This is a genomic window from Rhodoferax sp. RT4P68, from assembly GCF_056521305.1.
This window is the reverse complement of the sequence record NZ_JBWMBB010000007.1, coordinates 230,687-286,837: the sequence shown is the minus strand read 5'-3', so window position 1 is coordinate 286,837 and position 56,151 is coordinate 230,687. Positions and strand designations below refer to the sequence as shown.

Genomic DNA, 56,151 nt, shown 5'->3' with positions numbered 1-56,151 from the left:
ACGGATGACTACGCCTACGGCGCCTCCCGGCCACCAGCAGTCAGCCGCGTCTAAGCCGCGAACGGCGGCTCCAGACTGGCCGCTGACCTTGAACTTTCAGCGCTGAGCGACCGCCGGTCGCGAACCCGCCATTCACGATCGACATGCGTGTCGGTCCGCTGTACTACCAACACCGGTCAGTCAGAACTGACCATCAACCCGACACTCACGAGCGACTGCTGTTAGCAGCGACGAATTGGCGCTCTGCGCCCGGAGCTGTCCTTCGCGGCTCCGCGGCGGGCGACTGCTGATGGCCGAGAGCGACGGCGCTGCGCAACCCTCCGTAGCCGTCGTTGAGCGGGGGAGCGGCTGCCGCCTCAGCATGATTGCAAAGGCGGCCGCTGCGGTTGCTCAGATGTCCGTCTGCTCGAAGATCTCTAGCTGCCGACGGCCTTCAGTCCCGCTTGCGAAACACCACCACATGCTGCCAGGGCAGCGTGCTCACCGTGCGCTCCCAGTCCAGCGCGAACACGGCGGCCTCGCGCCTGATCTGCGCCTCGCTCATCTTGTGCAGCGGTTTGATGGGCACGCGCGCATCCTCGGCCTTGTACTCGACGAAGACGACACGGCCGCCAGGCTTGAGAGCCTTCATCACGCTGGCCATCACCTCGTACGGGAAGACCAGCTCGTGGTAGACGTCGACCATGACCGCGAGGTCCACCGAACCAGCGGGCAACCTGACGTCGTCGACCGCGCCGAGCCGCGCCTCGATCTGCGTCAACCCGCTGCGCTTGGCGTCCGCCTGCAGCAGGCTGATCATTTCGGGCTGCACATCGACGGCCCAGACCTTGCCACCCGGCATCACCGCAGGCGCGATGCGCCGAGCGAGGTAACCGCTGCCGGCCCCGATGTCGGCCACCACCATGCCTGGCTTCAGCGCCAGCGCGGTCAGCAGCAGGTCGGTGCGCTCTTCGCGCTCACGTTCAGCGCGCTCCAGCCATGCGGCGCCCTGCCAGCCCATCAACGCCGAGATCTCGCGCCCCATGTAGCGCTTGCCGATGCCGTCGGTGCTGGCCGGCATGGGGGTGTAGCGCTCAGCAACTGCAGCGGGCTGCGCGAGTGCGGCGCTGGCAGCCAACAGCAAGGCAAGCCAGCCGCACCGCCGATAGACATGGGAGCTCATCGGAGTGCCAGCCAGATTTCGTTGCGACGCATGAACCATGGCGTCATGGGTCCGTTGTAGCGCGCCAGGACCGGCTCGCCCTGCGTGGTCACGCCGGCCGCAGCCAGGGCCGCCTGCAGCTTGCCCAGGTGTTCGTCGTAGTTGGCCTGCGACCAGGTGCCCGAATAGCGGATGGTTGCCCACTGGCTCGCCGGTACAAGGCGCAGTTGCACGCGCGGGTCCAGCGGCTCGGGGGCGGATTCCAGCGTCACGCCCGAGGGCAGCACGAACTGCACGCGCATGCCGCCTGGCACCGCGGCCTGCGTCACCGGTGCGGTCATGTCCAGTTTCACTGGCTCGGCCGTCTGCGTCACCGGCGCGGTCATCGCCAACTTCTTGTCCCCCTTGTTCTTGCCGAAGATGTAACCGGCCAGGATCGGGAACGCCTGGCTACCCGCGTCTTCGGCCGTGGCGTTCAGCACCACCTCGGCGACGACGTAGGGCGCATATTGGCGCAGCTCGACGGTATCGATCGTCTTGATGACCTCGTACCTGGGTTCTTCGATGGCGTGGCTGAACAAGGGCATGGCGGTGAGGATGAGCAGGAGCAGCAGGCGTTGCATGGTCAAGATTCAGGTCGGGGCAGGTGAAGGGGGATGTTGACTCGACTATGACCACGATTTCAAGATCCTAGTCCACAAGCCTGATCGTATTGAACTCTTTTTGTCACGCTTCGAACGTACACTCCAGCGTCATCCAACATGACAAAAATCCTGTCGCGATCGTGCGTCTTCGCCTGGCCGGCTCGGTTCCATCCCGCGATTCCTCTCCCCACCGTTGAAGGAGTTCTCCAGTGCGTCAACCTCTGCCCCGTCGTGTGTTCCTGACGAACAGCGAGGTGCCTGCAGGGTGACCGAATCCGCGAAAGACAACATCGAGAAAGCCTTGCCGCTGACCGTGCTGTACGACGGCGCGTGCCCGCTGTGCCGCCGTGAGATCGGCGTCTACCGCGGCCTGCAGCCCCTGCATGCCGATGCCCCGGTGTGTTTCGCCGATGTCAGCGACGCCGCACTCCCATTGCCAACGGCGCTGCCGGCCGGCACCACGCGCGCGCAACTGATGGCGCGATTTCACGTGCGCGGCCGCGGCGGTGAGTTGCTCAGCGGCGCGCCAGCCTTTCTGGCGCTGTGGGCCGCACTGCCTGGCTGGCGCTGGCTGGCCGTGGCGGGCCGCGTGCCCGGCGCAGCCTGGGTGATGGAGTGCGTCTACCGGCTCTTTCTGCGCTGCCGGCCGTTGTTGCAACGTGGGGCGTCCCGTCTCGACCGGGCTGTGCCGGAACGGCCGAAGCGCCGCGACGCCGGCTCTTCACCACCCCGCTGATCCCGAGCTCTCTACACCCCTGGAAAACACCATGACCACCATCGCCCTCGTCACCGGTGCCAGTGGCGGCATTGGCCGCACCCTGGCGCGCCAACGGCGCTGCTGGTGTGGCCAGCAGTGGGATGGCGAAAAGACGTGCCAACCTTCCTCGGGCAACCCGGTCGATGCACCGGCGCTGGAGCCCAAGGACGCGGACCGATGAAGGCAGCCTCGGCCGGCCCATCTCCCTGGGCGCTTCGACTGGGCTTTGGCGGGCTGATCCCGTTCGTGGGTCTGGCGCTGACGCTTTGGCTGGCACCTTCCACCAACCGGCCGCTGGCAGGCCTGGCGCTGGTAGGGTACGGCGCGACCATCGTCAGCTTTCTGGGCGCCATCCACTGGGGCTTGTCGATGCGGGATGGGCCTGCGCAGCACGTGCCTTCCTTGCTCTGGAGCGTCGCGCCCAGCCTGCTGGCCTGGGTGGCCTTGCTGCTGGGCCCTGCCCCCGGCTTGTTGCTGATCGCGGCTGTGCTGGGGGCCTGCTTCGCGGCGGACCGGGTGCTGTATCCGCGCCATCAGCTGCAGGCATGGCTGCCGATGCGAGGGCGGCTGACGCTGGTGGCCGGCATCAGTTGCCTGGCAGGGGCGGCGGCGCTGTGGCGATGATCTCGACCTCATGAACAGCTTCCGGCTGACACTTGGTTGCTCGCCGGCATCGACCCATTGACGCGTGACCGTCAGCAGACGTTCGCACGGCGCTCAGCGTCGGCGGCGCAGGCGCCGGGCATGCCAAAGCTGGCGATGTAGTTGACCGAAAGGCTGCGCGTCCACCAGGCGCGATGAACGGCCGGCAGGTAGGCCATGCCGCGGCGCTCGCCAGCGGTCAGTCCACAAGCCGTCGCAGCCTGCTCCAGCTCTGCAGGCCGCACGAGCTGTGCCCAATGGTGCGTACCGCGGGGGAGCACCCGAAAGATCATTTCGGCGCCGACGATCGCGGCCAGGTAGCTGCGCAGCGTGCGGTTGATGGTCGAGGCCAGCAGCAGCCCGCCGGGGGCGAGGTGGGCCACCGCGTCGCGCACGAAAGCCGGCACGTTGTCGACGTGTTCGACCACCTCGAGCAGCAGCAACACATCGAAGGACTCCCCTTCGTGCAGAACGGCATCGGGCGCGCCGACCCGGTAGTCAATGGGCAGTCCAGCAGTCTGCGCATGCAGCTGTGCCGCGGCGATGTTGTTGGCCGCGGCATCGATGCCGACAACCGAGGCCCCGCGGGCCGCCAACGGTTCGCACATCAGCCCGGCGCCGCAGCCGACATCGGCGATGCGCAACCCTTGCAGCGCACCGACCGGGCGTCCGAATCTTCGGGCGATCTGCTCGAGCACGTAGCCCAGCCGAAGCTCGTTGACCACGTGCAGCGGTCGCATCGGGCCGGTGCGGTCCCACCAAGTGGCGGCGAGGCGGTTGAAGCGTGCGACCTCGTCGCTGCGGATGGTGCGGGTCGGGGTCAAGGAGGGCTCGTCGAGGGTCATGATTCAAATCCAGTGGCAGATCTTCACCGCCCCGCGTGAACCGGCGCCCACGGCCCGGATCCACAGACGCAGCAAGCCGGACGATCGGGACGGCGATAGGCCCGCGTGGTGGTCGAAGCGCGCGGCAGCATCGTCACGGTGATCGATCTCGTCGGCCCGGAACGCGTGCAGATGCGCCCGCAACGCCTGCAGGCAGGCTTGCGCGCGACCCGGGTCGAGTCGGTCGATCGCCTCGATCTGTTCGGTGTAGTGTTGGTCGACGAAGGTCTCGACGGCCTCGATGGTGGCGTACACCGCCCGCGGCCCGATGCACGCCGGCAGCGCACCGGTCAGCCATCCGGCGGCGCGCCACAGCGGCAACAACCGGCTGCGGTGCCTTGGCGCCAGCAGCTGCTCAATCGCGGCGAGATGCGCCGCTTCCGTGGCGAGGTGCCCCTGCGCAAATTGCCTGACGGCTGCGTCGCGCGTCGCGGCGAGGATGCCGCGATAGATCATCACGGCCCCCGTTTCGCCGGCGTGGTCGGTGCGCAGGTCGCACACCAGGCGCGCTGGCAACGGGCTGGCAGCGGGAGCTGCGGGCCTCGCCGGCGACGCCGAGCCAAGCGATTCAGGCATCACAGGTGAGCCTCCAGGCGCAGCCCCAGCTTGTGACCGGGTGCGCTGGAGCCGCGGCGAGCTCGGCGATGGTTCAAGCTCTTGGCCACGGTTCGCGCCATGTCGGCTCCACTGCGGTGGACCCGATCCACTCGACTCGGAACGACGCTGTCCCCGCAGACGCCCAGCTGCAGCTCGTCGTCCCACAAGCACTCTGTGCGCGGCGGCGTGACGGCGGGCATGTCGACGAACGCATGGCGCCACTGATGCGCTTGCAGAAAGTTGGGCGTCACCGGCCGACCGGCGTGCGCCCGGAAGTTGTCGAGCAGCAGATCGGCGACGGTCTCGGCGTCCTCATCCCCGTGCTGCAAGGACCACCGCTCGTCGGCTTCGATGAACCAGCGCTGAGGCCCACTGGCCAGCCGCCCCGGCTTGCTGTGCATGGCGGCAATGCGCTCGATGGGGCTGCCCTGGAACTCCCGGTAGCCAGGCAACGGGACAGCGCGTTCGGACCCCAGCAGCAGCACCCAGCGGCTGCGGTAGCGCACCGCACGCAGTGCAGCGCTCAGTGCCGAGCACTCGCGCACGAGCGGCATGGCCACAGGCGCCGGCAGCGCGAGCACGAGCGCCTGGAAGTCCGCTTCGATCTCGCCCGTGGAACTGCTCAACCTCCAGCGGGTGCCTTCGCGCCGGGCCCGCACGATCGGTGTTTTCAGTCGAACCTGGAGGCGCCGCGCAAGCACCCCGGCCAGGGCCGCCATCGAAGGCACGCCTACGGCCCCCATCAGTTTGACGGTTGGCGCGACATCCGTTTCGTCTTCGTCGTCCGTCCAGGCGGTATTGGTTCGTTCCTCTTCGGCGGGCGTGGCTGCAATGGTCCACGGGTGGAGCGCGTCCAACTCTCCGCACCCTTGCCCGAGAAGGACGGACAGGCGGGTGACACCGCCGATGCACTGGGCTCCATCATCGAACAGCCCCACCCGGGTGCTGCGCGAACTGCAGCGTCCACCCAGGCGATCGCTGGCTTCGAACACGACGGCATCGCAACCGCGCAGACGCAGTTCCAGAGCGCATGTCAGGCCAGCGATGCCGCCACCAACGATCGCGACGCGCGCTGGCGCCTGGCTCTTCGACATGCCGCTCCAGCTGCTGCTTCTATCACCCTGCATGCCACTGTCCTTTTCCGCATTGGTTGATTGCCTCTGGTGTAACGTCATCTCAAGGAGAAAGTTGCACTTGCACCGCGAACAACCGAAGTGGATTGACCCAATGGACCATCGAGGCTTCGGCTTGCGCACACCGCATGCGCCAGCGGCGCTGGGCGTGAGGGACACCACGCCCGGCCTGCTGACTGAAGATCGGTGCTCGGCCCGCGGCTGGCCGTGTGGCAGCGGGTGTCCGGCCGTTGGCTGCGGTGCGTGGACGGTTGCGGGCGTTGCAACTTTCGCCACGCGCCTGCGTCAGTGTGGGAGGGCCGCCAGCGTGGCCTCACGCTATCGGCTGGTGCCAGGGCGCGCGAGTGTCCGCTTCAAGCGCGCGACAGGGAGGCTCGGGTGACCAAGGTTCTGCTCGCTGCCGCCATTGACGCCGCGCTGGTGGCGCGGGCCCAGCAAGGAGAGACCGTCGCCTTTGAAGTTCTGGTGGTGAAGTACCAGCGCCGGGTTGCAGCAACGATCCGGCGGTTCGTGCGAGACGATCCGATCACCGAGGAATTGACCCAGGAGGTCTTTTTGAGTGCCTTTCTTGCTTTGACATCTTTTCGGCCTGAGGGTGACTTCGCCGCCTGGCTGTTCACGATCGCCCGCAACGCGGCCAGGAGCTATTTGCGCAGCGCGCAGAACCGGCAAGACGATCGGCCCGTGCCCGTGCTCGAAGACGGTTGCGAGGATGCGCGGCTCGGCTCGGCCCCCAGCCCCGAGGAGGAGGCCATGGCGCAGCAGCTGTTTGAACGCATCGACGCCGAGGTCGCCGCTTTGCCCGATGTCCAGCGCCGGGCGCTGCTGATGCGTGAAGTCGAAGGGCTGGAGTACAAGGCCATCGCGGCGTCGCTCGGTCAGCCCGTCAACACCGTCAAGTCCCACATCTTCCGGGCGCGCGACGCGATCGCCGATCGCGTGCGCCCGCTGCTTGCGTCCACGCGCAACAGGCGCTGGTAGGAGCGATGCCATGAACGATGCCTCACGCCTGCTGGAAGGCGAACTGACGGAAGCCGAATTGACGACGCTGCTGGAACGCTTGAAGCACGACGCAGCGCTGCGCGACGAAATCTCGGCGCAACAACTGATCCGCGATGGCTTGGCTGGGCATCGCGCGCTGGACGCCGGCTACACGCTTCGCATCCTCGCTGCAGTGCGCCGCGCCCGGCAGCGCCAGGGTTGAAGCGACGTTTCGATCTCTTCGATCGCACTCCTGAACCGCCCCGGTTTTGAACTGATCCCCAGGCGATAGGTAGTCGAACATCGGCAACAAGCTGTGTGCTGCAGATGAAAGTTGGCTGTCCAGTGACCCAAGTCCGATACCGACCATGCGACAGGGCGCTCGGTAAGCAACCGCTGCACTTCTTGAAGCTGATGTTGCTCGGCCGTGCTCTCCACTCCGGCGGCGCGTACTCGCGATGGCGCTTGATGTGCGGCCCTTGCTTGCGCACCGGGTCACCGAAACCGACTGGCTACCAACCTCCGCTACCGGGTCCGCCTTTGAAGGGCCCAGCCAGGTCGTGGGTGATCCAGCCCCCATAGAAGGGGCCCGCCTGCGGATGGGCCTTCGATCCGCCGACGCGGCAGTCGAGATGGTGGGCATAGAAGGCCACACAGTCGGCGAGCGGCTCGGCACCAGACAGGGGATGGGGGTAGCTCCAGGCGACCTGGTCCAAGCGGCGTGCGTCATCGACCAGATTCCAATAGCGCGCCGGTCCCTTCCACTCACAGAACGAGCCGCCGCCAGCGGGCTCCAGCAGCCCAGGCTGTACGTCGACCAGCGGCAGGTAGAACGTAGGTGGGTGGGCCGTTTCGCGGACTGCCCAGGCGGCGCGTGTGCGCGCTACCTCGAGGTGGCCCCAGAGCACGACGATCTCACGTGCTTCACGTACGAGCTCTGGCGGCCTCGGGAAATCCCAGACCGAAACCTGCCCCGACGCAGGGACATCGGCGAACGGGGGCCGCTCTTTCCCTCGCCAAAGCCACTGCGCGCGGGCGCGATCAAGCCATTTGGAATCGCTGCTCATGGAGCCGCAGAGCATACAAGACGAGGCCGATATGCCGAGAACACAAGGCGGTTCAGAACAACCTGCTTTTCGCTGAGAAGATGATGCCAACGATGTGCGCGCGCAGCCAAAATATCTTCTGCAAGCGCTTGGCCGGATGTCCGCCGTCAAGACCTATCGGCCGCAAGCACCGCATCGAAAGGTCGCCAACAGTCTGTAGCCCCCACAGGCATCACTGCAAACCGGAGCGCCGGTCCACGCGCAGTTGGCGCGCGATCTGCGGGGCGGTGCAGTGTCCGCTGGGCAACAGCGCCAGCACGACGTCGCGGCAGGCGGCAGTCATGCCGCCCACGCCCCGGCGCAGCGCAACGTCCAGTTGGTCGCGTGCGTGGCGGGCCGCCGCAGGGTTAGCGGCCACGCGCACGGCCTGCAGATCCCGTGCCGCACGGGCCAGGCCGCGCACCTGGGTGCCCGCAGCGAACACGGTAGGCGCGCGGACCATGGACTGGCGGATCGCCCCTGGTTGAACAGCACCAGGCAGCCAAAGAACGCGCGGTACGGCCCGGCATCGGCCGACGCGCGGTGCGTGAAGCTGACCTGCTGCGGCCGCCAGGCCGGGCCGATCAGCGCGCGCAGGGTGCGGAACATCACGCCCACGGCCAGCTCCATGGACTGGCGCATCGGCAGCTGCGGGCTGGGCAACAGTTCCTCGTGAATCACCACCGTGTCGCCGGCATCCTCCACGCGCGTGCCCAGCGAGGCGTTGAGCACGCGCAGGTAGCGGCACAGCGTGTCCAGCGCCTGCCGCGCCGTGGGCTGCTCGCGCAGCACCAGACCCACGGCGCCCAGGTCGGCCAGCGAGCGCAGGGCCGCCAGGCGCAGCGCGAAGTCGTCGGTGCCGGTGGCGCGGGCCGTGGCCCACAGCAGCGCGCGCATGGCGCCGCCGGGGATCAGCGTCTCGGGGTTCTACAGCGCTGCGGCCGACAGGCCCACGCCCCGCAGCAAACGGTGCGGGTCGGCGCCCAGGCTGCGCGCCAGTTCGGCGTAGCCGCTCAGGCTCGTGCTGCGCACCAGGCGGCCGGCGTACTGCATGGCGCACCGTGCTGGCTACTGGTTCAGTCGGATGTCGAAGGCCTTCACGATGCCGGCATTGCGCTGGTATTCGGCGCGCACGGATTGGGCCATCTGTTCGGGCGACTGGTCCTCCACCAGGTCGAAGCCGCTGGCCACGAGTTGCTCGCGCACACGCGGCTGCGCGGCCGCCCGCACCACGGCCGCGTGGATCTTGGCGACCAGGTCCGCCGGCAGGTTGCCTGCGGCCACCAGGCCCACCCAGTTGCTGAAGTCCAGCTCGGGGTAGCCCTGCTCGGTCAGCGTGGGCACGTCGGGCAATTGCGGCGAGCGGGCTTTGGAGGCCACGCCGTACACCTGCAGCTTGCCAGCCGCGACCATGCCACGCGAGGTCGACAGGCCGTCGAACATGATCGGGATGGTGCCCGCGATCACCTGCACCAGCGCCGGCGGCGAGCCGGGGAACGGCACGTGCTGCAGGTCCAGACCGGCCTTCTGGTTGAAGATGACGCCGGCATAGTGCGAACTGGTGCCAGCGCTGTAGGAGGCGAAGCTCAGCTTGCCCGGCTGGCTCTTCAGGTGGCCGACCAGGCCCTTCAGATCTTTCGGCAGGCCCTGGGCGCCCACCAGCACGATGGTGCCGCGCGCGATGAAGGCAACGGGCTTCACATCCACCAGCGGGTCGAAGCCGCCCTTCATGACCAGGGGGATCTCCGTCAGCACATTGCTGGCCGTGAACATCAGCGTCTGGCCGTTGGCCGGCGCGCCCCGCAGTGCCTGCACGCCGATGGCGCCGCCGGCGCCCGGCTTGTTGTCGACGATGACGGGCTGGTGGATCTCGCGCGACAGCGCCTCGGCGACGATGCGCGCGGCCACGTCCATGGTGCCGCCGGGCGGCGCGGGCACAACGATGCGCACGGGCTTGTCGGTCCAGGCGTGGGCCGATGGCAGCAGCAGAGCTGCGCTCAGCGCGAGGAGCGCGCGGCGTGTGAAGCGGGTACGGCGCAGGGTGCGCAGCGAAGTGCTGTGGGAAATGGACATGGCGTCTCCTTGTGGTGCGGGCGTGCGGGTGTGGGGGCTTTAGAAGGTGTGCCGCAGGCCCAGCATCCAGGCGCTCACATTTTTGCCGGCCGCCACCGGCGTGGCGTAGACCGGGCTCAGATTCATGTTGGCGCCCTCGTTGCGCACGGCCGCGCCCTGGGCGTACAGCGTCGTGCGCTTGGACAGCACATAGTCCACGCCGGCCGCGAACTGGGCGGCATGGTGGCCCGGGTTGGTGTTGTCCGTCATGCGGTAGTAGCCCGCCGTCAGATTGACCAGCGGCGTGATCCTCCAGCCGGCGGCCACGCTCCACATGTTCAGGCTGGCAGAGCCGCCGGGCACCACGACACGCGCCGGGTTGCGCGCGCGGGTCAGCGCGGCACTGACCGTGTAGGCATCCCAGGTGTAGAGCGCGCCCAGTGACATCAGTCGGTTGGTGTGCGCCGTGGACGTGAAGCCTGCTGCTGCGGCGGCGGCCTGGCCGGCAGCGGCGTTGCCCAGCGCTGCGGTGTAGAGCGTGGTCGCACCCGGCAGGTTGTTGCCGTAGCCGTCGTAGATCAGCGCGGACAGGCGCAGCCGGCCGTCGTTGTAGAGCAGCGTGGCGCTTTGCTGCCGGTTCGCGCGCGACGGGCCTGCTCCATCGCCAAAGGCATGGCTGAGGTTCAGCGTCAGGTGGTTCCAGGTGGGCGAGGTGTAGACGACGGCGTTGTCGTTGTAGATGGCGCCAAAAGCCGCGTTCGAGTTGTTGCCGATGAACGAGCCGCTGGCGCTGTTCAGCCCCCCCATCGCCGTGAGCGAGCTGCCGAAGTACCGCGCGCCACGCGCGTCCGTGCTGGCCATGGCGTAGTACATGGGCGTGACCTGGCGCCCCAGCTTGACCTGGCCGAACGGGCTTGAAAAGCCCACCAGCGAGAACTGGTTGAAGGTGGCCGTGGCGGACGCGCTGTTGGGGCCGCCCGTGGCGCCGCTGGAGGTGGTGACGTTGCCCTGCAGCTGGAAGAAGGCGCCGTAGCCGCCGCCCAGATCTTCCTGACCGCGCAGGCCCCAGTTGCTGGCGCCCAGGCCACCGTCCTTGTAGAGCGTCTTGCGCCCCGTCGCGCCGGCAGCGGGCACATAGCCGGCGCGGCCGGTCGAGACGTTCGAGATCGACAGCATGCCGGCGTCCAGAGCGCCGTACAGGCTGACGCCCGTGCTCGGCTGGGGTGCAGGTTGCGCCGAAGCCGGGCCAGCCAGCAGGGCCAGCCCGGCCGAGCTGATCGCATGGGCGAATGCAGAGGTGCGTGGTTTCATCGTGGTCTCCTGTGGCTTTTCGCGAATGAAAGCCGCAACACCGATGCTAGGGAGAGTCCCCTGGCTCGAGTTGATGATTCGGGACACATACTTGCGCACTTGGGACACCGCCCGTGACCGCCCCCCTGCTCCCCATCCGCAGTGCCAGCCTGAACGGCTACACCGAAGTCGTGCGCGCGCTGGGCCACGACCCGCAGCCGCTGCTGCGCACGGTCGGCCTGTCGGCGCGGCTGCTGCAGGACCCGGAAACACTGATCTCCTCGGATGCCGTCTGCGAGCTGCTGGAGCAAACGGCGGCGGCCACGGGAGCGGAAGACTTCGCGCTGCGCCTGGCCGCCCTGCGCGATCTTTCCAACCTGGGGCCCATCAGCCTGGTGCTGCAGGGCGAGCCCACGCCGCGCCAGGCGCTGGACACGCTGTGCCGCTATCTACGACTGCTGAACGCGTCGCTCGTCACGCGCATCGAGGACGCCGGCAGCGCCGTGCTGATCCGCGAAGACCTGGTGTTTCGCGGCGCGCGGCCGATCCGCCAATCCATCGAGCTGGCGGTCGGCGTGATGTTCCGCATCCTGCGCGAGCTGATCGGCCCGCAATGGCGGCCGCTGGGCGTGAGCTTCACGCACCGACCGCCGGCCGACCCGGCCGCGCACCGCGCGTTCTTCGGTCTTCGCGTGGCCTTTGACCAGGAGTTCAACGGCCTGCTGTGCGCAGCCGCAGATCTGCAGACCGCACAGACGCCGCGCAACCTGGGCGTGGCCGGCTTCGCGCGCGGCTACCTCGAGTCGGTGCTGTCGAGCCGGCGCGTCGGTTCCGCCGAGACCGTGCGCCAGCTGATGCTGGCCCTGCTGCCGGGCGGGCGCTGCACGTCACAGCAGGTGGCCCACCATCTGCGCATGGACCGCCGCACATTGCACCGGCACCTGGCGGCCGACGGGTTCAGCTTTTCGGACCTGCTGCAGCAGCTGCGCAGCGAGACAGCGCAGCGGCACCTGCGCGAGAGCGACCTGCCGGTGGCCGACATCGCCGGGCTGCTGGGCTTCGCATCCGCCAGCGCATTCAGCCACTGGTTCCGCGCGAGCTTTGGTTGCAGCGCGCAGCAGTGGCGGCGCCAGGCGGGGGGATAGGTAGGGGCAGGCCACTGCCGCCCCTCTGGGCGACTGCGTTGGTGGCACGCTAGTAACGGAGCCCGGCAGAGGCGATCAGGCGCGCGGGTCGCGTTCGCGCGGCACGTCGGGCATCGAGTTGACTTCGGGCGACCGTCCCGCACCCGGAATGCCTTCGCTGATGTGGCGCTCGGTCTCGACGCCAACCTTGGGCGCGGTGCCTTCCTTCGTCCCGGCCTGGCCGCCGCAATCGGACTGGCCGCCCTCCTGCACCGTTGCCCCCTGGCGCGGGCGGTGATCTCCGTCAGCTTGGTACGCGTGATCCTTGCCGCTGATCGGTGTCGACTCCATCGCCTCGGTGGCCTCCGCACGCTCGCCGTTCGGATCGAGCTTATTGTTGCTGGACATGGCGTGTCTCCTGAAAAGTGTTGCTGCAGACTATTACGTGAGCGCCGACAGGAATGTCGGACGGTGGCTGAGACTGCGATCAGCATGGGTGCCGCCGACTGCTGTGCACGGCACGGACCCAAGAAGCCGTCCCCCACACGCGTTCTCCGAATCACAAGGCGTCATCGCAGGTCATCACCTCGCCATCGCCTGGATGCTCAGGCGCTGGCGGCTCATCTCGAGATGCCTCGGCCATCCGCTTACGCCCGATCTACGGCGCCGGGCAGCACTGAGAAGTTGCCCGCCCGCAGCCGCCCTCAAGCGAGCGGGCTGGCCTGCCGCCGCCACACCTCCGGCGCACACCCGAACTGCGCCACGAACCAGCGCGTGAACGCGCTGTGCGTGCTATAGCCCAGCATGGCCGCCACCTGGCCCACGCTGTAGCGCGCGTTGCCCAGGTACTGCACGGCCAGGTCACGGCGTACTTCATGGAGCAGCGCCGCGAAGGTGACGCCCTCGGCGTCCAGCTGGCGCTGCAGCGTGCGCAGGCTCATGCCCAACCCCTGGGCCACCGCCTCGCAGGTCGCACGGCCCGCAGGCAGCATCAGGTAGATGGCCTTGCGCACCTGCTGCTGCAGCGATCCACGGCCCGCAGTCTGCGCCTCGACCACCTGCTGCGCGTAGCGGGCAAGGCCAGGATCGGCGCCCGGGTTGGGCACGTCCAGGTCCGCAGCCGCGCAGGCGAAGCCGCTGAACCCGCCGTCGAACACCAGCCGACAGCGAAACAGCCGCCGGTGCAAGCTGGCATCGGCCGGCGCGCCGTGCGCGAAGTACACGCTGGCGGGCCGCCAGCGTTCGCCGAACAGCGCGGCGCACATGCGGTACAGCACGCCGACGGCCAGCTCGACCGACTGTCGCGCCGGCACGCTGGAGACGATCTCCTCGCGCACGATCACCATGCGGCCGGTGTCTTCGATCTGCATCGCCAGTGATTCGTTGACCAGGTGCAGGTAGGCGATCAGCGTGGCCAGCACGTCGCGCAACGTGGGCTGGTGCGTCAGCAGCAAACTGACCACGCCCAGGTCGGACAGCTGGCGCGACTGCGCCATGCGCAGTCCGAAGGTGTCGCAGCCGGTGACCGCGGCGGCCTGCTCCAGCAGCTGCACCACGGCGCTGGCAGGAATGCGCTGCTCGGGCTGGCGCAGCACGCCGGGCTTGAGGCCCACGCGCCGCAAGGCCGCAGCGGCGTCATGGCCCAGGCTGCGGGCCACCTCGGCGAAGTTCGTCAGCGCCGCCGCGCGCACCTGAACTGCCATGGCCATCCCCGTGTGGTGGAAAGCGAAATTGTGGCATCGAAAGCTAAGCCGATGGCATGGATTGCAAAGCGCAGCCCTGCCCTGTTTCCTACAGTACCCCTACCGAATCCCCACGACGAAAGCGAGACAGACCATGGCCACAGCCGTCAAGTTCCACACCACCGGAGGCCCCGAGGTATTGCGTCTGGAGCCGGTAAAGATCGGCGAGCCTGGCCCCGGCCAGGTGCTGCTGCGCCATGTGGCCGTGGGTCTGAACTACGCCGACACCTATTTCCGCAACGGCACGTACCCCGTGCCACTGCCCAGCGGCATGGGCGTCGAAGGTGCGGGCGTGGTACAGGCGCTCGGCGCCAACGTGCACAACGTGGCCGTGGGGGACCGTGTGAGCTACACCGGCTTTGTCAACACCCTGGGCGCCTACAGCACAGAGCGGCTGGTGCCGGCCGATGCGCTGATCCGCCTGCCCGAGGCGATCTCGTGCGAGACGGCTGCGGCCATGACCATGCGCGGCCTGACCTCGGCCTACCTGATGCGCCGCATCCACCCCTTCAAGGCGGGCGACACTATCTTGCTGCACGCGGCGGCGGGTGGTGTCGGGGCACGGCCAGCGGCCCCATCCCCCCGTTCGATCCGGCCATCCTGGCGCGCAAGGGCTCGCTGTACATCACGCGCCCAGCGCTCGCCGACTACATCGCCGACCCGGCCGAGAAGGCAGAGCTGGCGGCCGAGATGTTCGGCCACATCGCGGCCGGCCGCATCAAGATCGAAATCAACCAGCGCTACGCACTGGAAGACGCCGTGCAGGCGCACCGCGACCTGGAGTCGCGCAAGACGACCGGCTCGTCCATCTTCGTCATCTGACCGGGCTAAGGAGACACCACCATGCGCATCCAACCCCTGACCTGCGCCCTGGGCGCTGAACTGCTGGACGTAAGCCTGGCCGACGCGGCCCGCGACGCCGACCTGTTTGCCGACATCAAGGCCGCGCTGCTCGTGCACAAGGTGCTGTTCCTGCGCGACCAGCGCATCAGCCGTGCCGACCACGTCGCCTTCGCACGCCGCTTCGGCGAGCTGGAAGACCACCCCGTGGCCGGCAGCGACCCGGAGCATCCGGGCCTGGTGCGCATCTACAAATCGCCCGAGCAGCCCAACGACCGCTACGAGAACTCCTGGCACAGCGACGGCACCTGGCGCGAGGCGCCCGCCATGGGCTGCGTGCTGCGCTGCGTGGAATGCCCGCCGGTGGGCGGCGACACCATGTGGGCCAACATGGTGCTGGCCTACGAGAAGCTGCCGCAGCACATCAAGGACCTGATCGCCCCGCTGCGCGCGCGCCACAGCATCGAGTGCACCTTCGGCGCGGCCATGCCCACCGAGAAGCGCCACGCCCTGAAGGCCCAGTTTCCCGATGCCGAGCACCCGGTCGTGCGCACGCACCCCGAGACCGGCGAGAAGCTGCTGTTCGTGAACGGTTTCACCACCCACTTCACGAACTTCCACACGCCCGAGAACGTGCGCTACGGGCAGGACTTCACGCAGGGCAGTGCCGCGCTGCTGCAGTACCTGATTGCGCAGGCCGCCATCCCCGAATACCAGGTGCGCTGGCGCTGGCAACCCAACAGCGTGGCGATCTGGGACAACCGCGCCACGCAGCACTACGCCGTGATGGACTACCCGCCGTGCCACCGCAAGATGGAACGCGCAGGCATCGTCGGCACGCCCACTTTCTGACCCACCCATACACAACGGAGACCTTTGCCATGAACTTCCTCGACGGCCACCTGTTCCCCGAGAACCAGCAACCCCTGGTGATCACCGCCGCACCGTACGCGCCCTCGTGGGTTCCGTCGGATTTCCCGGGCGAGATCGCCGTGACCATGGACGAGCAGATCCAGAAGGCGGTGGACTGCTACAACGCCGGCGCCACGGTGCTGCACCTGCATGTGCGCGAGCTGGACGGCAAGGGCAGCAAGCGACTGTCCAAGTTCAACGAGCTGATCGCCGGCGTGCGTGCCCGCGTGCCGGAGATGATCATCCAGGTCGGCGGCTCGATCAGCTTTGCGCCCGAGAGCGATGGCGCGGCCGCCAAGTGGCTCAGCGACGACACACGCCACATGCTGGCCGAGCTGGACCCCAAGCCCGACCAGGTGACGGTGACCATCAACACCTCGCAGATGAACATCCTGGAGCAGTTCGACATGCGCGACATCCAGGGCACGTCGATGGAAGACCCGGCCGTGTTCAACGCCTACAAGGAGATGACGGTACCGGCGCAACCCGGCTGGGCCGAAGAGCACATCCGCCGCCTCAGCGCGGCCGGCATCCAGAGCGCCTTCCAGTGCTACAACATCAACAGCTTCGAGTCGGTCGAGCGGCTGATGCGCCGTGGCATCTACAAAGGTCCGCTGGTGCTGAACTGGGTGGCCATCGGCGGCGGCATGGACGCCCCGAATCTCTACAACATGGCCAACTTCGTGCGCGCCGTGCCCGATGGCGCGATGCTGACAGTGGAAAGTTCGGTCCTCAACGTGCTGCCGGTCAACATGATGGGCATCGCCATGGGCCTGCACGTGCGCTGCGGCACCGAAGACAACCTGTGGAACCAGTCGCGCAGCGCCAAGATCGGCACCGTGGCGCAGATCGAGCAGCTGGTGCGCATCAGCCGCGAATTCGGCCGCCCGATCGCCACGGCGCAACAGGCGCGCGAGATCTGCAAGATCGGCGTGTTCTACGACAGCGTGGAAGAGACGCTGCTGGCCAACGGCTTCGCGCCGAATCGCAACGGCGCGCAGCAGGGCTTCCTGCGCAAAGCCGCCTGACTTCTTCAAGGACCCCCATGCACGCCGTACGCGCCCGACTGTCCGAGCTGTCTCCCGGCGTGATGGTGGTCGCCATCGTGGCGGTCGCGGCGCTGTACCTGGCCGGCCACTACGGCGCGCCGGTCATGCTGTTCGCACTGCTGCTGGGCATGGCCATCAACTTCCTGTCGCAGGAGGGAGGCTGCCGGCCGGGCATCGAGTTCGTGGCCAAGCGCGTGCTGCGCTGGGGCGTGGCGCTGCTGGGGCTGCGCATCACGGCCGCGCAGGTGCAGGCCATGGGCTGGGAGCCAGTGGCCATGGTGGCGATCTCGGTCATCGCGACCATCGCGTTCGGCATCGTCATGGCCCGCATCATGGGGTTCAAGACCTTCTTCGGGCTGCTCTCGGGTGGGGCCGTGGGCATCTGCGGCGCGTCGGCTGCGCTGGCGATTTCGGCGGCGTTCCCGCAGCACCCGCTGAAGGAGCGCGCGACGCTGTTCACGGTCATCGGGGTCAGCAGCCTGTCGACACTGTCGATGGTGCTGTACCCGCTGGTGGCGCGCTGGCTGGGGCTGGACCCGTTGCACGCAGGCTTGTTCCTGGGCGGCGCCATCCACGACGTGGCGCAGGTGGTGGGCGCAGGCTACAGCATGGGCCACGAGACGGGCGACGCGGCCACTGTGGTCAAGCTCATGCGCGTGGCGATGCTGGTGCCCGTCATCGGGTTGGCGGCGTGGATGACACATGCGCAGGCGGCGCGGCTGACCCGCCAGGCTGGTGGGCCGGTCGCTGCGGCGGCGCAAGACAAGCCGCCGCTGCCGTGGTTCGCGGCGGCGTTCGTGGTGCTGGTGGCGGTGAACAGCCTGAACGTGTTGCCCGCAGCCGTCGTCAGCGCGGGCAACTCCACATCGCAGATCTTTTTGGTGGCGTCGATGGCGGCCATCGGCATGAAGACGCACTTGAAGGACATCCTCAGCGTGGGGTGGAAGCCGGTGGCGCTGATGGTGCTGGAGACGGTGTTTCTCGCAGCGCTGTTCTATGGGTTGATGCGCCTCTTCGATATCGCTTGACCAGCAGGCTACTCGCGCCCGTACCGGTCGACTTCTGCGCGCAACTGGTTGCGCGTGCCGCTGCGACACGCCCTTGACGTCACGGCGAGCAGTGGCGACGGCAGCCACACCATGAAGTTCGCCGTCTCACGAACCACGGCGGCGGGCGACTCTGAGAGCGTCAGCCCCGACGCGTTGAGCTTGACCGAATTTACGGGTCACTGCTATTTCGCAGCTGCGCGTGCTAACGCACAGTTCGCCGTCAGAAGCTCTCGCGGGGCTCGTCAGCGGGTGCCTCCGGCTGGAGCTCTTCCTGCGGAGGGACGTAAGCAAAGCGCTCGCCCATCAAGCGCATCCTCTTCAGTCGTCCCTCAGGCCTGCTCACCGCCTCCCTCGCCCGCTGCGCCATGCGCTGCGGATTCCCGATCCTTGCACCATGTCCCATGTACACCATGTCGGAGCAAGCCGTCGATGGCGAACACCTCAAACGGCACATCCTGGCGCCGGCCTTCACCGCGCAGACCGGGATCTGCCGATGGCTGGCGCTCTGGCGCGCAATCCACTTCCGGCGGTGGCGCGGGTGGGAGTGGCGGAGCGGTTGACGCACCGCCAGCCAGCCGCACTGCCAACTCCCGGGCATACACGGCGCAGGCAGCACTGGTGCCGTTGATGCGCGTGATGGCACCCGAGACAAAGCCCATGCTCTTCACGCCTGGCAGGTTAAGGCTCCAGTCGGCGGGCACCACGGCGTCGGGCAGAGAGCTGCCCAGCACACCCGCACGTCGGGGCCCGGATGCGGAATAGTCTGACAGGCGACCGTCCGCTCGCATGGCGCCGACCACGTGGGCGTGAGGGTGCCGCAAGGTAGCAATGCCGTTGAGCGTACCTTCGGGCGTCGCATTGTTCTGTCGAAACTCTTCAGCACACGAGTCCGGGAAGTACGCCTGCCGACTACCCCATGCCCGGTCGGGCGGCGCGTCGCCGCGCTCCACGTAGGCGTCCACGGTGATGCTGGTGCGGCCGCGGTTCTCCAGAGTCAAGGTCCACACACCAGCCTGGCCTTGCATCTTTCGGCGACGGCGTTGGTTCAATCCACGTGGCGCGAACGAGCGACTGTCGTCGGCCATACCCGTCGGGCGCGTGTTGCCTATAGCCAGCAGGATCATGGTGCCCCCCGTTCCTTGGGCCACCTGGTCGGCGTAGATCGCGCCGAAATGCACTGTCTTGGGGACGTTTTTATCCACGTCGGCGTACAGCTTGGCCTGGCCGCGTTCGATCTTGAACGGGTCAGTCGAGCCCGGTGGCCGGATGGCCAGCACCACGTCCGCTGTCGCGGGCAACCAGAACTCGACGAAGGTGTCGCCCGCGTTGTCGGGTAGCACGCGCAGCACGAGTTGGGCCGTTGCACCGGCACTGCCCAGCGCCGTCAGCCGACGCTGGGCGTGGCATCCGGCCCGGTGTGCGTTCCCTGCCGCAAAGACGAGATGCAGATGCGGGTGCAGCGTTAGCGCTTCAACGAAAGCACGCTCCAACATGGACGACCCATCGTGCGGGCCGCCATGAACGCCGTAGCTCAGATTGACCACCAGCGGCCGAGCCTGTTGGGGATCCGGGCGCGTGTGCTCCTCATGCCACAGGATGAAGCGTAGGCCATCGAGCGCGCGCATGGCCAGCGAGCCGCCTGCCGTGTCGTTGACGGTACGGGTGGGCAGTTGCACCATGGCAAGTCCGCTGATGTGGCCGGGCCACTCGACCGCCTTTGTGGCCGCCGACAACCACGGAGCCATCAGACCCAGCACCGCCGCTCCGTGCGTCTGTCGGGGTGCCGGGGCGAAGTACAAGCTGCGAAAGTACTCGTCGCCGGAGACCGGCCCGGGAGGCTTTCCGGTGTTAGGCATCGGCTTGAGGCGTCGGCCGTAGAAGAAACCACGCCAGCGCATTCCAATGCCGATGCAACCCGGTGGGGCCGAGGCTTGCTTGACAAATGGCAGGTCCCAGTACGCGTCTGGCAGATTCGGATTTGGTCCGGGCTTGCTGGTCTGCGAGGTCGAGCTATTGCGCTGCTCCCAGCCCTGGTCCCACAAGTGCACGCGATCAGCCTGGGCCGGCACCGAATCGCGCACTCTGGCGAATGGCAGGCCGTCGTCAATGATGCCGAGATAGATGTTTGGTTCGTGCGGGCGAAGCGTCTGGATTGCGGGGGTCGCCTTCCGTAGCGTCATGAGTTGCAATAACTTCAGCACCAACCTGATCGCCTGCTCCGAAAGGTCCGCGCGCGCGTCCTGCAAAGTAAACCGGACGGCGGTTCGCTTGCGCACCTCCTGCACGAGCTTGGCCAACCCCATGTAAGACACAAAGCCGGTCACAAAGCGCGTGTCCTGCTGTTCCAACCCACTCATCAGAAAGCACAACTCGAATTTCCCGCAAGGGTCGGTGTTGATCCGAAGGAAAAACTCCCAATACTCACTAGCGTCTGGCAGTTCGACCAGCACAGCGATGTCCAGACTCGGAGACGGTTCCTCGTCCGGGAACGTCGATGCCTCGGCCCAGACCAAGTACGGATCACAGGCATGCAGGTCGTCACGCGGCCATGCCGGCACGCCGCCCAGGTCGAGTTCGATGAGTTGCCTCCATTTCGGCGACGCCGTCATGGTCCCACCCATTCACGGCGCGCCAGCGTCCACAGGTCACGCAGCACCGGGGCAGCGGGCGCGACTTTCTGCGACAAGTCCACCGTTGACTTGCTGATGTACTGCTGAGCAGCATCGACGAACGCGTCGGAAGGGGGCAGTGCCTCTTCCCCCTTCACATCGCGCGGCTTGGGAAATGCATGCGCGCCGACGGTCAGCTGGGCCTTGGTCAGCGGCTGCATATCGTCGACGCTCAGCCACGCCACATAGCGCGCCAACATCACGCCGAGCGCCTGCCCCGCGATGGTGTCGACCGGGAAGTGCAGGCCAGCGACCACGCGGTTCTCGGCGATGCGCAGCGCCAGGCGGTTGAGCTGGCGGGCCATGCCATCGGAACGGCCTGGTGTCGGAATGGAGGGAGATGGTTTGATCGTCTCATCAGCACCAGGGTGTGTCGGATCGCCTGCCAGCAGCGGTAATAGTTCGGCCACGAAACACGCCTCGGTCGCGTGGCCGGACGGGTACGACGCATGGCCCGGCGTCAGCAACATCGGCTGGATCACGGCCGATCGCTCCGAAGCGCGTTGCACATTGAACGCATATTTGAACTGCATGCCAATCGAGTTGACGAACCGAAGGCCGACGCCGATCAGTTCCCAGGTGTAGCGGTGTCGTTCAGGTGACAGCCCAGCTATCGCGCTCCAATGGACGGTCTGCGGTACGACCTGTGTCAGGATCTCGGCCATGCGCTCGGCGCGCAGCGCTGCGAACGACTCCACCAGCGAGAGCTGCGCGTCGAACACCTCCCGCTTCAGTTCGCCGATGGTCACGAGCACAACGCCGCCAGGTCGGATTTTCAGACGCGCGCCCTGCTTGATTCGATCAAACCTGACGCAACGCTGCAGTTCCGCCTCCGCCAGCGCGGCCCGCACGCCCGACTGCAGCGCTGCGACCTGAAAGCGCGGGCGCCAGTCGTACTTCGGGTTGATCGTCTTGAGCGAAAGATAGCGCTGGCGCAGCAAATCGGGCGTTGGCTCGTGCACGCTCCACGCCGCTTCACCGGCCACCAGCGCCTCGCGCGTGGTGATCAGGGCGCTGGTGACCATGGGGTTGGACAGCCCCCCCGAGTAGGCCGGAAAGCCCGCCGACCCATCCATTCCGACAACGGGGCCGCCCGTGCTGGCCGTACTCGCAGTACTGGCCGTACTGGCAGTACTCGCAGTGCTGGCCGTGCTCGCCGTCCCAGCCCCTCCGCTCAATCCGCTTAAAGGTCCCCAAGCCATCTCGTTCTCCCGGTTCAGGCCGGTACTCCGGCCAATTGCAACGCCTGCGCCCACGGCTCGGCCAACGGGCCATCGCGGCCCGGAAAGCGTTCGCGAAACACACCCACGGTCAGACCGGGCTCGATTTCGCGCAACTGCTGCGCCGCGTGCCGGGCCTCATCCATGCGGTCGGACAAGACCAGCGCAATCACCAGCGTTCGCCAGGGCGAAGCATGATTGCGATTGGTCCGAATAGATTGCCGGCACAGCTGCACGGATCGGTCCCAGCGTCGGTTGGCCAACACCGCTGTCGCTGCGAACGAATCCAAGAAAGATTTCAGCGGGTCGATAGGAGACAGGCGCAGGGCATGCTCCCCAGACTCCTCGGCCTCGGCTCCGAGCCCCAGATAAGCCAGGCGCGCCGCACTGAAAAGCAGTGCCAGCGGCTCCGACGGGTTCGCTTCGATGGCCTCTTCGTACATGTGCCCAGCGGTGCCCAGATCCTTCAACAGATAGGCGTGCACCAAGCCGCCGATCGCCAGCGCCAGCGCATTGCGCGAGCCCTCATCGAGCGAACGGTGCACTAGATCCAACGCACAGCGCGCATCGGTCATCGGGTCCGGCGACCAGCCCTGCGACACCCGCAGCACATGCCACTTAGCCAGCCAGGCAGCGGCGATGCCCGCACAGCCTGGACGGGCGGCCAGGTAGTCCAGCATAGTGCGCGCACGCTCGAACACGCGCGGAGCCGTCTGGTGCATCAGGCCGATGGCTCCCAACAAAAGCGCGTAATTCTCCATCGCCGGCAGCGAAGCACCACGCGCGCGTTCGACAGCATGTCGAAACACAGCCTGACTGACTTCTTGCGCAATCTGCTGGCCAACGGAGGAGACCGGGTCAAACGCTGCGGCAAGCGTGGTCGAAACCTGCAGCGCATGCAAGATGGTGCCGCTGCGCACTTCCTGGAACTGCACTTGCAGCACCAAAGCGCTACCCACACAGCGGTACACGCCGGTCAACAGAAAGTGGGCCGACAGGCACTCGGCTTGGCCTGACAGCGTCAACCCCATGCGTCGCAATCGCCGCGACGACAGACCGGAAATCACGCACACGTCAGGAATGCGCGCCATGGAGGCAATCACCTCATCGGCTAGCGCCTCGCCCAAGAGGCCATCACCGTCCTGGCCCAGCAGGGACTCGAATGGCAGCACCGCAATGCTGGGACGGTAGCCACCCTGGTCGACCACGACCGCGTCTCCTGCAGGCGCAACCCCGGCGGCAGGTGCCAGTCTGTAGGCGCGATGCGTGCCATCGGCAACGCTCAGATCGCCCAAATCATCGACATCCGCATCGAGGCCTGGCACCAGTACGCTCATCATTCCTGCATCAACGAGCAGATCACCGTGCACCGCAACCGACACCAAACTGAAAGCGCGGTCGATCTCGGTCCGCAGTGCACCAGCGTCAGCGAGGTCGGCTTCGGCTTGCACGATGCCCAGGCTTCCATGCAATGTTCCCGCGCGCGCTGCCAGCCAACGCTGGGCCTTGACGGCCCACGCCACCGCGTTGCGCGCGTGCGGAAAGGTCAGCACGAAGCTTCCGCCCACCACACTGAGTACATGCGCCGACGGCTCGGCAAGCGCCTCGAGAAATGCCTGCACCGCGATGCCGTCGTCAGCCGCGCCAGGCAGCCGCGGCAGCCGATCCAGGCGCCCCGCCAGCACCGCGCCCTCCGGTCGCAACACAGGCGGCGTCGTGATCGAAGCCGAAGCAGCAGCGGCTGGAAGGACCGGCACTGGGGCCATCGACGCGGTAAACCGATATCCGCGACCGCGGACCGTGGTGATGGCTGCCTCGCCCAACAGCTTGCGCAGCGCCGAAACCTGCACAGAGAGGTTGTTCTCCTCCACCGCCAAACCCGGCCAAACCACGTCCAGCAACTCATCGAACTCCACCACCCGGTCACGTCGCTCGACCAGCGCCAGCAGGATGTCGAACGCGCGTCCACCGAGCCTCACAGGTTCGCCGGCTGACAGCAAGACGCGCTCGTCAGCGCGGAGCTCGAATCGACCGAACGTGAAGTTGCCAGGCACGGGTTCCCCCTTTGCTTTTTTCTTGAGACTTGGTGGGCCGGGGCCACTCTATCCAAGAACCCTCGCTAGCTCCAGCTTCTTTCACGAAGCTTAGGGATGTTTAGGCCGGTCTTCATCCAAATGAAGGACGAATCAGGCCGTGACGAACACAGTGGGAACCGTGGATCGGCGGCGCGCACGTCCTTGCTGCACCCCAATCGACCTACACCAAGGAGAAGATCGTGATGGACAACAACAGCAGGCCAACGAACCGTACGCCCTGTACGTCAGAAGCGGCTGAGCGGGCGCTCGCATGTGCAAACGGCAGTAGCGCGCCTCGCAACGCAGCACCTACCGTCGCGGCGCACAGCAGGCCGGTCACCGGGGAGCACGGCGATGCCACGAGACACTGACACAGCCCGACCCGCATCCCGCGCCACGCTGGAGATTCTTGGAACGGCAGGCGAGCCGGTCGTGATACGGGCTCAGGGTTCGGACGGCTTGCAGTCACGTCAGATCTTCCAGGGCGTCATGCCTGACACATCCAGCATGCGGCTGCGTGTCCCCCTCTCCACCCTGTTCGTCGTCGTAGCGGTAGGCGATCACAGCGCCCGCATCGACTTCCAGGACGGGCAGTGCTTCCAACAACTCGATCTGCGCCCACCGCGCAGCCAGCCAACCGATTGAGGCGCGCGAGCGTCTTGTGCCAACCCTTACGTCATCCGAGGAGAACGATCATGAGCCACCAATCCACATCCGTCAGCCCCGTGCGGCGCAGCGCAGACTGGCTCTTGAAGGCCCACAGTGAGCCCGACCACGCGGCCATTGAAGAAGTGCGGGGGCCTGAGCCGCCGAACCCGCGCGATGGGAAAGGGTTGGACAACCCCGGTGTACTTCACAGCGCCCTGGCTGCAGGCATGGACAAACTGTCTCACGGCGTGGCAGTGCTCGACGTGGATGGACATGCCCACTACGAGAATGCCGCCGCTCGAACCTTATTCAGCCGGTTGGGCTGGCCGCGCAGTGACACCGGGCTGCCGACGACGCCGCCCGATTGGGCTCCGGCGCTGCGGCAAGTCTGCCAACGTGGGCGCCGCGAGCTGCGGCGCATCGCGGTCAAGGACTGCGCGATGGTGGTCGTACTGGTGCCTTTGACGATTGCGGACCGCGAGTTCGCGTTTGCCGTCTTCGGCCGCGAAGAGCTGTGTGGCAGTGTCGAGCTGCAGATGTTCGCCCTGCACCACCAGCTGACCCATGCCGAAACGCTGGTGCTGCGCCAGCTGACCCGCGGGCTGCATGCCTCTGCCATCGCTGTGGAGCATGGCGTTGCATGCAACACCATCCTGACCCAGATCGCTGCGATCCGCTCGAAGACCAGGTGCAACAGCGTGCGTAGCCTGCTGGAGATGCTGGCCCGCATGCCCCCGATGCGGCCATTGCAGCCGGTGCCTGACGCGCATTGACGGGCCTGCTCAGCGGCGCACGCCCGCTGAGCAAGACGCCTCACCGATGCACCACACTCACCATCGCCTGCCGCACGAACCGCTGCGCCCCCGCACTCCCGCGCGCCGTCACCACTACATTCGTGCTGCTCCCGGCATCCCCTGCCGCCATCGGCATCAGCACCCGCCCGCCTTGCGCCGCGAACTTGAGCTTCTGCACATCCCGCGCGAACAGATCGCCCTGCCCGGCCTTCAGCATGCGGTCCCGCAGCACACCGAGTTGATGGATGGCCTTGGGCAGCGAGTCCCCATCCGGCAGCTTGGGGGGCCGGATATCCGCCAGCTGCGACTGGTACTTCTTCAACAGCGTGCCAACACCAGCCTGCGCCGCATCCACGCGCGCCGTGGCCTGCAGCGTGTGCAGCGGCTTCTTGCCGTCGAAGGCCTGTAGCTCGACCTGCCAGGCGCTGCCCGGCCGTGGCAGATCGGCCAGCGCCACGATGCGCAGCGGCGAGCGCACGAAGCCGGCCGCCGTGTAGCGCGTGTGCTGCTCCATGGCGGTCGACACCTCGATCCACCATTGCCCCGGCAGCGGCTCCTGCAGCTCGAACACCACGTGGTGGGCCGAGACCGTGCGCCGCACCGCGCTGTCGGCGTGGTGCAGCAGCTTGCCCGAAGGGGCGCGCAGGCGCACACAGATCTGGCCGGGCTTCTTCGCCTGGTCGGCCACGAACTTCATGCCAGCCGTGGCCCACGAGACGGTGAACGTGGCCTCGGTCGCCAGGCCGTCGACAAACGCACCGACGCGGCTGGCCGATGCCTGGGCCGACTGGTTCGCGACAATCGAGTCGCCGCTGACCTGGCCGCGGATGTAGTTGTAGATCTCGAACAGCTCGTCGATCGCCGGCATGAAGTAGTAGCGCCCGCCGCTGGTGCTGGCCAGCTGGTCCAGCAGCGCCTGGTCGGACGCCGGCCCCATCGCGCAGGCGTACAGCGCCAAGTCGGCCGGCAGGCCCAGCACGGCATCCAGCGCACTGGGCTTGGCGGGGTTGCCCATGTCGCAGCCCTTGTTGTCGTAGCCGTCGGAGAACAGCACGATGGCCTTCTCCGCCGTGGTGGCGCCGGCCAGCAGGTCGCGTGCCTTCACCACGCCGTCGCCCATGAAGGTGCAGCCGCCGAACGCGATGCCGTCGACCTCGGTCTTGCCGGCATCGCGCGTGGCCACGCCGGTGATGGTCTGCAGTGCGGCCGGCGGCGCGGCCGGGAATTCCACGATGCCGTCGTCGCCGAAGCTGACCACGCCGTACGCATCGTCCACGCCCAGGAGGTCGATGAACTGCTTGCTGGCCAGGCGCGTCGTCGCGTCGTAGCCGTAGAACACCATGCTGCCCGAGCGGTCCAGTACCGGCACCACGCTGACGGGGGCGGCCGGCGGCACCTCGGCGTTGTCGAGCACCAGCGCGAAGTCCTGCCAGGGCGTGGCGATGTCGGGGTGGGCGCTGGCCGCCACCGTGGCGGCGACGACGCGCACCTCGTAGACGCCGGCCGGGTTCTGGCGGTAGACGCATTCGACGTTGTTCAGGTTGTCGAACGCGCCGCCGGTGGTCGAAAACCCGTTGGCGAACACGTTGCCACGCAGGATCTGGCCGCTGCCCATCTCCTCCACTTCCAGATCCAGATCGTTCACGCGGGCCGGATTGGCGCCGGTGGCGGCGGCCGAATCGGTCCACACCAGCGTGATGCGCATGGGCCGCGCCGGGTCCACCGGGGCCACGCGGATCTGGTACTCCTGCCCCGCCGCCGTGAAGGCATGGCGCTGGTCGACGAAGAGGCGCGGGCCCCGGTCGGAGGCTGGGGCCTGCAGCACCATGTTCTCCAGGCTGACGCGGCCCCAGCCCTGCTGGTTGTTCGGGATGTTGGTCAGCACGCCGCCGTTGCCGTCCGGCCCGCCGACCAGGTCTTCGGCACCGTTGACCAGCAGCGCCTTCAGCAGCGCCGGGCTGGGGTTGCGCCCGCCGGTGCGGTTGCGCCACCACTCGATCAGCAGCGCGCACAGGCCGGCCACATGCGGCGTGGCCATCGACGTGCCGGACATGCGCGTGTGGTCCGCGTGCACGGTGCCGCCGGTGTCGGCATAGGCCGTGCGCGGGCGCTGCGCGCCGGGCGTGGCCAGGTCGAGGTCCACCGTGGAGCGCGCCGAGATGATGTCGGTGCCCGGCGCCACCACGTTGGGCAGCAGGCGCCCGTCCACCGCCGGGCCTCGGCTCGAGAGGGTGGCCAGGCCGCGGATGTCGTCGTCAGCATTGGCTTCGCCAGGGCGAAAGTTCAGAGAATTGCCGACCGTGATGACGTTCTTGGCCTCCCAGGGCGCGCCGATGGTCATGGCGCCGGGGCCATCGTTGCCGGCCGCCGCGAGGATGGCCAGGTGCTCCAGCCCGGCGGTGCCGGGGTCTGGGTCGCGCACGCGCTGGTCGTAGTTGCGCGAGCGCGCCGTGTAGCCCGAGCCGGCGCCGTTGATCACGCCCCAGCTGTTGTTGGAGACGCGGCCACCGTTGGCCAGCACGTTGCGCACGCGCTCGTCGTCGGCCATGCCCGGGCCGCCGGTGCCGATCGGGTTCACGCTGCCGAACTGCGCGCCGGGCGCCACGCCCTGGCCGAGCAGAAAGCCCTGCGGGTCCGCATCGCCCGTGGCCGCGTTGCCCACTGCGATGCCGGCCACGTGCGTGCCGTGGCCATTGCGGTCGACCAGCGTGGCACCGCCCGAGGCATCAACGAAGAAGGCCAGCCGCCCGGCCAGGTCGGCGTGCAGGCTGGCGTTGTCGTGGGTGTCCACGCCGCTGTCGACGATGCCGATGGTGACGCCGGCGCCCGTCAGCCCCAGCACGCCCAGGTGGGCCTGGTAGCCGGCCACGGGCGCGGTGTTGGGCGCTGCGGCCGCGTTCAGGTTCTCGGCCACGATCTGCGCCGAGCGCTCGTCGAACAACTGGTCGTCCGGCTGGCGTTCGAGCCAGCGCACATCGGGCAGTGCGGCCACGGCCTTCAAGGCCTTGGCCGGCAGCTCGCAGCGCAGCACCGCGAAGGCGCCGCCGTAGGGCGCGGGCTGTGCCGTAAGGTCCAGCACTTGGCCGCCCGCCTTGGCGATGGCCTGCGCCACGGTGTCGCCCGCCGCCTCGGGGTAGACGCCCACGCTGACCCAGCGTAGCACGCCGCGCGCGCCCGTCAGATTCGCCGCCATGCGCCAGCCCGGCTTGAAGGCGCCGACCCAGGCCACGAAGGGCAGCTTCGCAAGGGCCGGCAGCTGCGCCGGCTGTGCGAGCACGAAGAGGCCGTAGGCGGAGACCGGCTCGACCACGTCGATGCCCAGCGCCTCGATCTCGGCCACCCACTCGGCCGTGGGCGGTGCGGCCAGCTGCACCAGGTGGTGTGTCCAGCTGGCGGCCAGGCTCTTGGGCACGTCCAGCCCAGCGGCCACCTTGGGCTTGCGCGTGGTGTCGATGCGGTGGCCGTTGATCTGCAGGATCTCGGTGTCGGTCAGCAGCTTGACGCGGTAGCCCTGGTCCTGCAGCGCCAGCAGCTGCTCGGCATCGCCACGCACCAGCGTGGCGTGCGGCAGCACCTGCTCGACTGCCGCCTGCAGGCTGCCGGCGGCGGCGCTTTCAGCGGCGCGCAGCCGCCCGGTTGCCGCGGTGCTGCGGCGCGTGATCAATGCCTTGGTGGTCATGGTGGGTCTCCAGTCAGCACGCGGAATCCGCGCTTGCGCCGGTTATAGGCGCCGGGTCGGCCCGTCACATCGCATGAAGTGCGTAGCCCCGCGCGGCCTTGCCCCGACACCCCGCGGGGCCAGCCGGGCTGGCCCGGTCCTTGCGGGACAATCGCCGCTTGCGGCCTGGCTCTCGACCAGGCCGCTCAGCTTGTCCAAGAACAAACTTATGAACGAACAACCCCTTCCATTCTTCTCGCGCCTCTCGCTGGCCATCGGCACCTTCTTCGCCCTGCTGGGCGATGGCCGGCTGGCCGCCCAGGTGCAGGCCGTGCGCAACGGCACATTCGCGCCGGCCCAGCCGCCCGCGCCCACCCCGGCACCCCCACCGCCGCCCGCACCCTCCCCCATCCGCGCCACGGCGCAGGTCGATGCGGCGCTGCAACTGCTCGGCCTGCTGCAGCGCGAAGCCCGTTTCGTGGACTTCCTGCAGGAAGACATCGCCGCCTATTCCGACGCCGATGTCGGCGGCGCCGCGCGGCTGCTGCACGGCGGCGCGCGCAAGGTGCTGAAGGATGCGTTCGACCTCGAACCCATCCGCGACGAGGCCGAGGGCAGCCGCCTCACGCTGCCGGCCGGCTTCGACGCCGCAGCGGTGCGCGTGACGGGCAACGTCGTCGGCCAGCCGCCGTTCACCGGCACGTTGCAGCACAAGGGCTGGCGCGTGGGCGCCGTGCGGCTGCCGGGCCTGACCGATGGCCACGACACACGCGTGATCGCACCGGCGGAGGTGGAGCTGTGATCGCCGCCCGGCCGCCCGAAGGCGATCGCATCGCAGCGCGCAGCGCGAAGACTTCCGGGTTCGCCGCCCGGCCGCCCGAAGGCGATCGCATCGCAGCGCGCAGCGCGGAGGTCTCTGCATGACCGACAGCCGCTACGCCATCGGCATCGACCTGGGCACCACGCACAGCGCGCTGTCCTGGGTCGACCTGCAGGCACCCGAGGGTGCCGAAGCCACACCGCAGATCCTCCCCATCGCGCAGCAGAGCGGCCCGGGCGCCGTGCAGGATTTCGACCTGCTGCCGTCCTTCCTGTACCTGCCGAACGCCAACGAATTTGCCGCCGGCGACCTGGCCCTGCCCTGGAACCCCGCGCCCGACGCCATCACCGGCGAATGGGCGCGCAGCCATGGCGCGCTGACGCCGATCCGCCTCGTCTCCAGCGCCAAGAGCTGGCTGGGCCACGCGGGGGTGGACCGCCGTGCCGGCATCCTGCCGGCCGATGCGCCGGCCGAGGTCGAACGCATCTCGCCGCTGGCTGTCAGCACGCGCTACCTGCAGCATCTGCGCGACGCCTGGAACCACACGCATCCCGATGCGCCGTTCGACCAGCAATCGGTCACCGTCACCATCCCCGCCTCGTTCGACCCCGGCGCGCGCGAGCTGACGGCCGAGGCCGCGCAGGCCGCCGGCTACCAGGGCGTGACGCTGCTGGAAGAGCCCCAGGCCGCGCTGTACAGCTGGATCGCCGGCAGCGCGGGCGACTGGCGCAAGCAGGTGAAGGTGGGCGACGTGATCCTGGTGGTCGACGTGGGCGGCGGCACCAGCGATTTCTCGCTGATCGCCGTGACCGAGGACGCTGGCAACCTGCAGCTGACCCGCGTGGCGGTGGGCGAACACATCCTGCTCGGTGGCGACAACATGGACCTGGCCCTGGCCCATGCCGTGGCGCGCGAGCTGGCCGCCACCGGCAAGACGCTGGACCCATGGCAGATGCGCGCGCTGACCTACGCCTGTCGCCAGGCCAAGGAACAGTTGCTGAGCGACGACGCGCTGCAGAGCGTGCCGCTGGTCGTGCCCAGCCGCGGCTCCAAGCTGATCGGCGGCTCGATCAAGACCGAGCTCCCACGCGCGCTGCTGACCACCATCTTGCTGGAGGGATTCTTCCCGCCCGTGGAAAGCAGCGCGCGCCCTGTCAGCCGCCCGCGCGCCGGGCTCACGCAGATCGGCCTGCCGTATGCGCAGGACGCCGCCGTCACGCGCCACCTGGCCGCGCTGCTGGGCCGCCAGGTGGGCGCCACGGCGCAGCTGGCCGGTTTCGCGCAGCCCGAGGCCGCGAGCTTTCTGCACCCCACGGCCGTGCTGTTCAACGGCGGCGTGTTCAAGTCCGAGCTGCTGTCCGAGCGTGTGCTGGGCACGCTGAACGCCTGGCTGGCCGCCGACGGCGCGCCCGCCGCCCGGCTGCTGCAGGGCGCCGACATGGACCACGCCGTGGCGCGTGGCGCGGCCTACTACGGCCAGGTGCGGCGCGGCCAGGGCATCCGCATCCGCGGCGGCACGGCCCAGGCCTACTACGTCGGCATCGAATCCAGCATGCCCGCGGTGCCGGGGCTGGAGCCGCCGGTGCGGGCGCTGTGCGTGGCGCCCTTCGGCATGGAAGAAGGCACCGCCGCCACGCTGCCGCCGCAGCAGCTGGGGCTGGTGGTCGGCGAATCGGTGCGCTTTCGCTTCTTCGGCTCGTCGGTGCGGCGCGACGACCAGGCCGGCACGCTGCTGGATTTCTGGACGCCTGATGAGCTGCAGGAGCTGGCGCAGATCGAGGCCCTGCTCCCCGCCGAAGGCCGGGCCGTGGGCGACGTGGTGCCGGTGCAGCTGCGCGCGCACGTGACCGAGATCGGCACCCTGGAGCTGGTGGCCGAGGCCGCAGGCGGCCAGCACTGGAAGGTCGAGTTCGACGTGCGCGCCGATAGCGGAGAAGGATGAGCGCCGCGCCGGGCCGCCCCAAGCAAGCTCGCTCCCCCTCGGGGGGCAGCGAACCTCGCGCAGCGGGGAGCGTGGGGGCCACATTCCACGTCGGCATCGACCTCGGCACCACCCACACCGTACTGGCCTTCGCGCCGGTCGCCGGCGGCGCGATCCAGGTCTTCTCGATTCCGCAGACCATCGCCGCTGGCGAGGTCGCGCCGCGCCCGCTGCTGCCCTCGCTGCGCTTCCATCCGGCCGAGGGCGCACTGGCCGCAACAGACCTGGCGCTGCCCTGGCCATCCGACGAGCCCGCCATCCTCGGCGCCTTCGCGCGCGAACTCGGCCAGCAGACACCGGGCCGGCTGGTCGCCAGTGCCAAGAGCTGGCTGTCGCACCCGTCGGTGGACCGCACGGCCGCCATCCTGCCCTGGGGCGCGCCGGACGAGGTGCCCAAGGTCTCGCCACTGGAGGCCAGCGCGAGTTATCTGCGCCACCTGCGCCTGGCCTGGGGCCAGGCCCACCCTGGCGCGCCACTGGCACAGCAGCAGATCGTGCTCACCGTGCCGGCCTCGTTCGACGACGGCGCGCGCCAGCTGACGCTGCAGGCCGCCACCCTGGCCGGCTTGCCGTCGGTCCATCTGATCGAGGAGCCGCAGGCCGCGTTCTACGATTGGGTGCACGCCCGCCAGGCCGACCTGGCCAAGGAACTGGCTGGCACGCAGCGACTGCTGGTGGTCGACGTGGGCGGCGGCACCACCGACCTGACACTGATCGACGTGACGCTGGACGCGCAAGGCCAGCCGCAGCTGGCGCGCACCGGTGTGGGCGACCACCTGGTGCTGGGCGGCGACAACATGGACCTGGCGCTGGCGCGCTGGATCGAACCGCGCCTGTCCGGCGCAGTTCCAGGAGCACATCTCAGCGCCATCCAACTCGCCCAACTCACCCAGCGCTGCCGCAGTGCCAAAGAGCGGCTGCTGGCGCCCGACGGCCCGGCGGACACCACCGTCACGCTGCAGGGCGGCGGCAGCCGGCTCATCGGCGGCGCGCGCTCGGCCATGCTGACGCGGGCCGATGTCGATCGGCTGCTGGTCGACGGCTTCTTCCCCCAGGTCGCGGCCGATGCGAAGCCGCAGCGCGCGCGCAGTGCGCTGGTCGAGTTCGGCCTGCCCTACGCCAGCGACGCAGGCATCACGCGCCACATCGCCGCCTTCCTGCAGCGCCAGGGCGGCGCCCTGCCCGACACCGTGCTGCTGAACGGCGGCGTGTTCCACGCGCACGCGCTGCGCCAGCGCCTGCTCGACACGCTCAACGGCTGGCGCCCTTCCGGCACGCCCGCCATCCGCCTGCTCGATGCGCCAGAGCTCGACGCCGCCGTCGCCCGTGGCGCCGTGGCCTATGCGATGGCCCGCGCCGGCACGGCGCCGCGCATCCGCAGCGGCGCGGCGCGCGGCTATTACCTGGTGCTGGAAGACGGCCAGGGCATCTGCCTGTTGCCGCACGGCACGCCCGAGGGCGAAGAGGTGCGACTGGACGCCCAGCGCTTCAGCCTGCGCCTGGGCCGCCCTGTGCGCTTCAACCTCACCACGAGCGCCGTCGACCTGCACCATCGACCGGGCGATCTGGTGGACCTGGACACCGCCGCGCAGGGCGCCTTCGTGCGCCTGCCGCCGATCGCCACCGTGCTGCAGCCCAAGGCCGGCGCCGGCGGCAACGTGCAGGTGCTGCTGTCCACCCAGGTCACCGAGATCGGCACGCTGGAGATGCACTGCGTGGCCGCCGACGCCCCGCGCCAGCGTTGGCGGCTCGAATTCCAGCTGCGCGGTTCCGCCGCCGCGCAGGAAGCCGACGCGCCCATCGCCGCCCACCCGCGCCTGGCCGACGCGCTGGCCGCCATCGCCCGCGTCTACGGCGACAAGAAGCAGGGCGTAGATGCCAAGGAAGTGCGCCAGCTGCGCGCCACGTTGGAGCGCTTGCTCGGCGAGCGCGCCACCTGGGACGCCCCGCTGCTGCGCGCACTCTTCGGCGCCCTGCTGCAGGGCGCCCGGCGGCGAAGGCGTTCGCTGCCGCACGAACGTACGTGGTTCAACCTGGCCGGCTGGACGCTGCGCCCCGGCTACGGCGACCCGCTGGACGGATGGCGCATGGCGCAGATGTGGGAATTGTTCGGCCCCGGCATTGCGCACAGCCACGACAGCCAGCAGTGGTCCGAATGGTGGCTGCTATGGCGCCGCCTGGCCGGTGGGCTGGACGCCGAGCAACAGCAGATGGTGTTCGAGGTCATCGCCTACTACCTGCAGCCGGCCGGCGGCACCGACATCGACAAGCCCGAGGGCCCGCCGATGCAGGCACTGGACGAGCTGCTGCGCATGGCGGCTTCGTTCGAGCGCATCGACGTGGCACAGAAAGCGCAGTTCGGCGGCTGGCTGCTGCAGCGCCTGCACCAGGGCAGCGCGGCCGAACTGTGGTGGGCGATCGGGCGGCTGGGCGCGCGCCAGCCGCTCTATGCCAGCCTGCACCACGTGCTGGCGCCGGACGCCGCCATGGCCTGGCTGGACCAGATCCGCCGCCAGCACCCCGATTGGGCAGGCAACGAGTCGGCCGCGTTCGCCGTGGCGCAGATCGCCCGGGCCACAGGCGACCGCGCGCGTGACCTGCCCGAGGCGGTGCGCCAGCAGATTGCCACCGAACTGCAGGCGGCCCATGCCGCGCCGACCTGGGCGGCCATGGTGCGCGAGGTGACGGCGCTGGACGAAGCCGACACACGGCGCGTGGTGGGCGATGCGCTGCCTCCGGGGCTGGTGTTGGTACGACCTGAGCCCTCGACGTAAACACTGCGCAGGGCTTTCGCGGTCACCAGCCGCTTGAAAAGCGGGTGAACCTAGGGTAGAAAACCGTCTACCGGTTGGAACACGAGCCGGGATACCGATGAAAAGACCGGACTGGACACCAGATCGAATGCTGGGTAGAAACGGCAGGGGCTCCACTGCGTTGGCGGTGGCCGTGCGCTGACATCCTCTACAAGAATCGAGAATACCCATGAGAAGCCTACTGGCCCATTCCACCATCCGAGCACGCATGGTCACGCTGGCCTTGCTCAGCGCGGCGCTGACCCTCGCCGTCGGTCTGTTCGGTGTGTCGCAGACCTCCAAGGTCAACGACATGCTCAAAGGGATGTACTACAACAACCTCGCGCCGGTTGGCGACGTCGCCAATGCCAACATGCAGGCGATCTACCACCATCGCTCGATGTACCTTTACATCGCCGAGACCGACACTGGCGCGATGGCCAAGCTGCTCGACGGAAAGAAGAAGAACGAGGAGCGCATGCTTGCGCTGCTGGACCAGTACCGCAAGACCTTGCTGACACCGAAGGAAAAGGAACTGCTGGCCGCGTTCGACGCTGCATGGCCGCCCTACAGGGCCATGGCCGAGCGGGCCATGAAGATGGTCGAGCAAAGCCATGACCAGGAGGCGCAGACTCAGGCGTTGGCCATGGCAAGTACCCAGGTGGCCCCGCTGTTTCAGAAGGTCGACGATGTTCTGTCAGAGCTGGTGGACGTCAATGTGTCCCTGGGCAAAGAGGCCTACGACGCGAGCGACGTGGTCGCAGCCAATGGCCGCACCCTGTCCTGGATCGTCATCGCGATCGCGGTGCTGGCATCCGTCGGCGGGGCGCTGCTGATCAGCCGCAGCATCACGCGGCCGTTGGGCGGCGAGCCGGATGCCGTGGTCGAAGCGGCCAATGCGATTGCCGAGGGCGATCTGTCGCGCACCATCGCCGTGCGGGCCGGCGACACCGGCAGCGTGGTGGCGCGTATGGCGGCGATGCAGATGAGCCTGGCGCAGGTGGTGGCCGGTGTGCGGCAAAACGCCGAGAGTGTGTCCGCCGCCTCGACGCAGATCGCACAGGGCAACAACGACCTGTCGGGTCGCACCGAAGAGCAGGCCAGCGCGCTGGAGCAGACCGCCGCCTCGATGGAAGAGCTGACCACCACGGTCAAGCTCAATGCCGACAACGCACGCCAGGCCAACGAACTGGCCAGGAGCGCCAGCACCGTGGCCCGCCAGGGCGGTGACGTGGTGGGCCGGGTGGTCGGCACCATGAAGGAGATCAACGACAGCAGCGCCCGCATCGCGGACATCATCTCCGTCATCGACGGCATCGCATTCCAGACCAACATCCTGGCGCTGAACGCCGCCGTCGAGGCCGCCCGCGCCGGCGAGCAGGGCCGGGGCTTTGCCGTCGTGGCCGGCGAGGTGCGCACGCTGGCCGGGCGCAGCGCCGAGGCGGCCAAGGAGATCAAAGGGCTGATCACGGCCAGCGTCGAGCGCGTGGCCGCCGGCAGCCAGCTGGTGGACCAGGCCGGCACCACCATGCAGGAGGTGGTGCAGTCCATCGGGCGCGTCAACGAGATCATGGGCGACATCAGCGGCGCCAGCGAGGAGCAGAGCGCCGGCGTGGCGCAGATCGGGCAGGCCGTGTCGCAGATGGACCAGGCCACCCAGCAGAACGCCGCGCTGGTCGAAGAAAGCGCCGCGGCCGCCGACAACCTGCGCCAGCAGGCCGCCGAGCTGCTGCGCTCCGTGGCCGTCTTCCGCCTGCGCGGCGACACAGGCCTCACAGCGGTGCCCGCCGTGGCCGTGCCGTCACCCAAGCCCGCCGCAGCCGCGCGGCCACCAATGCCCGCCGCGGCAGCGCGCGCAGCGCCTCCCCGCTCCACCCCCCAGCGGCAAGCCACACCGGCACCATCGGTCGCCCCACGCAGCAGCAAGGCCGCGCCGGCCCTGGCGCTCAAGCCCCGCGCTCTCGCGACTGCCGGCGCAGCGGACGACGCGGGCGACTGGACTTCGTTCTAAGGGGCTGCCGCATGCCCGCCGCGCGGCGACTTCAGCCCGCGTCGATGCGGGCCAGCGGCGTGCCGGCTGCGACGTAGTCGCCCTGCCCCACGTGCCGCACCAACCGCCCAGCCCGGTGGGCGAGCACCTGCGTTTCCATCTTCATGGCCTCCATGACGGCGACGAGATCGCCCTCGGCCACGGTGGCCCCATCGTCGGCTTTCCACGCGGCCACCGTGCCGGCGATCGGCGCCGTCACCGCCGCCGGGTCGGCCACTGGTGCGGCGCCGGCGGCAGCGGCCTGGCCGGCGCCGGGCTGCGCCGCGTTCAAGCCGGCCAGCAGCGCCGCCGGCAGGCCGAGCATGACGCGCCGCCCGTCGATCTGTGCGGCCGTGTGCACCAGCGCGCCGTCGGCCTGCGGCTCGGCGCGCAGGGCGGCGGCCAGGTCGTGCGCGAAGTCGGTCTCGATCCAGCGCGTGTGGACCTTGAAGCCGTCGGGGCCGGTGAAGTCTGCGTGTGCCATCACCGCGCGGTGGAACGGCAACACCGAGGGCAGGCCCTCGATGCGGAACTCCTTCAACGCCCGTCGCGCACGGGCGATCGCCTGCTCGCGCGAGCTGCCAGTCACGATGAGCTTGGCCATCATCGAATCGAACTGGCCGGGCACGACGGAGCCTGAGACCACCCCCGTGTCCACCCGCACACCGATGCCGCCGGGCGCCTCGAACACGCGCACCGGCCCGGGCGCCGGCAGAAAGCCGCGGCCCACGTCTTCGGCGTTGATGCGGAACTCGAAGGCGTGGCCCAGGGGCACCGGCGTCTCGGTGATGGACAGCGGCAGGCCGTCGGCCACGCGCAGCTGCTCGACCACCAGGTCGATGCCGGACGTCTCTTCCGTCACCGTGTGCTCGACCTGCAGGCGCGTGTTGACCTCCAGGAACGAGATCGCGCCAGTCTTGCTGAGCAGAAACTCCACCGTGCCGGCGCTCACATAGCCGGCCCGAGCGCACACGTCCTTGGCGGATTGGTGGATGCGCGCGCGTTGTTCGTCCGTCAAGTAGGGCGCGGGCGCCTCTTCCACCAGCTTCTGGTTGCGCCGCTGCAGCGAACAGTCGCGCGTGCCCAGCACCACGACGTGGCCGTGCGTGTCGGCGATCACCTGGGCTTCGATATGGCGCGGCTGGTCCAGGAACTGTTCGACAAAGCATTCACCACGGCCGAAGGCGGCGATGGCCTCGCGCACGGCAGACTCGTACAGGTCGGCCACCTCGTCCATCCGTCGCGCGACCTTGATGCCGCGCCCGCCGCCGCCGTAGGCTGCCTTGATCGCGATCGGCAGGCCATGCTGTTCGGCAAAGGCCAGCACTTCGTCGGCGCTCTGCACTGGGCCAGGTGTGCCGGCCACCAGCGGGGCGCCGACTTCCAGCGCGATCTTGCGCGCCTGCACCTTGTCGCCCAGCGCGGCGATGGCCGAGGGCGGCGGGCCGACCCAGACGAGGTCGGCGTCGACCACGGCCTGGGCGAAGGCGGCGTTCTCGGACAGGAATCCGTAACCAGGGTGCACCGCGTCGGCCCCGCTCTTGTTCGCGATGTCGAGCAGCTTGTCGATGCGCAGGTAAGTGTCGGCCGGGCGGCTGCCGTCCAGACCCCAGGCCTCGTCGGCCACACGGGTGTGCAGCGCGCCGAGGTCGGGGTCGGCATAGACGGCGACCGAGCGCACGCCGTAGTCGGCGCAGGCACGGGCGATCCGGACGGCGATCTCTCCTCTATTGGCGATCAAGACTTTTTTCATGACGGGCTTCCTGGATGGGTGTCGATGGCCTCGAACGGCCGAATGGGGTTGAAGCGGATACGGGCGCCGATGGGGATCTGCCCCGCACGGTCCAGGTGGTGGGTGGCGACGGCGCCGATGACGGGGTAGCCGCCCGTCAGCGGGTGGTCGGCCATGAACAGCACGGGCTGGCCGTTGGGCGGCACCTGGATGGCGCCGCGCACCACGCCCTCGCTCGGCAGCTCGGCGGTGTTGGCACGGCCCAACGCCGTGTCGCCAGCCAGCCGCAGGCCGACCCGGTTGGACTGCGGCGTCACCGTCCAGGTCTGCTGCGCCAGCAGCGCCACGGCCTCGGGCGTGCACCAGTCGGTGCGCGGGCCCAGCACCACGTCGAGCGTGACGGTGGCCTCGCGCGTGGGCAGATCGGCGGGCGCCATCTCAGGCGCGCCGACGACCGCCGCGCCTGCCGGCAGGCCCACCGGCAGCACGGTGCCGGCCGCCAGCGGCGGCGGGCCCAGGCGCGCCAGCATGTCGGTGCTGCGGCTGCCCAGCACCGGGGCGATGTCGAAGCCGCCACGCACCGCCACATAGCTGCGCAGGCCGGCCTGCGGCGCGCCCAGCAGCAAGCAGTCGCCATCGGCCAAGGCCAGCGGTGTGTGGCGCGGCATGGGCCACTGGCGGCCATCGGCGGCGGTCAGCGTCAACGGCCCATCGGCACCGGTCACGGCGGCAACGTGCTCACCCCGGCTGCGCAGTTGCAGGCCGCCGTCGACAGTCTCGATGCAGGCCGCGTCCACGGCATTGCCGACCAGCCGGTTGGCAACGCGCAGGGCCGCACGGTCCATGGTGCCGGAAGCCGACACGCCCTGCCCGGCCTGGCCGCCGCGGCCCAGGTCCTGCAGCAGCGATTGCGGGCCGCTGTGCAGCACCTCCAGCGCCGGGCCGCTCGATGAGACCGGCGCCGTTTCCACCGGCACCGGTGCGCGCCGCGCTGGCCGCGCCCCGGCGTCGACAAAGCGCACGCAAAAGCCTGGCTGCAGCAGCGCCGGCACCGTGCGCGCCAGATCCCACATCGGCACATCGGTCACGCCGATCAGCTGCCAGCCGCCGGGGCTGGTCTGCGGGTAGACGGCGCTGAAGCGGCCGGCCAGCGCCACCGCGCCAGCCGGCACGCGGGTGCGTGGTGTGGCGCGGCGCGGCACGTCGATGCGCGGGTCGCCGCCGCTCAGGTAGGCAAAGCCGGGCGCAAAACCGGTGAAGGCCACGGTGTAGTCGCAGCCGGTGTGCCAGGCGATGACCTCCGCGCGCGTGGCGCCCAGCAAGTGGGCCACTTCGTCCAGATCTTCGCCGTCGTAGTGCACGGGAATCTCGACCCGCGTGGCGTGGCGGTCGACCGTGCCGTCGACCCTGCGGCCCGCAATGGCCCCGACCAGCGTGGCGCGGGTGATGGCGTGCGGCCGGTAGCGCACGAGGATGGTGCGGGCGGCCGGCACCAGCTCGTCGATGCCATCGATCGGCTCGGCTTGCAGCGAGGCCAGCAGCGCCAGCGTTTGCGGCAGGTCGTCCAGCTCGACGAGCAGCGCATCCAGGTTGACGGGCAGGAAGCGCATCACGCAGGTGCGCCGAGGGCTGCGGACGGGACGAACGGGCGTATGGCGACGCCGGCCTGTTCCAGCACCAGGCGCACCTGGCGTGCCATGGCCACCGCGCCGGGGCTGTCGCCATGCACGCAGATGGAATCGGCCTGCACGCGCACCAGGCTGCCGTCGATGGCCTCGACCACGCCCTCTTGCGCCAGGCGCAGCATGCGTGCGGCAACAAGCCCGGGGTCGTGCAGCACGGAGCCCTTCTCGCGGCGCGAGACCAGCGTGCCCTGCGGCGTGTAGGCGCGGTCGGCAAAGGCCTCGGCCACCACCGTGAGGCCAGCCTCGCGCGCCCACGTGATCAACGGCGCGCCGGCCAGAGCCAGCAGCACCAGCTGCGGGTCGATGGCGCGGATGGCGGTGATCACATCGCGCGCCTGGCGCTCGTCGTGGGCGATGGTGTTGTAGAGCGCGCCGTGCGGCTTCACGTAACGCACCTGCGTGCCGGCTGCGCGTGCCAGGCCCTGCAGCGCGCCGATCTGGTAGATGACGTCGGCCTGCAGGTCGGCGCTGGCCACATCCATGTTGCGCCGGCCGAAGCCGGCCAGATCGGGGTAGGCCACGTGCGCGCCCACGGCCACACCGCGCTCGGCCGCCGCGCGCAGCGTCTTCAAGATGCCGGCCGCGTCGCCGGCGTGGAAGCCGCAGGCCACGTTGGCGCTGGAGACGATGGCCAGCATGGCGGCGTCGTCGCCCATGGTCCAGGCGCCCAGGCTTTCGCCCAGGTCGCTGTTCAAGTCAATGTGCGGGTCGATGTGCATTCGGAGCTCCTTCAATGTTCGTGGCCGTCGGCCAGGGCGATGTCGGTGTGCGTGGTCAACGCGGTGTGGAGCAACACGCGCAGGGCCTGGACCTGCGCATCCAGCGCCATGCTCGGCAAGCCGGGTTGGCGCGCCGCCTGCTGCGGCAGGCAAGGCACGTGCACGAAGCCACCGCGCGTGCCGGCCAGCGCCGCCCGCGTGGCCAGCAGGTGCATCAGCGCGTAGAAGCTGTGGTTGCAGACGAAGGTGCCGGCGGTGTTGGAGACCGAAGCCGGCAGCCCCGCCACGCGCAGCGCCTGCACGATGGCTTTGATCGGCAAGGTGGAGAAATAAGCCGCCGGCCCACCCGGCACCACGGCCGTGTCGATGGGCTTGCGCCCGGCGTTGTCGGCGATGCGTGCGTCATCGCAGTTGATGGCCACGCGCTCGGGCGTCCACTCGGCGCGGCCACTGGCCAGGCCCAGCCCGACCACCAGCGCCGGCGGCGCGCCATCGGCCAGTGCCTGGCCCAGCCGCCGCGCCGCCGAGCCGAACGCACAGGGCAACTGCAGCGCGCGCACGGTGGCCCCTGCCACCTGCCAGCCGTCCAGCGCGCGGGCAACTTCCCACGCGGGGTTGACCGTGTCGCCATCGAACGGCTCGAAGCCGGTGACCAACACAGTGGCGGCGGGCATCGGTGGTGGCACGGGCGGATTCCTTTCGTTGAGCGGGGCGGGCGGGCGACGTGGCTGCGATCAATCGACCTTGATGCCTGCCTCGTCGATCACCTTCTTCCACCGGGCCGCATCGGTGCGGATCAGGGTGGTCAATTTTGCGGGAGCGCCGCCCACCACATCGAGGTTCATCTCTGCCAGCTTGGCCTGCACATCTTTCTCTACCAGGATCTGGTTAATGCTCTGGTTCAGTCGGGCCACGATCTCGGGCGGCGTGCCCGCCGGGGCGACAAAGCCGAACCAGAAGGTCACGTCCAGATCCTGCCCGCCGGATTCGCCCACCGTGGGCAGGTCCGGATAGCTGGCCAGGCGCTTGGTGGTGGTCACCGCCAGCGCGCGCAGCCGCCCACCCTTGACCATGGGCATGGCCTCGGGCACCAGGGCCATCATCAGCTGCACCTGGCCGCCCATCACCTCTTGCAAGGCCGGCGCCCCGCCCTTGTAGGGCACATGCACCGGGTCGACGCCGTTGGCGCGCTTGTAGTACTCCATGCCCAGGTGGCTGGGCGTGCCGGCCCCGGCCGACGCATAGCTGATGGTGCCGGGCTTGGCCTTCAGCCAGCTGGCCAGCTCGGCCATGTTCTTCGCCGGCACCGAGGGGTGGACAACGACGACGCTGGGCACGGTGGCGGCCAGCACGATGGGGGTCAGGTCTTTCTGCACGTCGTACGGCAGGCGCGGGTACAGGCCGGGGTTCACCGCCAGGCCGCTCAGCGTGGACAGCAGCAGCGTGTAGCCGTCAGGCGCGGCCTTCGCCACGTGGCTGATGGCAATCTGCTCGCTGGCGCCGGGCCGGTTGTCGACCACAGCCGTCTGACCCAGGTGCTTGCCCAGCCGCTCGGCCACCAGGCGCGCCAGCGTGTCGGTGGAGCCGCCGGCCGCATACGGCACCACGATGCGGATCGGCTTGCTTGGGTAGTCGGCAGCCTGGGCGGCCAGCAAGGGCGCGGCCAGCAGGGCGGCAATGGCCACGCGGGCGAGACATAAAAGACGGTGGGGCATTGGGCACTCCAGTGGATCAGGATGGGACGGGCAGAAATTTTGAATCAACAATGAATTCTGAATGCATCAACACGTCATGTGTATTGTTGAACAATCAAAATTGTATTGGTCAGCGATAACGGCCAGCCATCAGCACAAACCCGCGCATATCGTCGCACCAGATCGTGCCGGTCTGATACAAACGCAGTCGCATGACACCGCCTGCCCCCCCCTCCCCGCCCGACCTCACGCTGGCCGAGCGCCTGGCCGCCCAGCTGCGCCAGCGCATCGCGGCCGGCGAATTGCAACCCGGCCAACGCCTGCCCGAGCAGGCCCTGAGCGAGAGCCTGGGCGTCTCACGCAACACGCTGCGCGAAGCCTTTCGTGTGCTGACGCGCGACGGGCTCATCACGCATGCGCCGAACCGCGGCGTGTTCGTCGCCATCCCCAGCATCGCGTCGATCATCGACATGTACCGCGTCCGCCGGCTGATCGAGTGCCAGGCGCTGGCCCAGGCCTACCCGCGCCACCCGGCCAAGGCACGCATGCGCGCGGCCGTGGACACGGCGCTGGCCCGGCGCGAAGCCGCTGACTGGTCCGGCGTGGGGACGGCCAACATGGAGTTCCACATGGCGATCGTGGAGCTGGCCGACAGCGAGCGGCTGAACCGCATGTTCACGCCCATCCTGGCCGAGTTGCGGCTGGCGTTCGGCATGCTGCATGACGCCGAGTTCCTGCACGCGCCGTATGTGGACATGAACGTGAAGATCCTGAACCTGACCGAGGCGGGCCGCTATGCGGAGGCGGCTGCCGCGCTCAATGACTACCTGGTGCATTCCGAGCGCATCGTGCTGGCGGTGTACGCGCGGCGCGGCGCCGACCAGGGCTGGAAAAACTGAAGCTGCCGGTGCGCAGGGGGCGCACGTGGGGCCGTACACCAGGCCTTGAGGGAACCGCCGCGGGCGGGCCGCCAGCGCCAGTTGCGCAGGTCCCGCAGACAATCCGACCATGCCCATCCCACGCTTCTTCTCTCCCATGCCGACCACCCGCCGCGCCGCGCTGATGGCAGCGGCCGGCATGCTCGCGTTGCCTGCTGTGCAAGCCGCGCCAGCGCGCAGGACGCCACCCGCCCCGGCCGTCTGGCCGAACGACTCGCCGGTACCCGGTGGTGTGGCCCGTCTCTCGCTCGGGCCTGCCGCGGTGCGGCCCGTGGCGCACACGGCCGACACCACGGGCACCGCCGTGCCGCTGCTGGTAGCGGGCGACGTGATCGAGTGGACGGCCATCGTCGGCATCGCGCTGGGCGCCGTGCCGGGCGTTGCAAGCATCACCGTCGCCGCGCAGGCCGGTGAGCCGGCCCGCGCCGTGCCCTACCGCGTCACACCCAAGAGGTACCAGGAGCAGCGGCTGACCGTCTCGCCACGCACCGTGGACCTTTCACCTGAGGACCAGGCGCGTTATGAACGCGAACGCGACCACCTGCGCACAGTGATGGCGACCTTCGACGGCCCGCCGCCTGTGCTGCGCGAAATGCTGGTCCCCGTGCCCGGCCGGCGATCGGGCTCGTTCGGCCTGCGCCGCGTGTTCAACGGCCAGCCGCGCAACCCGCACAGCGGGATGGACATCGCGGCGGCCACCGGCACCCCCGTGCGCGCGCCGCTGGCCGGCCGCGTCATCGACGTGGGCGACTATTTCTTCAACGGCGGCACGGTCTGGCTGGACCATGGCGCCGGGCTGCTGAGCATGTACTGCCACCTGAGCGCGATGGACTGCCAGGTGGGCGACCAGGTGCCGGCCGGCGATGTGTTCTGCAAGGTCGGCGCCACCGGCCGCGTGACCGGGCCGCACCTGCACTGGTCGGTGATGCTGAACCGGGTCATGGTCGACCCGGCGCTGTTCATCGCGGGCTGAGTCAGATGCGGCTCAGCGGCACCGGCCGCGTCAGCACCTCGGGACGCAGGATGTCGTCCAGCTGCTGCTTGGTCAGCAGCCCCTTGGCCAGCACGATGGCGTAGACGCTGCCGCCGGTGGCGTGCGCCTCCTGTGCTACGGCCGTGGCGTTGGCATAGCCGATGTAGGGGTTCAGCGCCGTCACGATGCCAATCGAGTTGGCCACCAGCGCGCGCAGGTGGTCGGTGTTGGCGGTGATGCCGTCCACGCAGCGCGTGGCGAGCGTCAGGCAAGCCGTGCGCAGATGGCCCACGCTTTTGAACAGGCTGTGGGCGATGATGGGCTCGAAGGCGTTCAGCTGCAGCTGGCCGGCCTCGGCTGCGAAGCTGACCGTGATGTCGTTGCCGATCACTTCGAACGCCACCTGATTCACGACCTCCGGGATGACCGGGTTCACCTTGCCCGGCATGATGCTGGAGCCCGCCTGCATGGCCGGCAGATTGATCTCGTTGAAGCCTGCACGCGGCCCGCTGGAGAGCAGCCGCAGGTCATTGCAGATCTTCGACAGCTTGACGGCCACGCGCTTCAAAACGCCCGACAGCTGCACGAACGAGCCGCAGTCCTGCGTCGCCTCGATCAGGTTCGGCGCCGTGACCAGCGGGATGCCGGTGATGCGCTGCAGGTGCTTGAGCACCAGCGGCGCGTAGTCCGGGTGCGCGGTGATGCCGGTGCCAATCGCCGTGGCGCCCATGTTGATCTCGCAGATCAGCATCACCGCCTCGCGCAAGCGGGCCTGGTCTTCTTCGATCATCACGGCGTAGGTGCTGAACTCCTGGCCCAGCGTCATGGGCACGGCGTCCTGCAGCTGCGTGCGGCCCATCTTCAGCACGTCCTTGAACTCTTCGGCCTTGCGCGCGAAGGACACGCGCAGCACCTCCATCGCGTCCACCAGGCCATGGATGCCGAACCAGGTGGCGATCTTCAGCGACGAGGGGTAGACGTCGTTGGTGCTCTGGCCGATGTTGACCTGCTCGTTCGGGTGCAGATGCTGGTACTGGCCCTTGGCGTGGCCCAGCAGCTCGAGCGCGCGGTTGGCGATCACCTCATTGGCGTTCATGTTGGTCGAGGTGCCGGCGCCGCCCTGGATCACGTCGACCACGAATTGCTCGTGCAACCTGCCGGCCAGCAGCTCGTCACACGCGGCGGCGATGGCGTCGCAGCGCGGCGCGTCCAGCAGGCCCAGCTCGTGGTTGGCACGGGCGGCGGCCTTCTTGACGCAGGCCAGCGCCTTGATCAGTTCGGGGTAGATCGAGATCGTCGTGCCAGTGATCGGGAAGTTCTCGACTGCCCGTAGCGTGTGCACGCCGTAGTAGGCATCGATCGGCACTTCGCGGTCGCCGAGCAGGTCGTGTTCCATGCGAAAGGTCGGGCTGGGCATCACGCATCTCCTTGTGGTTGTTGGTGGCGCCGAGTGTAGGAGCGGCCTGCCGCGCGGATCGCCGCCAGCCGACTAGAATTGCGGCCGTGCCCGCAAGGGCACTTCGCTAGGGGTGTTGCGGGCCTTCTTCACGGAAGGCCCAAGACTGAGAAAGTCCCTTTGAACCTGATTGAGGTAATCCTCGCGCAGGGAAGCATTGACCAGGATGGGCCGCGCCACCGCCGCAGGTGGCCTCTCGCACGGCCGCCGTGATCCTGCAGGCCGACCTGCCAGACGCATGAGAGTCGTGATGGCATTGACCCGTTTACCCGTAGCCGCCGCCGCGCTGCTGCTTGCAGGCGCCGCCGCCGCCCAGACCACCCCCGCCGCGCCGACGCTGGCCACTGTGACTGTGGAGGCCGGCAAGGCGCCACCGCAGGCCGACGTGACCGGCTTTGGCGACCAGCCGCTGAACGAGTTGCCGCTGTCGGCCACCGTGGTCGATGCGCAGACTCTGCGCGACAGCGGTGCGCGACGGCTGGCTGACCTGACCAAATTCGATGCTTCGGTCACCGACGCCTACAACTCGCCCGGTTACTGGGACTACCTGACGATCCGCGGCTTCACGCTGGACAACCGCTTCAACTACCGGCGCGAGGGCTTGCCGATCAGCGCGGAGACTTCGATCCCGCTGGACAACAAGGAGCGCATCGAGATCTTGAAGGGCACCAGCGGCATCCAGGCCGGCACCAGCGCGCCCGGGGGCCTGGTGAACTACGTGGTCAAGCGGCCGACCGAGAAGGATCTGCGGCGCGCCACGGTGGAAGTGTCGGGCCGCGGCGGTGTGCTGGCTGCGGTCGACCTGGGGGGTCGATTTGGCGTGGACCGGGTCTTCGGCTATCGGTTGAATGTGGCGCACGAGACACTGCGCCCGCGCGTGGACAACCTGGAAGGCCGGCGCAGTCTGGCGGCATTGGCCGCCGATTGGCGCGTGACGCGCGACACGGTGGTCGATGCCGAGCTGGAATGGAGCCACAAGCGTCAGCCGAGCCAGGCCGGGTACAGCCTGCTGGGCAACACGCTGGCGCCCGTGCCCAGCCCCCATCTGAACTTGAACAACCAGCCGTGGTCGCAGCCCTCGGTGTTCGGCGCGTTGACGGGCAGCGTGCGCATCGAGCAGGCCTTGAGCCCAGACTGGCGCTGGTCGGCGCAGGTGGGGCAGCAGCGGCTGCGGACGGATGATCGGCTGGCGTATCCCTTTGGCTGCAGCGCCGAGAACGACTACACGCGCTACTGCAGCGACGGCAGCGTTGACCTGTACGACTTTCGCAGCGAGAACGAGCAGCGCCGGCAGACGGCCGCACAGCTCAAGCTCAAGGGGCGGGTGGCGACGGGCAGTGTCCAGCACGATCTGTCGATCGGCTTGCTGGCTTCACGCGTGCGCAACCGTTTCCAGGAGCAAACGAACCAGTTCGTGCTCGAACCGGGAAATGTGGACGGCACAGCCATCACGACCGCCAACCCGACGCCGAACGAGCCCAACACCCACCGCGACGAACGCTCGCTCGAGTTGTCGTTGCAGGACACGATTCGCTGGTCAGCGCAATGGACCACCTGGCTGGGTCTGCGCCACACGCGGCTGGACCGCCAGAGCGTGCGCACCGATGGCTCCCGCCCCACGGGCTACGACGCCAGCCTGACCACCCCCTGGATCGCTCTGGGCTACCAGATTGCCAGCGGCCCGCTGCTCTACGCCAGCTATGGCCAGGGCGTGGAATCGCAGCTGGTGCCAAACAAGTCTGCGCAGTACAGCAATGCGGGCGTCGCCCTGCCAGTGCGCAAGTCCCAGCAGTTCGAGCTGGGCGTCAAGGGCGGCACGGCGGCCTGGAACTGGCAAATGGCCTGGTTCCGCATCGAACGGCCCGCCACCAACATGGACGCCTGCGAGCGCCTGTTCATCACGCCGTGCGAAGGCCGCTACGACGGCGACGCCATCCACCAAGGCCTGGAGGCCACGTTGGGCTGGGCGCGGGGCCCTTGGCGACTGGATGGTGGCGCCACACTGTTGGACGCCGAGCGGCGTGGCAGCGTGGTGGAGCCGGGGATCGACGGCACCCGCCCTGTCAACGTGCCCCGGGTCGTGCTGCGCGCCAAGGCGGCCTACGCCGTCGCCGCCGTGCGCGGCCTGACGCTCGATGGAGGACTGGTGCATGAAGGCCGGCGCTCTGTGCTGCCCAACCAATCCATCGAACTGCCATCGTGGACGCGCCTGGACGCCGGCGTGCGCTACGCGACGAAGCTGCAAGGCGTGGCCATGCACTGGACGCTGGGTGTCGAGAACCTGACCGACCGCCGCTACTACAAGGAATCTCCGACGCAGTTCGGCCACGTCTACCTGTTCACCGGCACACCGCGCACGGTGCGCGTGGCGATGCAGGCGGATTTCTGACGCCCGGACGGCCCTGCGCCACGGTGGCGCCGGGCGGGCGCAGACGACTGCAGCTGCAACTGCAGTCGCAACCGCGTTCCAAATGCTGCCCACCAACGAAAAAGCCTCGCACGTGTGCAAGGCTTTTTGGGTGTCTTTGGCTCCTCAACCTGGGCTCGAACCAGGGACCTACGGATTAACAGTCCGGCGCTCTACCAACTGAGCTATTGAGGAACAACAGCCCAAGAGTATAGCCTGGTTTTCGGCATATTGGCCAGCCCCGCCGGTTTTTGCAGACGCGGCGCGTTCATGCCATCTTGCAATCCGCTCGCGGCAGCCCCAAGTGCTCTGCATGAAGACCTCGCAAGTACCCATGCAGCGCCAGGCGCTGACCACACTGCACATCCTGGCAGCCCTGCTGGAGCGGCTCGAACGCAGCACGGTGCCGGTCGACCCGGCCCAATATGCAGCGGTTGTGGACCGGCTTTCGAAGGCGTTGCGCGAGGCCAAGCCGGACGAGGCCTTGGGGACTTTACTTGCCGAGTATCCGGCCGCCGCCGAGTTGTACGAAAATACACACTACGACGTCGCTGGTTTGTGCCGGTCGCCCCTGGATTTGTCCGTGGCGGCCGAGCAAAAAGCCAGGGCCGTCATCCAGTTCGCAATGCAATCACCTAGGGAGAGTTCCGCCAATGGCCAAAGCTGAAGCAAAAACCGCAATATTGGCCGATGGGCTGAGGTACAAGTCCAAGGTCTCCGGTTCACCCTTCACCGCCGGCACGTCGATGGGCGGCTCCACGATGTCGTGCTTCCTGTGTGGCAAGCACCGGTTGCGCTCGCAACTGGGAACCCGCAAGGTCGTCGGCAAGTCGCAAGCGGTGTGCGCACCATCGTGCAAAGAGTTGGACGCAGCTCTGGCGCGCTGACCCAGCCAGGGCCGCCGGCACCGCCGCGCAACCCGTTATTACATTCAGGCCGCTCGTTGAGCGGCCTTTTTGTTGCCCCCCGATCTGCGCCAGCGCCTGCCGCACGCAACAGCAGCTGAATGCGGGCGCTGGGACGAGCGACTACGATGCGCCCTCCTCCACCTCCATGCCCGCACCGCCATGCAATACCGCAACCTCGGCAAGAGCCATCTCAAGGTTTCCAGCCTATGCCTGGGAACCATGATGTTCGGCGACCAGACGGCCTTGCCGGAGGCGACCGACATCGTGGCCCACGCGCAGGCCCATGGTGTCAATTTCATGGACACCGCCGATGTCTACACGCAGGGCGCCTCCGAAGAAATGCTGGGCAAGATCCTGCAGTCCTCGCGCCACCGGTGGGTGCTGGCCACCAAGCTGGGCAACAAGATGTCGGACCAGGTCAACCAGGGCCATTACTCGCGCAGCTGGATGCTGGCCGAGGTCGAGCACAGCCTGCGCCGGCTGGGCACGGACTACATCGACCTGTACTACCTGCACCGCGACTACGAGGGCATTGACCTGGAAGAGCCGCTGCGTGCGCTGGACGCCATGCTGCGCGCCGGCAAGATCCGCTACTGGGGTCTGTCGAACTTTCGCGGCTGGCGCATTGCCGAGGCTGTGCACATGGCCGCGCGGCTGAACATGCCGGCGCCGACGGTTTGCCAGCCCTACTACAACCTGCTGAACCGCATGCCGGAGGTCGAGATCCTGCCGGCCTGCCGCCACCATGGGCTGGGCGTCGTGCCCTACAGCCCGATTGCCCGGGGCATTTTGTCGGGCAAGTACCGGCCGGGCGTGGCGCCGGCGCCAGACAGCCGGGTTGGGCGCGGCGACAAACGCGTGCTCGAAACGGAGTTTCGGGACGAATCGCTGCGCGTGGCGCAGACGCTGCAGGCCCATGCGCAGGCGCGCGGCCTGACGCTGGCGCAGTTCGCCACGGCCTGGGTGCTGGGCAGCAGCGCGGTGTCTTCCGTCATCGCGGGCCCGCGCACGCTGGCACAGTGGCAGGACTATCTGCCGGCGGTGGATGCCACGATGTCTGCCGAAGATGAGGCCTTGGTCGACAGCCTGGTGCCCATCGGCCATCCGTCGACGCCCGGCTTCACAGACCCTGCATATCCGGTCCGCAACCTGCGCCGGCCAGGTTGAGCATCGTGCGTCAGACGGGATGCGCAAGCCTGTCCGCCAGACAGTGGAGAAAACACCGGTAATCGTTCACGTCTTACAGGTCCACGCGCACTTGCTGTCTTCCGCGTGTCACCGCAGCGTCCTACAGTCGGGTTCTGACGGCGGTGCGGCGAGGATCCGTGCCAAGCAGATCGGCAAACTGAGTGTCGGCGCCGTCGCTAACACCCCCCGCTGTGGCCGTTGCCTTGAGCCACAGCGGGGTACAAGTAAGGCCGCTGTCCTACAGACGGACCACAGCGTCGCCAGTACAACTCCCCCGATAGCAACAACACGCTTTGTCGGGAAGAGCCAGATGATCAAAATCGGGATAGTGGATGACCACGCCATCGTTCGCTCGGGGCTGCGGCAGTTCTTTTCAGACCACGTAGATTTGCGCGTGGTCGGCGAAGCTGCAAGCGGTCGCGAGGCGATCGATCTGGTACGCAACACCGAAATGGACGTGTTGCTGATGGATCTGTCCATGCCAGGGCAGACCGGCATCGATGTGCTGGCGATGATCCGTGCGAAGGCGCCGGACTTGGGCATCTTGATCCTGAGCGGATATCCCGAAGAACATTACGCGATGAACCTGATCCGCCAGGGCGCCAGTGGCTACCTGAACAAGGAATGCGACCCGATGGAGATCGTCAATGCGATCCGCACGGTCGCGATGGGTCGGCGTTACATCACCCCAGCTGTGGCCGAGTTGTTGGCGCAGCAGATCAACCGCAAGGGCGACGAAGCGCCGCACGAGCAACTGTCAGAGCGCGAGTTCCAGGTGTTCTTGAAGTTGGCCAAGGGCGAGACGGCTGGCGACATTGCCAAGACGCTGTCGCTGAGTGTGAAGACCGTCAGCACCTACCGGACGCGGTTGATGGAGAAGCTCAATCTGAATTCGAACAGCGACCTGACGTATTACGCACTGAAGAACAAGCTGATCGACTGAAGCGTCGGGCCGCAGGTCTGACGCCACCGCACTGCAACAGGGCCTCGCGCCCTGTTGTGCTTTCAGCCAAAGGGTACGCGCGAGGCCTCGACCACTCTGCGTACGGTGACCGGCAACCGCAAGCTGACACATCCGGGCTCGATGGCCAGATCGATGCCTTCGTCCAGGGCAAGGGCCTGCACATCGCTCCAGCTGAGCAGACGGTAGGCCTTGGCCCGCGCCGCCGGCTGCTGATCGCTGCCCTCGACGAACGACAATGACAACCGCACCCCGGCATCCGTGTCTGGCGACGCCTGCAGCCGCACGTCGCCTGCCGCGGCAGCGCCATCGGTCAGCGCCATGAGGCAGGCCGGCAGCACGCTGCGCAGGGACTTGCGCACCACGAATGCATCGCGCGCATCCAGCGTGGTGGTCACCGTGAAGCCACGAAACGACAGCTCCGTGGCCAGCAGATGAATGCACTCGTCCACCCCCTCGCCCAAACTCACCACATCCGTTTCATTCGGCGGCGCCAGCCAGCCAATCAGTCCGACGCACTCGGCGCTGGCAGAACGCGCCAGCGCACTCATCTCGCTGCTGTTCTTGCGCAGGGCATCCATGTTCGGTTGGGTCGCCTGCACCCGACGCTCGAGCATCGACGACAACATGCCAACCGGTTGCAACGCGCCTGCGATCTGATGCCGGATAGCCGAGCCCATGCGTCGCAAGACGGCGTAGCGAGCCGCTTCGGCCAGCGCGGGGTCGGCCTGCGCGCGCGGCGAATCAAGAGCTTCTTCGGACAGTGCCGCAACGGCCTGCCATGGCGCAGTCGGCATGAACCAAACTCCAGAGTAGGGCAAGCGACGACGGTAGCGCCATTCGTCGCATGTTTGGTCAGGCTTTTGGAGCAACTGCTGTAGTCCGTTGCCGACAGCTGAGGGATCAGTGGAGGAGTGAGCCCGGCGAGCGCCCGCGGACCGCCAGCGCAAGCATCACCAGACTGATCGCGACGAAGCACAGGAAAGACCAGTTGGCGATGGAGCCCCCTAGAAACGTCCAGTCGATGGTCGCGCAATCGCCGCCACCACTGAAGATCATCGGGATCGCGCGCTTGAGCGGGAAGGTTTCGATCATTCCGTAGAAGTCCCGTCCGCAGGACGCGACTTCAGGTGGGTTCCACTGCAGCCAACTCTGGCGCGCCGCCACAAACGCGCCGAAGCCCGCGGTCAGCAGCACCAGGGCCGCGCCACCGACCTGCACCGCCCGCGACTTGAAAAGCGCCGTCGCGCCGGCCAACAGTGCCACGAGCACCAATGCGTAGCGCTGCACGATGCACATGGGGCATGGCTCAAGACCCACGCCGTGCTGCAGATACAGGCCATAGCCGAGCAGCGCGACACACACCAAACTCACCAGAGCCAGCACCCTGCGCGGTGACTGGTCCAACATTCTCATCAACATTCCCATCCCTTCGTGCTTTCCATTCTTGTCAGGCGAGGCCCCGCGGGGCAATGCCGGCAATTGTCTGCGATGGAGATCGAAGGGGCGGTGAAGTTCCCGGTCAGTGCTCAGTCGCGACGCCCGCGGCGGTGGTCATCGCGATCGTCGTCGCGGTCGTGGCCACGGTGGTAACCGCGGCCATGGCCACGGTCGTGCCGTCGGTCGTCTCCGCGGTGGTAGCCGCGACCATGCCCGTCAGGCCGCACCACCACCACGGGCGGTGGCCCCACCACGGCCGGCCCGACGATGACCGGGCGATGGCGCATGTGGCCGGGGCCCACAGGGGCAACGACACAGCCACTCAGGGTGGCAACTGCCACAACAGCAACGAGAGCGAATTTCTTCATGAGGTCCTCCGAGACGATGATCGAGTCCTGCATTCAACGGCCGACGCCTACTTGGGCCGACTGCGGGCAGATGAAGTTTGGTAAAGGCCGGTAGCCGAACGTTCCACGTCGGGGCGCCGGAAACGATGGCCATGATTGCAAACGATATGATGACCATCATTCCACGACTTGCCGAGAGACCGCAGATGCCATTGCCGACAGCCGCGCTGCCTCTCGGGGCCGCCGCCACCGCCGCCCGGGCGCGCTCGGCCCGCCTGTTGCACGGCCCGGTGCTGCCGACCCTCTTGCTGCTGGCGCTGCCCAATCTGGTCATCACGTTGGCGCAGGCAGCGGCCAACTTTCTGGAGAGCTACTTCGTCGGCCTGCTCGGTGTCGATGCGTTGGCCGGCGCGGCGCTGGTGTTCCCGCTCGTCATGCTGATGCAGACCATGTCCAACGGCGGCATCGGCGGCGGCATTTCGTCGGCCATTGCCCGCGCCATCGGGGCCGGCGACCAGGCGTGTGCCGAGGCCCTGGTCTTGCACGCACTGCTGATCGCGCTGGGCTTCGGCATGTTGTGCACTGCGGCCGGCCTGCTAGGCGGGCCGCCGCTGTACCGGGCCATGGGGGCCAGCGAGGCGGTGCAACAGGCCGCGACGGCCTATGCCGGTGTGATCTTCTGCGGCGCCGTGTTCCTCTGGGTGGCCAACGGCATGGCCAGCGTGCTGCGCGGCAGCGGCAACATGGCGTTGCCGGCGCTGGTGCTGTCCGGCGGCGTGGGCGTGCTGCTGCTGGCCTCACCGCTGCTGATCTTCGGCTGGGGGCCGGTGCCCGCACTGGGCATTGCCGGGGCCGGCCTGGCGCTGGTGCTGTACTACGTGGTGGCCTCGGCGGTCATGCTGGCGGCGGTGCTGCGCGGCAGTGGCGGCCTGCGCCTGCACTTCGGCCATCGGCTGCATCCGGCGCTGTTCGGCGACATCCTGGGCGTGGGCGGACCGGCCCTGGTCAACAACATCACGCTGAACCTGTCGGTGCTGACGGCCACGGCGCTCGTCAGCCCTTTGGGCAGCGCGGCGCTGGCGGGGTTTGGGCTGGGCATCCGGCTCGAGTACCTGTAAATTCCCATCGTCTTCGGATTCGGCGCCGCCATGGTCGCGATGGTGGGCATGAACACCGGCGCCGGCCAGCGCGAACGCGCGCGCCGCGTGGCGTGGACAGGCGCACTGTTGGCCGCCGGCATGACCAGCCTGGTCGGCCTGGCAGCGGCGCTGTTCCCGGCGGCTTGGCTGGGGCTGTTCACGCAGGATGCAGAGGCCATCCGCGTGGGCAGCACCTATCTGCGTGTGGTGGGCCCGGCGTATGGGCTGTTCGGCCTGGGCCTGGCGCTGTACTTCGCATCGCAGGGCGCGCGCCGCATGGGCTGGAGCCTGGCGGCAGGCCTGGGCAGGTTGGCCGTGGTGTACGTGGCCGGCACGCTGGTGATGCGCATGGGTGCCGGCCTGCCTGCGTTGCTGGGTGTGATGGTGGCGGCGCTGGCCGTCTACGCCGTGCTGAACGCCTGGCCGTGGCTGGCGCGCGCGCAGGACACCCCGCGCGCTTGATCAAGCCTGGTGCAGCCGCACCCAGGCCGCGTACTGGTCCATCCAGCCTTGCAGGAATTTGCGGCTGGCTTCGCCAATGCTGCCGTCCGCATCGAACAAGCCATCCTTGGCCTGCACGAAGGCCTCGGGCTGGCCCAGGGTGGGCACATCCAGGTAGGCCAGCACATTGCGCAGGTGCTGCTGCGCCAACGCTGTGCCGACGGCGCCCACCGATACGCCGACCACGCCTGCCGGCTTGCCCGCAAACGCGCTCTTGCCGTAGGGGCGCGAGGCGTGGTCGATCGCGTTCTTCAGCACGCCGGGGTAGGAGCGGTTGTACTCGGGCGTCACGAACAGCAGCCCCTGCGCGCCCTGGATCTCGGACTTCAGCCGCAGCACGCTCGCCGCCTGCTGGCCGTCGTCGTCCTGGTTGTAGAGCGGTAGATCGTCGATGCGCAGGTGCTCGAAGCTGAATTCGGCCGGCGCCAATTTCGCCAGGCCGACGGCCAGCTTCTTGTTGAACGAGTCCTTGCGCAGGCTGCCGACGATCACGCCGATCTTGATCTGGGTCATGGTGTTGTCCTTCGGTGTTGGGGAGCGTGCACGATACCGCGCCTGCGAGGCCGTTGCAGGCCAGGGCCACAATGCAGCGCCTTGGACAAGCCACCCATGCACACCACCCCCAGAAGCGGAATCCTGCTGCACATCGCCGGTCTGTGGACGCTGTCCGCGCTGGACGCCACGGGCAAGTACCTGGCCATGGCCGGCGTGCCCATCCTGATGGTGGCCTGGGTGCGCTATAGCGTGCACACGGCGCTGTCCAGCGCGGTGCTGCTGCCGGGCCGCGGCCGGGGCTTGCTGCGCACGCATTCGCTGCGCGGCCAACTGCTGCGGGGGGCGCTGATGATCCTGTCGACCGTGCTGTTCTTCTCGGTGCTCAAGCGCGTGCCGCTGGCCGAGGGCACGGCCATGAACTTCCTGGCGCCGATCTTCCTGATGGCGCTGGCCCCCTGGCTGCTTCGGGAGCGCCACCGGCTGCACCGCTGGTGTGGCGTGGCACTGGGCTTTGCCGGCATGCTGCTGGTGGTGCGGCCCGGCGCCGGGCTCGACCCGGTCGGCGCCGCGCTGGGGCTGGCCACTGCGCTGACCTTCGCCGGCTTTCAGATCGCCACCCGCCGCCTGGCACGCGACGACCCGCTGACCACCAACTACTACGGCGGTCTGATCGGCACCGTGGCGCTGACGCTGGCCCTGCCGTGGTTCTGGCAGACGCCCGATCTGTCACCGCTGCAGTGGGCGCTGCTGCTGTCCACCGGCGTCACCGGTGCCATCGGCCATGGCCTGCAGTCGGCCGCGTATGCGCGCAGCCCCGCCACACTGCTGGCGCCCTACAGCTACCTGCAGATCCTCAGCGCGACGGCATTGGGCTGGCTGGTCTTCGGCCAGCTGCCGGGCGCCACCACGGCGCTGGGCATCGCCTGCATCTGCGCCGCCGGCATTGCCGTCGCACTGATC

Annotated in this window: 51 protein-coding genes, 1 tRNA gene and 1 pseudogene (1 of these 53 running past the window's edge); 26 read left to right on the top strand and 27 right to left on the bottom strand. The window is 68.4% G+C overall.

Annotated features, from left to right (window positions below):
• Window positions 1-433: 433 nt before the first annotated feature.
• On the bottom strand, window positions 434-1,060 hold the full coding sequence (locus AC099J_RS17250) for a class I SAM-dependent methyltransferase (protein ID WP_479616506.1): 627 nt from the start codon (window positions 1,058-1,060) through the stop codon (window positions 434-436).
• 98 nt (window positions 1,061-1,158) lie between these two features.
• Window positions 1,159-1,764, bottom strand: coding sequence for an SOUL family heme-binding protein (locus AC099J_RS17245; protein WP_479616505.1), 606 nt, complete (start codon window positions 1,762-1,764; stop codon window positions 1,159-1,161).
• Window positions 1,765-2,050: 286 nt separating this feature from the next.
• On the opposite strand from AC099J_RS17245, the gene AC099J_RS17240 reads away from it, so the two are divergent.
• Genes AC099J_RS17240 through AC099J_RS17230 form a run of 3 tightly spaced genes read left to right on the top strand, consistent with a single transcriptional unit; the run spans window position 2,051 to window position 3,166 of the window.
• Window positions 2,051-2,521: a thiol-disulfide oxidoreductase DCC family protein gene (locus AC099J_RS17240; RefSeq protein ID WP_479616504.1), complete on the top strand. Its 471-nt coding sequence runs from the start codon at window positions 2,051-2,053 to the stop codon at window positions 2,519-2,521.
• Window positions 2,522-2,552: 31 nt separating this feature from the next.
• Entirely contained in the window at window positions 2,553-2,723 is a 171-nt protein-coding gene (locus AC099J_RS17235) for a hypothetical protein (protein ID WP_479616503.1), read from the top strand.
• Window positions 2,720-3,166 (top strand): DUF3429 domain-containing protein, encoded by a 447-nt coding sequence (locus tag AC099J_RS17230; RefSeq protein WP_479616502.1) that lies wholly within the window; start codon window positions 2,720-2,722, stop codon window positions 3,164-3,166. Before AC099J_RS17235 ends, AC099J_RS17230 begins: the two co-directional genes overlap by 4 nt.
• Before the next feature lie 71 nt (window positions 3,167-3,237).
• Here AC099J_RS17230 and ubiG read toward each other — a convergent pair whose 3' ends face one another.
• From ubiG to AC099J_RS17215, 3 genes are read right to left on the bottom strand one after another with little or no spacing between them, the layout of a single operon-like run.
• Window positions 3,238-4,029: a bifunctional 2-polyprenyl-6-hydroxyphenol methylase/3-demethylubiquinol 3-O-methyltransferase UbiG gene (gene ubiG / locus AC099J_RS17225; RefSeq protein ID WP_479616501.1), complete on the bottom strand. Its 792-nt coding sequence runs from the start codon at window positions 4,027-4,029 to the stop codon at window positions 3,238-3,240.
• Between the two features lie 3 nt (window positions 4,030-4,032).
• Window positions 4,033-4,644 (bottom strand): demethoxyubiquinone hydroxylase family protein, encoded by a 612-nt coding sequence (locus AC099J_RS17220; RefSeq protein WP_479616500.1) that lies wholly within the window; start codon window positions 4,642-4,644, stop codon window positions 4,033-4,035.
• Window positions 4,644-5,840: an NAD(P)/FAD-dependent oxidoreductase gene (locus AC099J_RS17215; protein ID WP_479616499.1), complete on the bottom strand. Its 1,197-nt coding sequence runs from the start codon at window positions 5,838-5,840 to the stop codon at window positions 4,644-4,646. Before AC099J_RS17215 ends, AC099J_RS17220 begins: the two co-directional genes overlap by 1 nt.
• Before the next feature lie 336 nt (window positions 5,841-6,176).
• Between AC099J_RS17215 and AC099J_RS17210 the strand changes: the two genes are divergently transcribed.
• Together AC099J_RS17210 and AC099J_RS17205 are read left to right on the top strand one after the other, a co-directional pair.
• Window positions 6,177-6,779, top strand: a complete 603-nt coding sequence (locus AC099J_RS17210; protein ID WP_479616498.1) for a sigma-70 family RNA polymerase sigma factor — start codon at window positions 6,177-6,179, stop codon at window positions 6,777-6,779.
• A gap of 10 nt (window positions 6,780-6,789) precedes the next feature.
• The gene (locus AC099J_RS17205; RefSeq protein ID WP_479616497.1) at window positions 6,790-7,002 is read left to right on the top strand and encodes a hypothetical protein; all 213 of its coding nucleotides are present in this window, start codon (window positions 6,790-6,792) and stop codon (window positions 7,000-7,002) included.
• Between the two features lie 289 nt (window positions 7,003-7,291).
• Here the strand turns inward: AC099J_RS17205 and AC099J_RS17200 are convergent, their stop codons facing one another.
• The 5 genes from AC099J_RS17200 to AC099J_RS17180 form a co-directional block, all read right to left on the bottom strand.
• Complete coding sequence (locus AC099J_RS17200; protein WP_479616496.1) at window positions 7,292-7,846, bottom strand: DUF427 domain-containing protein; 555 nt, start codon at window positions 7,844-7,846, stop codon at window positions 7,292-7,294.
• Window positions 7,847-8,164: 318 nt separating this feature from the next.
• Window positions 8,165-8,761, bottom strand: coding sequence for an AraC family transcriptional regulator (locus tag AC099J_RS17195; protein ID WP_479616495.1), 597 nt, complete (start codon window positions 8,759-8,761; stop codon window positions 8,165-8,167).
• A 30-nt stretch (window positions 8,762-8,791) separates the two neighbouring features.
• Window positions 8,792-8,917 carry a hypothetical protein gene (locus AC099J_RS17190; RefSeq protein WP_479616494.1) on the bottom strand — a complete coding sequence of 42 codons (126 nt, stop codon included), beginning with the start codon at window positions 8,915-8,917 and terminating at the stop codon, window positions 8,792-8,794.
• A 15-nt stretch (window positions 8,918-8,932) separates the two neighbouring features.
• Complete coding sequence (locus AC099J_RS17185) at window positions 8,933-9,937, bottom strand: Bug family tripartite tricarboxylate transporter substrate binding protein (RefSeq protein WP_479616493.1); 1,005 nt, start codon at window positions 9,935-9,937, stop codon at window positions 8,933-8,935.
• Window positions 9,938-9,976: 39 nt separating this feature from the next.
• Window positions 9,977-11,227, bottom strand: a complete 1,251-nt coding sequence (locus AC099J_RS17180) for a porin (protein ID WP_479616492.1) — start codon at window positions 11,225-11,227, stop codon at window positions 9,977-9,979.
• A gap of 113 nt (window positions 11,228-11,340) precedes the next feature.
• On the opposite strand from AC099J_RS17180, the gene AC099J_RS17175 reads away from it, so the two are divergent.
• Window positions 11,341-12,351 (top strand): AraC family transcriptional regulator, encoded by a 1,011-nt coding sequence (locus tag AC099J_RS17175; protein WP_479616491.1) that lies wholly within the window; start codon window positions 11,341-11,343, stop codon window positions 12,349-12,351.
• 75 nt (window positions 12,352-12,426) lie between these two features.
• On the opposite strand, the gene AC099J_RS17170 is transcribed toward AC099J_RS17175, so the two are convergent.
• Window positions 12,427-12,738 carry a hypothetical protein gene (locus AC099J_RS17170; protein WP_479616490.1) on the bottom strand — a complete coding sequence of 104 codons (312 nt, stop codon included), beginning with the start codon at window positions 12,736-12,738 and terminating at the stop codon, window positions 12,427-12,429.
• A gap of 296 nt (window positions 12,739-13,034) precedes the next feature.
• A complete protein-coding gene (locus AC099J_RS17165) occupies window positions 13,035-14,033 on the bottom strand; it encodes an AraC family transcriptional regulator (RefSeq protein WP_479616489.1) in 999 nt (332 codons plus the stop codon).
• A 133-nt stretch (window positions 14,034-14,166) separates the two neighbouring features.
• Between AC099J_RS17165 and AC099J_RS17160 the strand changes: the two are divergent.
• From AC099J_RS17160 to AC099J_RS17145, 4 genes and pseudogenes are all read left to right on the top strand, one after another.
• Window positions 14,167-14,894 (top strand): annotated as a pseudogene (locus AC099J_RS17160) (alcohol dehydrogenase catalytic domain-containing protein).
• 21 nt (window positions 14,895-14,915) lie between these two features.
• Entirely contained in the window at window positions 14,916-15,764 is an 849-nt protein-coding gene (locus AC099J_RS17155; protein ID WP_479616488.1) for a TauD/TfdA dioxygenase family protein, read from the top strand.
• Between the two features lie 29 nt (window positions 15,765-15,793).
• On the top strand, window positions 15,794-16,852 hold the full coding sequence (locus tag AC099J_RS17150; protein WP_479616487.1) for a beta-keto acid cleavage family enzyme: 1,059 nt from the start codon (window positions 15,794-15,796) through the stop codon (window positions 16,850-16,852).
• A gap of 17 nt (window positions 16,853-16,869) precedes the next feature.
• Complete coding sequence (locus AC099J_RS17145; protein WP_479616486.1) at window positions 16,870-17,901, top strand: YeiH family protein; 1,032 nt, start codon at window positions 16,870-16,872, stop codon at window positions 17,899-17,901.
• 350 nt (window positions 17,902-18,251) lie between these two features.
• On the opposite strand, the gene AC099J_RS17140 is transcribed toward AC099J_RS17145, so the two are convergent.
• The 3 genes from AC099J_RS17140 to AC099J_RS17130 all read right to left on the bottom strand — a co-directional run bounded on the left by AC099J_RS17140 (window position 18,252) and on the right by AC099J_RS17130 (window position 23,865).
• Complete coding sequence (locus tag AC099J_RS17140; RefSeq protein WP_479616485.1) at window positions 18,252-20,531, bottom strand: S8/S53 family peptidase; 2,280 nt, start codon at window positions 20,529-20,531, stop codon at window positions 18,252-18,254.
• Window positions 20,528-21,616 (bottom strand): phosphatase PAP2 family protein, encoded by a 1,089-nt coding sequence (locus AC099J_RS17135; protein WP_479616484.1) that lies wholly within the window; start codon window positions 21,614-21,616, stop codon window positions 20,528-20,530. The genes AC099J_RS17140 and AC099J_RS17135 overlap by 4 nt, the downstream gene beginning before the upstream one ends.
• A 191-nt stretch (window positions 21,617-21,807) precedes the next feature.
• On the bottom strand, window positions 21,808-23,865 hold the full coding sequence (locus AC099J_RS17130; RefSeq protein WP_479616483.1) for a winged helix-turn-helix domain-containing protein: 2,058 nt from the start codon (window positions 23,863-23,865) through the stop codon (window positions 21,808-21,810).
• 375 nt (window positions 23,866-24,240) lie between these two features.
• On the opposite strand from AC099J_RS17130, the gene AC099J_RS17125 reads away from it, so the two are divergent.
• Both AC099J_RS17125 and AC099J_RS17120 read left to right on the top strand, forming a co-directional pair.
• Entirely contained in the window at window positions 24,241-24,531 is a 291-nt protein-coding gene (locus AC099J_RS17125) for a hypothetical protein (RefSeq protein WP_479616482.1), read from the top strand.
• A 188-nt stretch (window positions 24,532-24,719) separates the two neighbouring features.
• Complete coding sequence (locus AC099J_RS17120) at window positions 24,720-25,307, top strand: helix-turn-helix transcriptional regulator (protein WP_479616481.1); 588 nt, start codon at window positions 24,720-24,722, stop codon at window positions 25,305-25,307.
• A 40-nt stretch (window positions 25,308-25,347) separates the two neighbouring features.
• Here AC099J_RS17120 and AC099J_RS17115 read toward each other — a convergent pair whose 3' ends face one another.
• Entirely contained in the window at window positions 25,348-29,007 is a 3,660-nt protein-coding gene (locus tag AC099J_RS17115; RefSeq protein WP_479616480.1) for a S8 family serine peptidase, read from the bottom strand.
• A gap of 208 nt (window positions 29,008-29,215) precedes the next feature.
• Here AC099J_RS17115 and AC099J_RS17110 point away from each other — a divergent pair, with 208 nt between their 5' ends.
• From AC099J_RS17110 to AC099J_RS17095, 4 genes are all read left to right on the top strand, one after another.
• Window positions 29,216-29,788, top strand: coding sequence for a DUF2760 domain-containing protein (locus AC099J_RS17110; RefSeq protein WP_479616479.1), 573 nt, complete (start codon window positions 29,216-29,218; stop codon window positions 29,786-29,788).
• 118 nt (window positions 29,789-29,906) lie between these two features.
• Window positions 29,907-31,748 carry an Hsp70 family protein gene (locus tag AC099J_RS17105; RefSeq protein WP_479616478.1) on the top strand — a complete coding sequence of 614 codons (1,842 nt, stop codon included), beginning with the start codon at window positions 29,907-29,909 and terminating at the stop codon, window positions 31,746-31,748.
• Window positions 31,749-31,819: 71 nt separating this feature from the next.
• Window positions 31,820-34,561, top strand: coding sequence for an Hsp70 family protein (locus AC099J_RS17100; protein WP_479616477.1), 2,742 nt, complete (start codon window positions 31,820-31,822; stop codon window positions 34,559-34,561).
• A gap of 208 nt (window positions 34,562-34,769) precedes the next feature.
• Window positions 34,770-36,590: a methyl-accepting chemotaxis protein gene (locus AC099J_RS17095; protein ID WP_479616476.1), complete on the top strand. Its 1,821-nt coding sequence runs from the start codon at window positions 34,770-34,772 to the stop codon at window positions 36,588-36,590.
• Between the two features lie 31 nt (window positions 36,591-36,621).
• Here AC099J_RS17095 and AC099J_RS17090 read toward each other — a convergent pair whose 3' ends face one another.
• Genes AC099J_RS17090 through AC099J_RS17070 form a run of 5 tightly spaced genes read right to left on the bottom strand, consistent with a single transcriptional unit; the run spans window position 36,622 to window position 42,429 of the window.
• Complete coding sequence (locus tag AC099J_RS17090; RefSeq protein WP_479616475.1) at window positions 36,622-38,361, bottom strand: acetyl/propionyl/methylcrotonyl-CoA carboxylase subunit alpha; 1,740 nt, start codon at window positions 38,359-38,361, stop codon at window positions 36,622-36,624.
• Window positions 38,358-39,950: a 5-oxoprolinase subunit B/C family protein gene (locus AC099J_RS17085; RefSeq protein WP_479616474.1), complete on the bottom strand. Its 1,593-nt coding sequence runs from the start codon at window positions 39,948-39,950 to the stop codon at window positions 38,358-38,360. The genes AC099J_RS17090 and AC099J_RS17085 overlap by 4 nt, the downstream gene beginning before the upstream one ends.
• Entirely contained in the window at window positions 39,950-40,744 is a 795-nt protein-coding gene (locus tag AC099J_RS17080; RefSeq protein WP_479616473.1) for a LamB/YcsF family protein, read from the bottom strand. Before AC099J_RS17080 ends, AC099J_RS17085 begins: the two co-directional genes overlap by 1 nt.
• Before the next feature lie 11 nt (window positions 40,745-40,755).
• Entirely contained in the window at window positions 40,756-41,418 is a 663-nt protein-coding gene (gene pcp, locus AC099J_RS17075) for a pyroglutamyl-peptidase I (protein WP_479616577.1), read from the bottom strand.
• A 60-nt stretch (window positions 41,419-41,478) separates the two neighbouring features.
• A complete protein-coding gene (locus AC099J_RS17070) occupies window positions 41,479-42,429 on the bottom strand; it encodes a Bug family tripartite tricarboxylate transporter substrate binding protein (protein ID WP_479616472.1) in 951 nt (316 codons plus the stop codon).
• A 221-nt stretch (window positions 42,430-42,650) separates the two neighbouring features.
• On the opposite strand from AC099J_RS17070, the gene AC099J_RS17065 reads away from it, so the two are divergent.
• The gene (locus tag AC099J_RS17065) at window positions 42,651-43,337 is read left to right on the top strand and encodes a GntR family transcriptional regulator (protein WP_479616471.1); all 687 of its coding nucleotides are present in this window, start codon (window positions 42,651-42,653) and stop codon (window positions 43,335-43,337) included.
• 109 nt (window positions 43,338-43,446) lie between these two features.
• Complete coding sequence (locus AC099J_RS17060) at window positions 43,447-44,349, top strand: peptidoglycan DD-metalloendopeptidase family protein (RefSeq protein WP_479616470.1); 903 nt, start codon at window positions 43,447-43,449, stop codon at window positions 44,347-44,349.
• Between the two features lies 1 nt (window position 44,350).
• Here AC099J_RS17060 and aspA read toward each other — a convergent pair whose 3' ends face one another.
• Window positions 44,351-45,766 carry an aspartate ammonia-lyase gene (aspA, locus tag AC099J_RS17055; RefSeq protein ID WP_479616469.1) on the bottom strand — a complete coding sequence of 472 codons (1,416 nt, stop codon included), beginning with the start codon at window positions 45,764-45,766 and terminating at the stop codon, window positions 44,351-44,353.
• Between the two features lie 289 nt (window positions 45,767-46,055).
• Here aspA and AC099J_RS17050 point away from each other — a divergent pair, with 289 nt between their 5' ends.
• Window positions 46,056-48,194: a TonB-dependent siderophore receptor gene (locus AC099J_RS17050; RefSeq protein WP_479616468.1), complete on the top strand. Its 2,139-nt coding sequence runs from the start codon at window positions 46,056-46,058 to the stop codon at window positions 48,192-48,194.
• A gap of 137 nt (window positions 48,195-48,331) precedes the next feature.
• Here the strand turns inward: AC099J_RS17050 and AC099J_RS17045 are convergent.
• Window positions 48,332-48,407: transfer RNA gene (locus tag AC099J_RS17045), tRNA-Asn, on the bottom strand.
• Window positions 48,408-48,525: 118 nt separating this feature from the next.
• On the opposite strand from AC099J_RS17045, the gene AC099J_RS17040 reads away from it, so the two are divergent.
• From AC099J_RS17040 to AC099J_RS17025, 4 genes are all read left to right on the top strand, one after another.
• Window positions 48,526-48,879, top strand: a complete 354-nt coding sequence (locus AC099J_RS17040; RefSeq protein ID WP_479616467.1) for a hypothetical protein — start codon at window positions 48,526-48,528, stop codon at window positions 48,877-48,879.
• Window positions 48,866-49,099 (top strand): hypothetical protein, encoded by a 234-nt coding sequence (locus tag AC099J_RS17035; RefSeq protein ID WP_479616466.1) that lies wholly within the window; start codon window positions 48,866-48,868, stop codon window positions 49,097-49,099. Before AC099J_RS17040 ends, AC099J_RS17035 begins: the two co-directional genes overlap by 14 nt.
• 180 nt (window positions 49,100-49,279) lie before the next feature.
• Complete coding sequence (locus AC099J_RS17030; RefSeq protein WP_479616465.1) at window positions 49,280-50,287, top strand: aldo/keto reductase; 1,008 nt, start codon at window positions 49,280-49,282, stop codon at window positions 50,285-50,287.
• A 331-nt stretch (window positions 50,288-50,618) separates the two neighbouring features.
• A complete protein-coding gene (locus AC099J_RS17025; protein ID WP_479616576.1) occupies window positions 50,619-51,251 on the top strand; it encodes a response regulator in 633 nt (210 codons plus the stop codon).
• Window positions 51,252-51,313: 62 nt separating this feature from the next.
• Here the strand turns inward: AC099J_RS17025 and AC099J_RS17020 are convergent, their stop codons facing one another.
• From AC099J_RS17020 to AC099J_RS17010, 3 genes are all read right to left on the bottom strand, one after another.
• A complete protein-coding gene (locus AC099J_RS17020; RefSeq protein WP_479616464.1) occupies window positions 51,314-52,141 on the bottom strand; it encodes a hypothetical protein in 828 nt (275 codons plus the stop codon).
• A 31-nt stretch (window positions 52,142-52,172) separates the two neighbouring features.
• On the bottom strand, window positions 52,173-52,691 hold the full coding sequence (locus tag AC099J_RS17015) for a disulfide bond formation protein B (protein ID WP_479616575.1): 519 nt from the start codon (window positions 52,689-52,691) through the stop codon (window positions 52,173-52,175).
• Between the two features lie 100 nt (window positions 52,692-52,791).
• Complete coding sequence (locus tag AC099J_RS17010) at window positions 52,792-52,920, bottom strand: hypothetical protein (protein WP_479616463.1); 129 nt, start codon at window positions 52,918-52,920, stop codon at window positions 52,792-52,794.
• Window positions 52,921-53,262: 342 nt separating this feature from the next.
• On the opposite strand from AC099J_RS17010, the gene AC099J_RS17005 reads away from it, so the two are divergent.
• Both AC099J_RS17005 and AC099J_RS17000 read left to right on the top strand, forming a co-directional pair.
• The gene (locus AC099J_RS17005; protein ID WP_479616462.1) at window positions 53,263-54,174 is read left to right on the top strand and encodes an MATE family efflux transporter; all 912 of its coding nucleotides are present in this window, start codon (window positions 53,263-53,265) and stop codon (window positions 54,172-54,174) included.
• Entirely contained in the window at window positions 54,175-54,657 is a 483-nt protein-coding gene (locus tag AC099J_RS17000) for an MATE family efflux transporter (protein WP_479616574.1), read from the top strand.
• On the opposite strand, the gene AC099J_RS16995 is transcribed toward AC099J_RS17000, so the two are convergent.
• Window positions 54,658-55,209 (bottom strand): NADPH-dependent FMN reductase, encoded by a 552-nt coding sequence (locus AC099J_RS16995; protein ID WP_479616461.1) that lies wholly within the window; start codon window positions 55,207-55,209, stop codon window positions 54,658-54,660.
• Between the two features lie 96 nt (window positions 55,210-55,305).
• Here AC099J_RS16995 and AC099J_RS16990 point away from each other — a divergent pair, with 96 nt between their 5' ends.
• Window positions 55,306-56,151 carry the 5' portion of a DMT family transporter gene (locus AC099J_RS16990; RefSeq protein WP_479616460.1) on the top strand. The gene runs 48 nt beyond the window's last position, so only the first 846 of its 894 coding nucleotides appear in the window; its start codon is at window positions 55,306-55,308; the stop codon falls past the right edge of the window.

Excerpts from the sequence above, each read along its gene's own strand:
- AC099J_RS17180 (WP_479616492.1), bottom strand. The coding sequence starts at position 11,227 with ATGAAACCACGCACCTCTGCATTCGCCCATGCGATCAGCTCGGCCGGG.
- AC099J_RS17155 (WP_479616488.1), top strand. The coding sequence starts at position 14,916 with ATGCGCATCCAACCCCTGACCTGCGCCCTGGGCGCTGAACTGCTGGAC.
- AC099J_RS16995 (WP_479616461.1), bottom strand. The coding sequence starts at position 55,209 with ATGACCCAGATCAAGATCGGCGTGATCGTCGGCAGCCTGCGCAAGGAC.
- AC099J_RS17250 (WP_479616506.1), bottom strand. The coding sequence starts at position 1,060 with ATGCCGGCCAGCACCGACGGCATCGGCAAGCGCTACATGGGGCGCGAG.
- AC099J_RS17115 (WP_479616480.1), bottom strand. The coding sequence starts at position 29,007 with ATGACCACCAAGGCATTGATCACGCGCCGCAGCACCGCGGCAACCGGG.
- AC099J_RS17235 (WP_479616503.1), top strand. The coding sequence starts at position 2,553 with ATGACCACCATCGCCCTCGTCACCGGTGCCAGTGGCGGCATTGGCCGC.
- AC099J_RS17060 (WP_479616470.1), top strand. The coding sequence starts at position 43,447 with ATGCCCATCCCACGCTTCTTCTCTCCCATGCCGACCACCCGCCGCGCC.
- aspA (WP_479616469.1), bottom strand. The coding sequence starts at position 45,766 with ATGCCCAGCCCGACCTTTCGCATGGAACACGACCTGCTCGGCGACCGC.
- AC099J_RS17245 (WP_479616505.1), bottom strand. The coding sequence starts at position 1,764 with ATGCAACGCCTGCTGCTCCTGCTCATCCTCACCGCCATGCCCTTGTTC.
- AC099J_RS17185 (WP_479616493.1), bottom strand. The coding sequence starts at position 9,937 with ATGTCCATTTCCCACAGCACTTCGCTGCGCACCCTGCGCCGTACCCGC.
- AC099J_RS17005 (WP_479616462.1), top strand. The coding sequence starts at position 53,263 with ATGCCATTGCCGACAGCCGCGCTGCCTCTCGGGGCCGCCGCCACCGCC.
- ubiG (WP_479616501.1), bottom strand. The coding sequence starts at position 4,029 with ATGACCCTCGACGAGCCCTCCTTGACCCCGACCCGCACCATCCGCAGC.
- AC099J_RS17150 (WP_479616487.1), top strand. The coding sequence starts at position 15,794 with ATGAACTTCCTCGACGGCCACCTGTTCCCCGAGAACCAGCAACCCCTG.
- AC099J_RS17205 (WP_479616497.1), top strand. The coding sequence starts at position 6,790 with ATGAACGATGCCTCACGCCTGCTGGAAGGCGAACTGACGGAAGCCGAA.
- AC099J_RS17090 (WP_479616475.1), bottom strand. The coding sequence starts at position 38,361 with ATGAAAAAAGTCTTGATCGCCAATAGAGGAGAGATCGCCGTCCGGATC.
- AC099J_RS17230 (WP_479616502.1), top strand. The coding sequence starts at position 2,720 with ATGAAGGCAGCCTCGGCCGGCCCATCTCCCTGGGCGCTTCGACTGGGC.
- AC099J_RS17050 (WP_479616468.1), top strand. The coding sequence starts at position 46,056 with ATGGCATTGACCCGTTTACCCGTAGCCGCCGCCGCGCTGCTGCTTGCA.
- AC099J_RS17140 (WP_479616485.1), bottom strand. The coding sequence starts at position 20,531 with ATGACGGCGTCGCCGAAATGGAGGCAACTCATCGAACTCGACCTGGGC.
- AC099J_RS17145 (WP_479616486.1), top strand. The coding sequence starts at position 16,870 with ATGCACGCCGTACGCGCCCGACTGTCCGAGCTGTCTCCCGGCGTGATG.
- AC099J_RS17110 (WP_479616479.1), top strand. The coding sequence starts at position 29,216 with ATGAACGAACAACCCCTTCCATTCTTCTCGCGCCTCTCGCTGGCCATC.
- AC099J_RS17135 (WP_479616484.1), bottom strand. The coding sequence starts at position 21,616 with ATGGTCACCAGCGCCCTGATCACCACGCGCGAGGCGCTGGTGGCCGGT.
- AC099J_RS17080 (WP_479616473.1), bottom strand. The coding sequence starts at position 40,744 with ATGCACATCGACCCGCACATTGACTTGAACAGCGACCTGGGCGAAAGC.
- AC099J_RS17030 (WP_479616465.1), top strand. The coding sequence starts at position 49,280 with ATGCAATACCGCAACCTCGGCAAGAGCCATCTCAAGGTTTCCAGCCTA.
- AC099J_RS17220 (WP_479616500.1), bottom strand. The coding sequence starts at position 4,644 with ATGCCTGAATCGCTTGGCTCGGCGTCGCCGGCGAGGCCCGCAGCTCCC.
- AC099J_RS17010 (WP_479616463.1), bottom strand. The coding sequence starts at position 52,920 with ATGGTCGCGGCTACCACCGCGGAGACGACCGACGGCACGACCGTGGCC.
- AC099J_RS17015 (WP_479616575.1), bottom strand. The coding sequence starts at position 52,691 with ATGTTGATGAGAATGTTGGACCAGTCACCGCGCAGGGTGCTGGCTCTG.
- AC099J_RS17165 (WP_479616489.1), bottom strand. The coding sequence starts at position 14,033 with ATGGCAGTTCAGGTGCGCGCGGCGGCGCTGACGAACTTCGCCGAGGTG.
- AC099J_RS17095 (WP_479616476.1), top strand. The coding sequence starts at position 34,770 with ATGAGAAGCCTACTGGCCCATTCCACCATCCGAGCACGCATGGTCACG.
- AC099J_RS17200 (WP_479616496.1), bottom strand. The coding sequence starts at position 7,846 with ATGAGCAGCGATTCCAAATGGCTTGATCGCGCCCGCGCGCAGTGGCTT.
- AC099J_RS17170 (WP_479616490.1), bottom strand. The coding sequence starts at position 12,738 with ATGTCCAGCAACAATAAGCTCGATCCGAACGGCGAGCGTGCGGAGGCC.
- AC099J_RS17025 (WP_479616576.1), top strand. The coding sequence starts at position 50,619 with ATGATCAAAATCGGGATAGTGGATGACCACGCCATCGTTCGCTCGGGG.
- AC099J_RS17065 (WP_479616471.1), top strand. The coding sequence starts at position 42,651 with ATGACACCGCCTGCCCCCCCCTCCCCGCCCGACCTCACGCTGGCCGAG.
- AC099J_RS17190 (WP_479616494.1), bottom strand. The coding sequence starts at position 8,917 with ATGCAGTACGCCGGCCGCCTGGTGCGCAGCACGAGCCTGAGCGGCTAC.
- AC099J_RS17105 (WP_479616478.1), top strand. The coding sequence starts at position 29,907 with ATGACCGACAGCCGCTACGCCATCGGCATCGACCTGGGCACCACGCAC.
- AC099J_RS17195 (WP_479616495.1), bottom strand. The coding sequence starts at position 8,761 with ATGCGCGCGCTGCTGTGGGCCACGGCCCGCGCCACCGGCACCGACGAC.
- AC099J_RS17125 (WP_479616482.1), top strand. The coding sequence starts at position 24,241 with ATGCCACGAGACACTGACACAGCCCGACCCGCATCCCGCGCCACGCTG.
- AC099J_RS17215 (WP_479616499.1), bottom strand. The coding sequence starts at position 5,840 with ATGACGTTACACCAGAGGCAATCAACCAATGCGGAAAAGGACAGTGGC.
- AC099J_RS17035 (WP_479616466.1), top strand. The coding sequence starts at position 48,866 with ATGGCCAAAGCTGAAGCAAAAACCGCAATATTGGCCGATGGGCTGAGG.
- AC099J_RS17040 (WP_479616467.1), top strand. The coding sequence starts at position 48,526 with ATGAAGACCTCGCAAGTACCCATGCAGCGCCAGGCGCTGACCACACTG.
- AC099J_RS17085 (WP_479616474.1), bottom strand. The coding sequence starts at position 39,950 with ATGCGCTTCCTGCCCGTCAACCTGGATGCGCTGCTCGTCGAGCTGGAC.
- pcp (WP_479616577.1), bottom strand. The coding sequence starts at position 41,418 with ATGCCCGCCGCCACTGTGTTGGTCACCGGCTTCGAGCCGTTCGATGGC.